Source organism: Streptomyces sp. NPDC005402 (assembly GCF_040606575.1).
Taxonomy (GTDB): Bacteria; Actinomycetota; Actinomycetes; order Streptomycetales; family Streptomycetaceae; genus Streptomyces.
The window spans coordinates 1-56,526 of the sequence record NZ_JBEXFB010000002.1; the positions used below are offsets into that span (position 1 = coordinate 1).

The window sequence follows — 56,526 nt, forward strand, 5'->3', positions numbered from 1 at the left end:
GCGCACGCCATACACCCCCCCCCCCCGGGCCGAAGCAGGCCGCCGCAGGCACCCCGGGGCGCGGGGAACTGCGCAACACGCCCGCCCCCACGCACCCCGCACCCCGCACCCCGCACCCCGCACCCACCCCACAACCGCCCCCCGCCCCACCGCAGGATCAGGCCCCGCCGGCGAAATGCCCGCCCACCAACCCCCGCACCACATCCAGGTCCCGTGCGATCAACGCGTCCAGCAACGCCGTGTGCTCCACCGCGTCCGCGATCAGGTCCGCCCGCCCCCGGGCAGCGGACCCGCCCACCAACGGCCACTGCGAGCGCCGGTGCAAGTCCTCCGAGATCTGCACCAGTTGCTCGTTCCCCGACAGCAACAGCACCGCGCGGTGAAACGTCCGATCGGCCTCCGCATAGGTCGCCGGGCACCCCGACGACGCGGCCCGCACAGTCGCCTCCGCCACCGGCCGCAACTCCGCCCACCGCTCCACCGGCACGCTCCGCGCGAGCCGCAACACCACCGGCACCTCGATCAGCGCCCGCACCTCGGCCAACTCCGCCAGCTCACGAGCCCCTCGTTCGACCACCCGGAACCCCCGGTTGGGAACGACCTCGACGGCCCCCTCCAGCGCGAGCTGCTGCATGGCCTCCCGCACGGGAGTCGCCGACACCCCGAACCGTTCCCCCAGTGCGGGCGCCGAGTACACCTCACCGGGCCGCAACTCCCCCGCGACGAGCGCCGTACGCAGAGCGTCGAGGATCTGCCCCCGCACCGAGGCCCGCTGCACGACGGGCCGGGGAATCGGCACCTCGCTGTGGGTGTGCTCGCCCCGGGCCCCGGAGGACGCCTCGACCGGGGAACGGGACGCACCGGACGCCCGCGTCTGCGGCGGCACCCGGGCCTCCGCCACGGCCTGGTCCACCTCCCGCGCCACACGTCCCGTCCCGGCGGAGCCCTGCGCACCCTGCTTCACGGGCCCCCTCCTCCGGACGTGTCAGTACTTCGGGCCATTAACGGCAGGTTGTTACTCACCCGTCAAGCACCTTAGGCGCAGAACGCTCCAGTTCAAATCCCGAACGGATTGGTAAGGTAAGGCTTACCTCCAGACGTCTGCGAATCGGTGGCCCCGCATGCACACACCGCCGCCCCTCCCCCGTTCGGCCCTCACGGCCGCTTATGCGCGCATGACGGAGGCCCTCCCGGTACTGACGGTCACGGAGCTGCCCGAGGACGTGCCCCTCCCGGCCACCGACGGCTGGGTCACCGCTGCGGCCCTCGCGGAGAACGCGGCCGCTCTGGACACCTTTCTCGCGTGGGACGACGAGCAGGTTTTCAGGGACAACGCCAGGAAGGGCCGCCCGGACGTGATCGCCGGCTTCGGTCTGCACCGCTACGCCTGGCCGGTCTGTCTCCTCTTCACCGCTCCGTGGTTCCTGCACCGCCGGGTCCCCCGCTACCCCGTCAGCCACGTCTCCTACGACCGCACCCGGGGCCCGATGGCACTCGCGGTCCACCGGGGCCCGTTCGCCTGCCTCCCGGACGACCCGGCGGCAGCGCTCCCCGGCGCCCGCACGGTCCCCGACGAGGAGTCCCTGCGCGCCGAGCTGCGGGACGCGATCGCCGAGCACATGGAGCCGCTGCTGACCGCCTTCGGCCCGCGCATGCGCCGCCGCGGCAGGGCCCTGTGGGGCATGGTGACCGACGAGATCGTCGAAGGGCTCTGGTACGTCGCCGAGCTCCTCGGCGAGCACGAGAAGCGCCGGGCCGAGCACGCCCTGGACCTCCTGCTGCCCGGGACGACGAAGCCGTACGCCGGCTCCCCGGCCTTCCGCGTGCTCGTCGGCCCGGACGGCAGGCCCCTGTCCACCCGGGACCGGGTGAGCTGCTGCATGTACTACACACTGGATCCGGACGACACCTGCGCGACCTGTCCGCGCACCTGCGACACGGACCGGATCGCCAAGCTCACGGCGGTCGCGGCGAGTTGAGGAACACTCAGGGGACCCCCCGCCACGGACGCCGTTCCCGCGTCCCGTAAGATCAACGCCGACTGGGACGCCCGTTCGGTTACAGGTAATTCACAACTTCCTCACTCGGCGCAGGAACTTTCCGAGGAACCACCCGTACGGGTACTCTTATTCGAACTCAACTCCCGCCCCTCACGCGGCAGTTCGAGCAGAAAGCCGCCCTGGGCAACCCCTTGCACTTCCTTGGCGGCCTCTTGCCCCGAAAACGCCTGAGGGCCGTTGGGATTGGGCCACTATGGCGGGCGTTACGCCCTATCCCAATGCAAGGGACCCCAGATGAGACTGACCGACATATCGCTGAACTGGTTGCTTCCGGGCGCCGTACTGCTCCTGGGCATGCTGGCGGCGGTGGCGGTGCTCGCGCGGAGCAAGCGGTCCGGCGGGGAGCACGCGAAAGACGACTCGTGGGAGCGCAGCGAGGAGCGCCGCAGGCGCAAGGAAGCCATATATGGCACCGCCTCCTATGTCCTTCTGTTCTGCTGTGCGGCGGTGGCAGCCGCCCTTTCCTTCCACGGTCTGGTGGGCTTCGGCCAGGAGAACCTCGGCCTCTCCAACGGCTGGGAGTACCTGGTTCCGTTCGGCCTGGACGGTGCGGCCATGTTCTGCTCCGTCCTCGCGGTCCGCGAGGCCAGCCACGGTGACGCGGCCCTCGGCTCCCGGATACTGGTGTGGACGTTCGCCGGCGCCGCGGCCTGGTTCAACTGGGTGCACGCGCCCAGGGGTTTCGGCCACGACGGCGCGCCCCAGTTCTTCTCCGGCATGTCCCTCTCGGCCGCCGTCCTCTTCGACCGCGCGCTGAAGCAGACCCGCCGGGCCGCGCTGCGCGAGCAGGGTCTGGTACCGCGTCCGCTGCCGCAGATCCGTATCGTCCGCTGGCTGAGGGCGCCGCGTGAGACGTACAGGGCCTGGTCGCTGATGCTGCTGGAGAACGTGCGCAGCCTTGACGAGGCGGTCGACGAGGTCCGCGAGGACAAGCGTCAGAAGGAGGCGGCCCGCCTCAGGCGCCGCGACAAGGAGCGCGTGGAGCGGGCGCAGCTCAAGGCGATCAGCCGGGGTCACCGCGGCTTCGTCGGCCGGGGCGGCGGGCGCCAGTTGGAGCAGCCGCAGGCCGCCGCCGCCCTTGAGCGAGCCTCCGCGGAGCCTGCGATATCCAGCCCGGAGCCGCTGCCCGTACGCCAGCGTCCCTCTCTCCAGCCCGTCCGCGGCGGCTCTGAGTCGCACTCGGTCGATCTCACCGCGGAGGACGACACAATGGCCCTGCCGCGTCTCGACTCGCTGGAGCGCAAACTCAAGGATCTTGAGCAGCAGTTCGGCTGAGGCCAAAGCCGAAGCCTGAAGGGCGCGGCCGAAAGGCCGAAGCACCATGGGAAGGGGGCGTGACCGACGCGGTCACGCCCCCTTCCCGTGGTTCACGCGGCTCCGGCGTCGAGTTCGAACCAGACGGCCTTGCCCACGCCGTGCGCCCGTACGCCCCAGGCGTCCGCGAGGGATTGCACCAGGGCCAGGCCCCTGCCGTGTGTCTGGTCGTCGGTGTCCGGTACACGCACCCGGGGTATGCGGGCGACGAAGTCCCGCACCTCCACCCTCAGGGCCCGCGGTCCGACCGTGGCCGTGACGACGGCGTCGCGGTCGGTGTGCACGAGTGCGTTGGTGACGAGTTCACTGGTGAGCAGTTCGGCTATCTCGGATCGTCCGGGCCTGCCCCAGTGCCGTAACAGCTCGCGCAGGGCCCTGCGTGTCTCCGGTACGGCTCCCAGGTCCGCCCGCTCCAGTCGGCGCCGGAGCTGAGGCGGCTGCGCCTGCTCCCGGGCGCTGTCGGCCTTCCCCTCCACGGTGTGTGCCGAGAAGGCCCCGACTGCCGTGGGACCGCCTCCTCGTGCCTGCCTCTTCATGACCCCCGCCTGCGTGCCGATGTCGGTTTCCCTCCTGCTCGAACACGTTCACGGGGATCCATGCCCCCGTAGTTCGCGCGGCAGTCATGTCGAATCGTCAACGACCAGGTGTTCGGCCACGTTTGCGGTGGCGACCACGGTCACGCCGACCCGGCGGATCAATCCCGGACCGCGCACCGCGGACAACCGCGCGCTCCGGCGCAGTTCCGATGGGACGGCACCTCGCGCCGGTCCGCACGGGCCGCACGCCACGCGCCGCCTGTGCCGCTGGTCCCCTCCGACCGGCATGTGCCCTGCGACCCGGTGTCCTCCTGCCGGAGGTCACGGGCGGCGCGCGAGCCCTTCACGAACGGGAAGGGGCAGAAAAGTACCTGGTAGGCGGGTGGTTCCGAGAGACGAAAGCAGTGGGCGGACCGGGACTGCCAGGCGAGGGCCGCCCCCGCACGCACACCTGCCCGGCCCGGCCGCCAGGCGCAGAGCCTGCCGTACGACGGCTCACGCGCCCCTGGAACGGCGTGCGCCCCCGCCGCCGGCACCCGAGGATCGGGGCCGGCGAGCGGGGGTGAGCCGGTGTGTCTGTTCCCTCGGCGGCCTTCGAGCCCGCGATGCCGTAGGCCTCCTGGCCCACCTGGCGCCGGGACACCGTGACCGGCCGGCATGCGCCGATCTGCCGACTCCGCGCTGCCGACCTCGCCGTACCCGGTGAAGAGCCGGGGCAGCCGGGAAACTGGCCGGAATCCGCCGCTACTTGGCCCCGGGGCCCTTGGTGCCGATGTGGAGGATCTTGTGGCTGCCGCGGGTCATGTCGACGACGAGGGTGCTGGTCTGGCCGGCGCTCCAGGTGAGGGTGACCACGGCCTCGGTGCGGGCGGCGGTGGTGCCGTTGTCGGTGACCTTCCAGGCGAGGGGCACGTTCTGGGCGCGCAGGACGCCGTCGGCGTGCTCCTTCTCCTCCCAGGCGTTCAGTTCCTTCTGGAAGGCGGGCGTGAGGTAGTGGGCACGGAGGGCGTCCCGGAGTTCGCCGCTGCCCTCGTCGGTCACCGCGTCGATGTAGGCGCCGTAGAAGTCGGCGATGCGGGTGATGTTGTCGGAGGGCTTGCCGCTGACGCTGCGCGGCGCTCCGGCGGAGGCCTGGGCGGTGACGCCGAGGCCGAGGGCCAGGGCGAGGCCGAGGGCCAGGGTGGTGCGGCGGGTCGCCTTGGTCGTGTTCATCTGTGTTCCCCGTTTTCCTTCTGGTTCCTGCTGCTGGTGATCGTGCGTCGGTTTGTGCGGGGCCGCCCGCCCGACCCCCGTGCGAGAGGGCGGCCCCGCCGCTCAGTGGAGCTTGTTCACCGCGGTGGCGGTCGTCTTCTTGAAGGCCTTCACCGGGGCGTCGGAGAAGTCGCCCATCTGGGACCACTCCACGACGGTGACGGTCCGGTCGTCCCGGCCGACGGACAGCAGGCGGATGTCGGTGGCACCGTACGAGTACTCCGTGTGCAGGCCGTGCACCCGGGCGCCCTCCTCGACCGCGACCTTGCCGTAGTCCTTGTACGTCGCCTCGAGTTCCGGGTCGCCCTGTTCGAGGCGGCCCGCGCAGGTGCGGATCTCCTTGTTCATGTCGGCGGCGAGGGCCGCGGCCTTGGCCTTGGTGCCGACCTCGATCGTCAGCTGGCGGGCGCTGGTGTCCAGGTCGGTGCGGAAGTCGCGGTACCGGGAGTCGTAGCCCGGCAGCGCGTCCTTCAGACAGAGCAGCAGTTCGTCCGGTACGCCGTCGGTCACCTTGCCCGCCGTCCAGGCGGACGAGGGGTGCGGCGGAAGGTCGCCGGCCGAGAGGAACCTGGGCGCGGCCGGCGCGGCCCCGGCCTGCACGGCGAGTGTGACGCCGAGCGCGAGGCCGGTGAGAGAGAGTACGGTGAGCGCGCCTGCTCGACTGCGCTTGGGCATGAGAGTCCCCCGTGAGATACCTGCATGAGTGTGGGATGCCACCACGACGCCGGATGGTCGGTCCGGCCCGGTCGGTGCGACACCAAGAGCATCAGCGGTCCCACGGGGTGGATGCAACACGGGACACGGAATCCGTCGGCATGGAACCATCCCAGGCCGTCTGACGTGCAGGTATACGGAGTGCCTGGGATGCGGGATCAAGGGGGAAATCGTTGTCGGCACCGGAACCACAGGACGATGTCCAGGAGTTCGCGGCCCTGCTGCGGCGGCTGAAGGAGCGCACGGACCGCAGCTACGGCTCGCTGGCCCGGCGGCTGAACATGAACACCTCGACCCTGCACCGGTACTGCGCGGGTGACGCCGTACCGGTCGACTTCGCACCGGTGGAGCGGTTCGCCGCGCTGTGCGGGGCATCGGCCGAGGAGCGGATGGAGCTGCACCGGCTGTGGCTCACGGCGGTGGCGGCGAGACAGCGACCGCGGACTGTGGAGTCGTCGGAGCCCGCGGAGTCCTCGGAGCCGGCGGAGTCGTCGCAGGCAACGGAGTCGTCAGCAGCTTTCCTCGTGCCGGCCGAGGCAGGGGGAGATCCGCGCGCGGAGGCAGCCGGTGGGCCGGGCTCGGAGAGCGAGGACGAGGGACCGGGCGACGGTGAGAGTGCGGGTGAGCCGGACACCGTGCACGTGACGGCGTCCGCTCCCCCGTCCCGCCCCTGGTACCGCCGCCGGCGTTTCCTCGTCGCCGCGGCCACCGTCGTGGTCGCTCTCGCCACCCTGGGCAGTCTTTCGGCGCTGCCGTCCGGCCGTTCCGCCTCGGACAACGTGGCCCAGGCTCCTGACCCGTCGTCCCGGACGACCGCCTCGGGCCTGCCCGGCCGTTCCGGATCGCCGTCACCGAGTCCCTCCGCCACGTCCGCCTCCCCCTCCACCGAGGCCACCGGAACGCGGCCCTCGGCTTCGGCGTCCCACGGCCGCGGCTCCTCGAAGGAGAGCGCAGGGGGGAGCGGGAGTGCCGGGCAGCAGGGGACCTCCGTCGGCACTCCCCTGACCTGGACCGCCAACTCCCAGATCTGGGAGGGGAGCTGCGGTCACGACTACGTCATCGACAAGCCGCCCTCCCAGGTTCCCCCGCCCCCGCTCGTGCAGGACGCCGGGATCTGGGCGGCGACGCAGGGCGCGATCCACGGGCGGGAGACGAAGGTGCAGATCTCCGTGCAGGGACGGTCGTCCACGGCCGTCGTCCTGGAGGCGCTCCGTGTCCGGATCACCGGCCGCGGCTCCCCGGCAGCCGGTACCGCGTACGCCATGGACCAGGGCTGCGGCGGCGGGATCACCCCGCGCGGCTTCGACGTGAACCTGGACATCGACCGCCCCGTCGCCCATGCGGTCGCCGGCAACGACACCGGACAGACCGTCCCCGCGGTGCAGTTCCCCTACCGGGTCTCCGCCACGGACCCGGAGGTGCTGCTGGTCTCCGCGACGACGCAGACGTACGACTGCAACTGGTACCTCGAACTCGACTGGTCCTCGCAGGGCCGCACCGGCACGGTCCGCATCGACGACCACGGCCGCCCGTTCCGCACGACCAGCATCAAGAGCCTGACGCGTCTCTGGTACGGCACGAACAGTGCCGGTGAGCGGGCGTGGGTGCCGTCCGGCACCTAGGCCTTCTGCCCGACCCGGGCGAGCGGGCCCGGGTGGACGACGACAGCTAGGAGCCGATCGGGGATCCCACGCGGTGGGCCGTGCCGTCGGGGTCCACGTAGGTGAACTCCCGTAGCCGGTAAGGCGTGTCGGCCGGCTCGACGAAGCGGCCCTCGACGCCGGACGCCGCCCACTCGGCGTGGACGGCGTCGGCGTCACTCACGTAGAGGTAGACGACGGCTCCGGTGCGCAGCGGGTCGTGCTCGGACCACTCGCTGAGGTGGATCGAGACCGACCCCCGCTCGACGAAGCCGTACCGCTGCGGACCGTCGTAGGCACGCGCGGCGAAGCCCAGCCGGCGGTATCGCTCCAGGGCCGCGGCGAGGTTCCGGACGGGGACGACGGGCGCGACTTCGGTGAAGGCGATGTCTGGCATGTGGCCAGTCTCGCAGCCACGGGGGTCCTCAGGGCCGGGGCACGTTGCGGAGGTTGGAGCGGGCCATCTGGAGCATGCGGCCGACTCCGCCGTCGAGGACGATCTTCGAGGCGGACAGGGCGAAGCCGGTGACCATCTCGGCGCTGATCTTCGGCGGGATGGAGAGGGCGTTGGGGTCGGTGACGATGTCGACGAGGGCGGGGCCCTTGTGCTTGAACGCCGACTTCAGGGCGCCGGGGAGGTCCTTGGGGTTCTCGACACGGACCCCGTGGGCACCGCAGGCCCGGGCCACGGCCGCGAAGTCGGGGTTCTTGTTGGTGGTGCCGTAGGAGGGGAGCCCGGCGACCAGCATCTCCAACTCGACCATGCCGAGCGAGGAGTTGTTGAAGAGGACGACCTTCACGGGCAGGTCGTACTGCACGAGCGTCAGGAAGTCGCCCATCAGCATGGAGAATCCGCCGTCCCCGGACATCGACACGACCTGTCGCTTCCGGTCGGTGAACTGCGCCCCGATCGCCATGGGCAACGCGTTCGCCATGGACCCGTGCGAGAACGAACCGATCACGCGGCGACGGCCGTTGGGCGTGATGTAGCGGGCGGCCCAGACATTGCACATGCCGGTGTCGACGGTGAACACCGCGTCGTCGTCGGCGAGTTCGTCCAGTACGGAGGCCACGTACTCGGGGTGGATCGGGACGTGCTTCTCGACCTTGCGGGTGTACGCCTTGACGACCCCTTCGAGCGCGTCGGCGTGCTTCTTGAGCATCTTGTCGAGGAAGCGCCGGTTCTTCTTCTCCTTGACCCGGGGTGTCAGACACCGCAGGGTCTCCTTCACATCGCCCCAGACGGCGAGGTCGAGCTTGGAGCGGCGGCCCAGGTGCTCGGGGCGCACGTCGACCTGGGCGATCTGGACGTCGTCGGGGAGGAAGGCGTTGTACGGGAAGTCGGTGCCGAGCAGGATCAGCAGGTCGCACTCGTGGGTCGCCTCGTAGGCGGCGCCGTAGCCGAGCAGGCCGCTCATGCCGACGTCGAAGGGGTTGTCGTACTGGATCCACTCCTTGCCCCTGAGGGCGTGCCCCACAGGGGACTTGACCTTCTCCGCGAACTCCATGACCTCGGCGTGCGCACCCGCCGTGCCGCTGCCGCAGAACAGGGTGATCTTGTCCGCCTTGTCGATCATCTCGACGAGCCTGTCGATCTCGGCGTCGCCGGGGCGGACGCTGGGCCGGGAGGTGACGAGGGCGGTCTCGGCGGCCTTCTCGGGGGCGGGCTCGTCGGCGATGTCGCCGGGGAGGGAGACGACGCTGACGCCGGAGCGGCCTACGGCGTTCTGGATGGCGGTCTGCAGCAGCCTCGGCATCTGCTTCGGGCTGGAGATCAGCTCGCTGTAGTGGCTGCACTCCTGGAAGAGGCGGTCGGGGTGGGTCTCCTGGAAGAAGCCGAGGCCGATCTCGCTGGAGGGGATGTGCGAGGCGAGGGCGAGGACCGGCGCCATGGAGCGGTGGGCGTCGTAGAGGCCGTTGATGAGGTGCAGGTTGCCCGGCCCGCAGGAGCCGGCACACGCGGCCAGCTTCCCGGTGATCTGTGCCTCGGCGCTCGCGGCGAAGGCGGCGGTCTCCTCGTGCCGTACGTGCACCCAGTCGATCGCGGCGTTGCGGCGGACCGCGTCCACGACCGGGTTGAGGCTGTCGCCGACGACGCCGTAGAGGCGTTTCACCCCGGCCTTGACGAGGATGTCCACGAACTGTTCGGCGACGTTCTGTTTGGCCATGGATCCATGCACCCCTTCGGTCTCCTTGGGTCCATCAATCCACAATGGCCGCGATCACGCCTCCCAAACAGCGGCGGCTGTACGGTCGTCGGCATATCCCTTGACCCGGACTTGGGAGTCGGCGAGGAACGCGGCGAGACCGGGCGGCGGTCCTGACCACCTTCCCGTGAGGTATTCGCACAGGTCGGGCTCGCCGCGCAGGGGGTCGGCGAGGCCACCGGTGCACATCAGGAGGGCGTCACCCGGGCGGGCGACGGAGGCGCGGAAACGGAAGGCTTCGCGGGGCGGCTCGGGGGCGGGTTCGTAGGGGCTGGGGGGTGTGGGGATGCCGAGGTCCATGGTGAGGCGGTCGCCGTCGGGGGTCTCGGGGGGCAGCGAGCCGAAGCCGACGACCGGTTCGCCGGTGACATCGGTGATGCGGGGTTCGATGTCGTGCCACTCGCCGTCGCGGAGGCGGAAGAGACCGCCCGCGCCGACACCGAAGAACACGCGGACACGGCAGTCCGGGTCGGCGGGCAGGAGCAGACAGCGCAGGGTGGCGGCGTACTCCTCCGGGTCGATGCCCTGTTCCACGGCGCTGGCGCGCAGCTTGCCCAGACTGCGGTCGGTGAGCCGGTGCAGCCCGGACTTGAGGTCGCCTCGGCGGGCGGCGCCGATGTCCTGCGCGAGCCGGGCGTGACTGCGCCCCACGGCCCGCCCGATCCAGTGACATGCCTCGGCGGCGGCGCGGTGGGCACCGGGGGTGGCGCGGGCGCCGGTGGCCATGGCGACGAGGATCAGCGCCTGGTCGCCGGTGCCGAACCGGGCGGTGAGCAGGGAGTCCCGCCGGGGCTCGCCCCGGAACCGGGCCGAGTCCCCGCGCACGGACACGGCCCGCAGCGTGCAGGCTCCGTACCTGGCCCCGTCCAGCACGGTGTCCGCCACCAGGTCGTCGAGTTCGTCGGGGTCGGCGGGTGGGAGGGCGGTGGGTTCGGCGTCGTAGGTGGGCGGGCCGGAGCCGACGAATCCGACGGGGGCGGGAGGGAGGGTGGGGAGGTCGACGCGGGTGGCGGTACGGGGTGCCTGCGGGACGGGAGCAGGTCCGTCCTGGCCGTGTCCGGAGGGCTCGGGTGTGGGGTTGGGCCGGGTGGAGCCGGGGCCGGTACGGGGTGGTGGTGCGACCGCAGGGGGCTCCTCGGCAGAGCCGGCGTCGGGACCGGGGTCGGGGTCGCGTCGACCAGCCCACCAGTCACTTCCGCCGCGCCGCGTACCGGCTCCACCTGGCTCCCAGGGCCCTGGAGGACTCTCGGCACGGCCAGGAGTAGGCACGTCCTCGGCGCGGCCGGCGAAGGCTGTGGTGGCGGAGACGGGGCCTTCCCCAGGGCCTCCCTCACCGGAGCCGGCACCGTCCGAGCCACGCTCGGCAGGGCCGCGCTCATCCGGGCCGCCTCCGCGGAAACCGGGCCCGCGGGCGTCGGCGCGGTCGGGTGAGACGGGCCGGTCGCCGCGCGCCCGACCCGGGTCGGCACCATCCCGTGACACCGGCCCTACCGGGTCACCGGCGCCGGGCGGGACGGCCCGTTCGGCATCCGGCGGTGGCAGCGGTGGAGCCGCGGGGCGAGGTGGGGCGGAGGGCGGCGGGGGTGCCGCCGTCGGGGGGCTCGGGGGCTCGGTCGGCATGCGTGAGGCCGGGAGGGTCGTGGCCGGAGGCGTCTCCGTGGACGCGGGCCCACCGGGTGACGAGGGTGGCCGGTCCTCGGGGGCGCGCTCGACGAAGCCCGGTGGCTTGGGGCCGGGTGGGAAGGCTGCGGGTGCGTCAGGGGGCGGTTCCCACGAAGCTCGGCTCTGGCCTGTTGCGGAAGCCGTCGCGTCGGAGACGCCCGTACGCTGCGCGGGGACTCCGGTAGCGGACCGAGGACTCCGCTCCTCGTCCACAGCACCCGCCCCGGGCTCGGCGCCCCCACCGGCGGGCTCCGCCCAGGCCCCGGCGACGCCACCGTCGGCCGCGCTCATCTCGCCCGTGGACCCGTCCCGCACCGCCCCCGCCGCCGAGGCGAAGCGGTCGTCCAGGGTGTCCGGGGCCCGGGTGGGGCCCGTGTCGTCGGCGGAGTCGTACAGCTGCCCCCACCAGTCGTCCTCGTGACCGGTGGGCCTTCCCCCCTGCTGGCTCATGCCCCCGATTGTCCACCGTGCGGGCCGTATGAAAACGGGGCATCCCGAAAATCAGGTGCCGCCACGCGCGTCGAAAGGCGTGTCGAGCGAACTGTCGAACTCGTGTCGCCAAAGAGTTCGCCGGACGGTTCAACCCCTGACGGGAGAGCCGTGCCGCCGGAGTGACGACCTGGCTGACCTGCGCCTCCGGCCGCCCGGGGGCACCCTGGACGCATGGGAGTGTGGGACCTCCTGCTGGTGGGCCTGGTCATGCTGTTCGGCCTGGTCGGGGTTCTGGTGCCCGGCGTGCCGGGGTCGTGGCTGGTGTGGGCCGCGGTCCTGTGGTGGGCGCTGAAGGATCCGCAGCCGGTCGCGTGGGGCGTGCTGGTGGGGGCCACGGTCGCCCTGTTCCTCTCCCAGGTGGTGCGCTGGTCGCTGCCGCCGCGCCGGCTGCGGGCGAGCGGGGCCACCCCGCGCATGGGGGTGTACGCCGGGGTGGGCGCGTTCCTCGGGTTCTTCCTGATCCCCGTGCTCGGCGCGATCCCCGGGTTCATGGGCGGCATCTACGTCTCGGAACGCCTCCGCCTCGGCCGTCACGGGGAGGCGAGGGCCGCCCTGCGCACGGCGATGCGCTCGGGCGGCTCCAGCGTGCTGGCGGAACTGTTCACCTGTCTGCTGATCATGGGCGCGTGGCTGGGGACGGTGCTGTGGGGATGACGTAGGACCACAGTCCTGGTCAGTCCTGGACCGGCCTAGGGCGAGATTCCGATGTGCGGGCCGGGCGCGCGTGTTTGGGTGGCTACCATGACCGAATTCAGCGAGGCCGAGCGCGCGTACCTGAAGTCCCAGCGGCTGGGGCGACTCGCCACCGTCGATCCGCAAGGACAGCCGCAGGCGAACCCGGTCGGCTTCTTCCCGCAGGACGACGGCACCATCCTGATCGGCGGCTCTGCGATGGGCCGCACCAAGAAGTGGCGCAACCTCCGGAAGAACCCGAAGGTCGCGCTGGTCGTCGACGACATCGTCAGCCTGAAGCCGTGGACGGTGCGCGGCATCGACATCCGCGGGGAGGCGGAACTCCTCACCGGACCGCACGAGTTGGGCCCGCACTTCAGCGAGGAGCTGATCCGCATCCATCCGCGCCGGATCCACAGCTGGGGACTGGAGCAGTCCTAGAGGGCTCCTTCGAGGGTGAGCAGGGCCGTCTTGCGCTCCAGGCCGCCCGCGTACCCGGTGAGCAGGCCGTTCGCGCCGATCACCCGGTGGCACGGGCGGACGATCAGCAGGGGGTTCGCGCCGATCGCACCGCCCACGGCCCGGACCGCGACACGGGAGGCCCCGACGCGGGCGGCGATCTCGCCGTACGTCACGGTCGCGCCGTACGGCACATCGTCGAGGGCGTCCCAGACGCGGGTCCGGAACTCGGTGCCGTCGGGGCGCAACTCCAGCTGGAACTCCTTGAGTTCACCGGCGAAGTAAGCGGCGAGCTGCTCCTCGGCGCCCCGGAAGAGGGCGGGGTCGTGGACCCAACCCTCCTGGACGGTACGGCCGTTCTTCTGGCCCGGGACGGACAGCGAGGTCAGCGCGCCGGTGTCGTCGGCGGTGAGGAGCAGGGTGCCGACGGGGCTGTCGAGGTGGGTCCAGTGGATGGCCATGATTACTCCAACTCTCCTGCAGCGCGCAGGTGTTGCCAGGCGTATGAGCGCCAGGGGCGCCAGGTGTCGGGAATGTCGGGGGTGTCGAGACCCGGTGGGGCGACGTCGGGGTCGCCGAGGGCGCGGGTGCGGATGGCGGCGACGGTACGGGCGTCCAGGCCGGGCAGGGCGAGGAGCGCGTGCTCTGCCTCGTCGCGGTCGGCGCCCGGATCGAGCCGTACGGCGCCGTCCGCGAGGGCGGTGGCGAGCGTGCCCAGAGAACCGGCCGCCTCGGAGAGGGACGCGGGCTCGGGGAAGAGATGGGTGAGGCTGCCGCAGGGCGCGTCCAGGGTCTTGCCGTACCGCTGGACGAGCCGTTCGGCTTCCGCACGGCCCACCAGTGCCCGTACGGCGAACTCCTCCGCGTCGGTGGCGCCGGGCGAACGCAGTCCGGGACGGGCGGCGACCAGAGGAGCGAGCCGGGTGTCCTCGCCGAGCCGCTCGTCGACGGCGTAGGGATCGGCGTCGAGGTCGAGGAGCCTGCGCAGCCGTCCGACGGCGGTGGTCAGGTCGCGGGGGTCGGTGAGGTGCAGCTGGGCGTCGAGCCAGCCGCCGGGGTGTGCGCCGGAAGGGGTCCTGGCCGTGCCGGTGCGTTCGTGGACGGCGACGATGCCGGTGCCGTGCGGGAGGCGCAGGGTACGGCGGTAGGTGCGGCGCCCGGGTGCGCCGCTCACCTCCTCGACGCCGGGCACGGCCTCGCTCTCCAGCAGGTCGAAGACGGCGCCGGACAGGTAGGGGCCGCGGTGGGCCAGTCGTAGCGGGATGCCCGCGGTGGGGGTGGCGGCGCGGCGGGTGGTCCGGGCGGCGGCCCGCAGGGCGCTCGGGGTGGCGGCGTAGATCTCGCGGACCGTGTCGTTGAACTGCCGCACGCTGGCGAAGCCCGACGCGAACGCGATCTCCGTGACCGGCAGGCCGGTGGTCTGGAGCAGGACGCGCGCGGTGTGGGCGCGCTGGGCGCGGGCCAGCGCGACGGGCCCTGCGCCGAGCTCGGCGGTGAGCTGGCGCTGCACCTGGCGGGCGCTGTAGCCGAGGCGGCCGGCGAGCCCGGCGACGCCTTCCCGGTCGACGACACCGTCGCCGATCAGGCGCATCGCCCGGCCCACCACGTCGGCCCGGACGTTCCAGTCCGCGGAGCCGGGCACCGCGTCCGGGCGGCACCGCCGGCAGGCCCGGAACCCGGAGCCCTGCGCGGCGGCGGCCGTCGCGTAGAAGCGGACATTGTGGCGCTTCGGGGTCACCGCGGGACAGCTGGGCCGACAGTAGATCCCGGTCGTCTCGACGGCGAAGAAGAACTCCCCGTCGAACCGGGCGTCCCGGCTGCGAACGGCTTCGTACCTGGTGTCTTCGTCCATCACGACATCCAGTCTCCGCTGTGCACGGGGGTGCCGCTGGCGGAAATCGGACATGACGGTACGTGGGACGGAGCGACAGGTCCGTGGGCCGGTGCGGGTCCGTCGTGGCCGGTCGCGCGGTTCCCCGCGCCCCTGAGTGGGTGCAGTCCAGCCACGCCCGGCTGCAACCCCGCCAGGGCGCGGGGAACCGCGCGACCGGCCCCCACAGGCCGCCGGACGACTACGCCCAGCGCCCCCTCTTCGCCTCCATCGCTGCCTTGCCCTGCGCCCCCCGCTTCTTCCACTCGTTCCGAATCTCCGAACGGAGCCTCGCATCTGTCTTCGCCACGATCCGCTGGTTCTCCCGGATCAGCTTCCGGTAGCTCTCCAGCCGCCGTTCGGGCAGCTCACCGGAGTCGATCGCGGCCAGCACCGCGCACCCCGGCTCGCTCTCGTGCGCGCAGTCGTGGAAGCGGCACCGCCGGGCCAGCTCCTCGATCTCGGAGAAGACCTGTCCGACACCGGTCTCGGCGTCCCACAGGCCGACTCCCCTGAGGCCGGGCGTGTCGATCAGCACACCCCCGCCGGGCAGGGCGAGAAGGTTGCGGGTCGTGGTCGTGTGGCGTCCCTTCCCGTCCGCGTCCCGCGCGGCCTGCACGGTCATGACGTCCTCGCCGACGAGCACGTTCGCCAGCGTCGACTTGCCCGCACCGGACTGCCCGAGCAGCACGGTCGTACCGCCGGAGACGACCGCGACGAGCACGTCGAGCCCCTCCCCGTCCAGCGCGCTGACGGTCAGTACCGGGACCCCCGGCGCCGCCGTCTCCACGTCCCGCACGAGATGCGAGAGCGTCACCTCGTCCGGTACGAGGTCGGCCTTGGTGAGCACGACGACCGGTTGGGCGCCGGACTCCCAGGCCAGGGCCAGGAACCGTTCGATGCGGCCGAGGTCGAGTTCGACGGCCAGCGACACGGCGACGATCGCGTGGTCGACGTTGGCCGCGAGGATCTGCCCCTCGGACCGTTTGGAGGAGGTGGAGCGCACGAAGGCGGTACGGCGCGGCAGATACGTCCGTACGTAACGCGGGTTGCCCGCGGGTTCGACGACGGCCCAGTCGCCGGTGCACAGGACCCGCATGGGGTCGTGCGGGGTGACGAAGGCGGTGTCGGCCCGCAGGATGCCGTCGGCGGTGACGATGTCGCACTGCCCGCGGTCGACCCGGACCACTCGTCCGGGCAGGAGCCCCTCGGGCTCGTAGGGGGCGAACGCGTCCGCCCATGCCTCGTCCCAGCCGTAGGGAGCGAGAGCGGAGAAAACTGAGGTGGAAGTCAAGGGAGACCCTTCACAGGGTGGCCCCGGCGCAAGGTGTCGGTGTCAGCCGGGGGCCACGGAGGTGGACTTGATGATCTGGTTGCGAGCAGCGCTCATCGCAAAGACAGCCATCGGTCGACACCTCCCTCGTTCCCTCGCTCGTGGGGCACGGCAGCCGTGAGCGGCCGTGCGAAGCGCTCTCACCTTAGAGGCGTCGGCGTCGGGGGCGCCACCGGTTTTCAGACCCGGGGCGAGCGCCTCCTCACTCGAACAGCCCGGTGCGCTGGTCGTACGGGTGGAGGGGTTGTGGCATGGAGAACGACCCCCACCTCCAGGAGACCTCGTGATGACCCACCGTCCGCCCCGCCCCTTCCGCGTGCTCGCCCCGGCCCTGGCCGCCGGGGTCCTGGAGACGACCGCCGCATGCTCGGCCGGTGACGACAGCGGGTCGGACCGCGCGGACACCGCGGAGATCTCCTCCTCGCCCCTCGCGCAGGAGTCCCCGGCCGCGCTCACGGCGGCCGGGGCGCGGGCCGCGCTGGTGACCGAGGCGGATCTGGAGGGCGACTGGAACCAGGTCAAGAACGCGGCCACCTGGCGCGACAGCCTCCTGATCGGCACGGTGGACGTCGCCGACTTCCTCACCGCCAAGACGAACGCCGCCGACTGCCAGAAACTCCTCGACCGGCTCTACGACGACGATCTCCTGGGCAAGCCGTCCGGGGCGTCCGCGCTCACCGGCTTCGAGGAGGGCGACTCCCGGCTGCTGTACCAGGTGGCCGCCTATGACAAGGCGGCGCTGGACACGTCCTTCGCCTGGCTGAAGAGCCTGCCGGTCAAGTGCGACCAGTTCACGGCGACGGACGGCTCCGGCGCCCGGCGCACGGTCCAGGTGACCGAGAGCTCCCTACCCAAGGTGGGCGACGCCCGTCAGGGGCTGAGGGTCACGGTGCAGGGCAGCTCGGGCGGCTCGCCCGCCACCCTCACCCTGGACGTCGCGGCTCTGCGGGTCGGCACGGACGCGATCACCCTCACTAACGGCGGCCTCGACGGAGCCGACGGTGACACCACCGAGCAGGCGGCGAAGCTGGGCACGGCACGTCTGAAGGAGGTCCACGCGGGTCGGACCCCGACCGCCGATCCGAACGAGGTCGGCTGACGGTCGTCGGGGCGTTCTGGGGATGAGAGCGGCGGGTTTCGACGCCTCCCACCTCACGTTGACCCGCTCCTTCCGCTTCGGCCCGCTCCTCGCCGAACAGGCCAACCGGCGGCTCGCACTGGCCGATGCGCCGATCCAGCTGACCGGTACCGATACCGTCCCAACGAAGGTCGGCTTGGTCTCGTGTCCTGACGCGGTGCTATGCCGCTCCAACATCGGCGCCATGACCGAAGTCATGGGACAGCTGGAAACCGGCCGCCGGGGCCCGAAGCCATCATGGCCGCCGTCGATGCGCTGACCGACGAAGAAAACGCCTAGGTCACGGTCTCCACCGCTCACAGGGCGAAAGGCCGGGAGTGGTTCGAGGTCAGAATCGCCGACGACTTTCCCCCGCCGCCGGACAGCGACCAACTGGATGACAGCGGCCGCCCGATCCCAGAACCCGTGAGCGAAACGGACGCCCGTCTCGCCTACGTCGCCGTCACCCGCGCCCGGCACCAACTGGACCTTGGAGGGCTCACATGGATAGCCCTCGACCGGCTCGGTCATCTGGCGAACCAAGACTCGAACGCGAAGGGTGAGAATCAGCCGGTACGCGGTGTACGGGTCGCATTCTTGCGCGCTCGGTACAAAGACGCTGCAACGGACGCAGTCCCGCGGCTCGGCCGCCGTTCACCGCTCGAGCACGACAGAGAGGCCCTGGCCAACGCCGATGCAGATGGCCACGACTGCGATGCCACCACCCCGGCGGGCGAGTTCGTGGGCCGCGCGGCCGATGATGCGTCCCCCGGATGCTCCGAGGGGGTGGCCCATCGCGATTGCACCTCCGTGCGCGTTCACCTTCTGCGGGTCGAGATCTGTCCACAGCCGCAGACAGGCGAGCGACTGTGCCGCGAAGGCTTCGTTCAGCTCGACCAGGTCGACGTCGGCCCAGGCACGTCCGGCGCGGGCGAGTGCACGGTTGGCCGCCTCGACAGGAGTGATTCCGAAGACGTCGGGGTCGTTGCCGAAGGCCGCGCGGCCGGCGATGCGGGCGAGGGGTTCGCGGTCTAGTACGCCCTCGCGTGCGACGAGCACGGCGGAGGCACCGTCATTGATGGGGGAAGAATTCCCGGCGGTCACCGTGCCGTTGGCCGCGAATGCCGGGCGCAAGCCGGCCAGCACCTCGACGGTGGACTCGTCGCGGATGCTTTCGTCGCGGACGAGGTGGTGGCCGTCGACCTGGACGATCTCGCGGTCGAAGACGCCGTCCGCCCATGCCCGGGCAGCCAGGCGATGACTGCGCGCCGCGAACGCGTCCTGCTCCTCACGGGAGATCCGGTGGATCCCGGCGAGCTTCTCGGCACTCTCGCCGTTGGAGATCGTCCATTCCTCCGGCAGGCGGGGGTTGACCATGCGCCATCCGATCGACGTGTTCCACATCGTCTGGTTGCCCGCGGGGAAAGGCCTGGTGCTCTTCTCGACGACGTACGGTGCGCGGCTCATCGACTCCACGCCGCCCGCGAGCACGATGTCGGCGTCTCCTGCCTCTACGGCTCGTGACGCCTGGATGACGGCCTCGACCGAGGACCCGCACAGGCGGTTGACCGTGACTCCCGTGACCGAGGTGGGGAATCCGGCCAGCAGCGCGCCGAAGCGTGCGACGTCGCGGTTGTCCTCGCCCGCCTGGTTCGCGTCGCCGAAGATCACGTCGTCGATGCGCGCGGGATCCAGGCCGGTGCGCTCAACGGTCGCTCGCATGACGATCGCGGCGAGGTCGTCGGGGCGCACGTCGGCGAGGGCCTTGCCGTACCGTCCGAAGGGGGTGCGGACGGCGTCGTAGACGAAGCTCGCGGGCATGTCAGTTACCTTCCAGGGGTGCCGCAGCGTCGGTGACGTGGGCGAGGTCGAGGCCGGTCAGGGCGGCCAGGGAGGCCACCGTGTTGTCGCCGAACGTCTCGCGCACGCGCAGTCCGTCGGGCGTGACCTCGAACACCGCGTGATCGGTGTAGACGCGGGTCACGCAGCGCACGCCGGTCAGCGGGTAGGTGCAGGCGGCGACGAGTTTCGGCGTGCCCCGCTTGGTGAGCAGGTCGGTCATCACGTAGACCGACGTGGCGCCGATCGCGAGATCCATCGCTCCGCCGACGGCGGGGATCGCGCCGGGCTCGCCGGTGGACCAGTTCGCGAGATCGCCGGTTTCCGATACCTGGAACGCGCCGAGCACACACACGTCCAGGTGGCCGCCGCGCATCATGGCGAAGGAGTCGGCGTGGTGGAAGTACGCCGAGCCCGGCAGTGCGGTGACGGGCTGCTTGCCGGCGTTGATCAGGTCTGGGTCGACCGTGCCGGGCTCGGGCGCGGGGCCCATGCCGAGCATTCCGTTCTCGGTGTGCAGAACGACCTCCGTGTCGTGGGGTAGGTAGTTGGCCACGAGGGTGGGGGCTCCGATGCCGAGGTTCACGACCGACCCCTCGGGGATGTCGGCCGCGATGCGACGAGCGAGGTCGGTGCGGCTGATGCGGGTGCTCATCGGCTCTCCTCCTGTGCCAGCGGGTTCCCCTCGACGTCGACTCCGCCGATGAACGCGCCTTCGTCGAGCCAGTGGCGTTCTCCCACCGCGACGACGTGGTCGATGAAGATGCCGGGGGTCACGACGGTCTCGGGGTCGATGTCCCCGAGCGGCACGATCCGGTCGACCTGCGCGATGGTGGTGGCCGCAGCGGCCGCCATGATCGGGCCGAAGTTGCGGGCGGTCTCGCGGTAGACGAGGTTGCCCCAGCGGTCGGCCCGCAGGGCGCTGATCAAGGCGACGTCGGCTCGGATCGGGTGTTCGAGCACATAGTCGCGGCCGTCGATCGTGCGCACCTCCTTGCCCTCCGCGAGCTGGGTGCCGACGCCCGTGGGCGAGAAGAACGCGCCGATACCCGCGCCCGCGGCGCGGATGCGTTCGGCGAGATTCCCCTGGGGCACGAGTTCCAGCTCGATCTCTCCCGCGCGGTAGAGACCGTCGAACACCCACGAGTCGCTCTGTCTCGGGAACGAGCAGATGATCTTCCGCACTCTTCGGGCCGCAAGGAGCGCGGCAAGTCCCGTGTCGCCGTTGCCTGCGTTGTTGTTGACGACGGTCAGGTCGCGCGCTCCGTGGGCGATGAGCGCGTCGATCAGCTCCACCGGCTGGCCCGCGCGGCCGAATCCACCGATCATCACGGTGGCGCCGTCGCGGATTCCTGAGACGGCGACTTCGGTGTCCTCGACGGTCTTGTCGATCATTGTTCCTCCACGTGTTCGGGCATCGCGCGACCTCTCAAGCGATTGCGAATGGCCGGCCCGCGTGGTGACAGTGCACAACGATCGACACCATCTGACGTAGGCATAGCCTCTATGCTTATGTCATACCACGACGTCAGCGTCTCGGGCAGGGTCGATGAGCGTGAGGTGCGGCGCCCCCGCCCTACGGTCACCGCGCTCTGCCCCACAGCCCCAGAAGCGCCGAATGCACAGCATCGCCGTTAGGGTCTTCTCGGCGGCGATCCCGCTCTCCTCGCCAATGAAGACTGGAGCTAATAAGCTATGCCTATGTCTGAACTCGCGAGCGAACGCTACACCGACCGCATCGCCACCGGACCGCTCATCCTCGTCCAGGAGGTCTTGAACACCCGCCCTGCCGGCAAGCCCGCGCTCGAGGACCTGCTCTCGACGCCGGAATCCGCCACGTCGTGGCTCTCCGGCGCGCTGGCCGAGTGGAGTCGGCATACCGGAACGGAGGCGCCGGCCATCGAGGTCGACGAACCGGGGATGGCGCGGCTTCAGCAGCTACGCGCGTCGCTGCAGATGACGGTGTCGGGTGCGGTGCGCGACGCTCCGGCCCGATCCGCGCCGAAGGGGGTGGGCGGCGCGCTCGAGGTGCGGATCGACGCCGATGGCGTCTTCTCGGTGGCGCCGCGCGGCAAGGACGCCGAGTGGGTCGTCGCGGCCGTGCTCAACGAGATCACGAACGCCCAACTGACGGGTACGTGGCGTCGTTTGAAGATGTGCCGCAACCGGGTTTGCTCGGTCGCGTTCTATGACGGCACGAACCCAAACAACGGCGTCTGGCACGACGTGCGCATCTGCGGTAACGCCGTGAACCTTCGGGCCTCGCGGCAGCGCCGGGCGGCCGCGCGCGCGTAGCGCAGCACGGGCCGCCCGATTGACGCGCCCCCCTGCTCAGCCCTTCGCTGCCCGGCAGGAGCCCCACAGCGCACCGGGATTGATGCGCGACGGGTGACGCTCCAGCATGTACTCGTAGAGCTCGAGGGTGCTGCCGGTGCGACGCACCCCGGCGTTGAAATCGAGGATGTAGCGGCGGGTCTCCTCGATGTGACGGGGATCGTCGTCGGCGGCCGGATCCTTGTGCCCCGCGACGATCGCGGTCGGCGCCAGCGCCTCGACCGTGTCGAGAGCCCTCAGCCACTCGTCCCGCCCGTCAGCGTCCGAAGCCGCGAGCATGAGGTGCACGTTGTTGTAGATCACGTCGCCCGCGACGACCAGCCCCAGGTCGGGAACGTGCAGGCAGGTGGTGTTGTCGCTGTCGGTGTGCCCCAGACGGACCGGGCGGACCTCCGTCCCGCCCACCGTCAGGACGTCACCCTCCAGCGGTTCGGCGAGCACCAGTCGCTCGGGGATCTGCTCGGGGAACCATGCGCGCCAGACCGCCTTGAGGACCTCAGGCGAGGACTGGTAAGCCATGTCCTCGACGACCTCGGGCAGCGCAAAGGCGCGCGCTGCGGGGTACTGCTCCAGAACGGCTCCGAGACCGAACCAGTGGTCCCCGTGGCCGTGCGTGACGTACACACTCGTCACCGGAGCACCGCGCTCGCCGAGCCACCGCAGCAGGCCCTCCGACTGCGCGATCGTGAACAGCGGATCCACCAGCAGCGCCTCTCCCTCGTTCGAGATGAGGATGCTCGACGTCGGCGACCAGGAGCGCTCGCTCTGATCGGGCGGCACGTCCGCGTTGGTGGTCGGCATGCCGTCCGCGATGTGAACGGCGTAGGTCAAGGCGTTCGACGTCATTGGTGGACTCCTCGGATTCTCTGATGGTCGCTCCCACTCCGGCCGGAACGCGGAGGGCGCCGACGGGGGCCGGACCTCGTTCCGTCGATCACAGAGCGATGACGTTGACGCAAGCATAGACGCTATGCTTACGTCATAGGGCTCGCGTCGACCGAGAAATCCCGAGGGCCACTGGCTCCGATTCGTCGCCGCAACAGAGCGATCGTCAAAGGAGACACGAGATGAACAGCCCAGCGACGCAGACGCCGACCGCGGTGCTCGTCCACGGATACCTGGACGACGGCGCCATCTGGAACAGCATCCGAGCCGTCCTCGACGAGCGGTCGATCCCCTCGATCGCGTTCGAGCTCGCCGGCATGGGTGCGCGCGCCTCGGATCAAGGGCCGTTCACGCTCGCCCGCTGGGCCGACGACCTCGAGACCGTCGTGCGCGCGACGGAGGGCCCCGTCGTGCTCGTCGGCCACAGCATGGGAAGCCAGATTGCCGAGCTCGTCGCCGCCCGCCTGAACGATCAGGTGCGTTCGCTCGTCCTGGTCAACCCGATTCCGCTTGCGGGCACCCACCTGCCTCCGAAGCAGCTCGCTCCCTTCCAGACACCGGATCTCGGACTCGACGCGCAGCGCGCCTTCCGCGGCGCGCTCGCCACCGCGTTCCCGGCCGAGGAGAACGACCGGCTCGCCCAAGTGGCCCTGCACGTCGACCCGTCGACCATCTCCGACACGGCGACGGCATGGAACAACGGCCACCCGGACGGACAGCGGCCCAGCAAGTTCCCCGGGAGCGTCACCGTCCTGCGCGGCGAGAACGACCCCTTCGTCACAGAAGAGATCGTCTCCGCGTACGTCGCGCCCCGCTTCCCCGGCGCCGCCACGCAGACGATCGCTGGGGCAGGCCACTGGGCGCACGCCGAGAACCCGGCGGCGGTCGCCGCCGTCATCACGGCGGCCGTCGAGGAGACCGTGTCGAACCCCGACGACGACCGCCCGGCCAAGGCCTGGACGAGTGCGTTCGAGCAGCGCACCCAGGAGTCCTTCGCGGCGGCGCTCTCGCCGAACGTGCGGATGGAGGCGAGCGCGCTCGCCAAGCCGGTCGAGCGCAAGGAGCACGTCGAGGCCCTCATGACCGCGGTGAGCTCCGTGTACGAACGGCTCGAGTTCGTCCGGACGGCGCAGGACGGCCCGCGGACGTATCTGGAGTGGGAGGCCGCCGCGTTCGGGGGCTTCCAGATGAAGGGGATCACGATCCTCACGCGTGATGACGAGGGGCTCATCACGGAGATCGCCATTCACCACCGGCCCATCGGCGCCGTGGTGCAGATCAACGCGAAGGTCGGGGGCCCCCTCGTCGAGGCCGGCCTCGTCCCCGCCGAGTACTTCGACTTCACGGAAGGCAAGTGACCATGACAGAACGCATCGACGTGGAGTTCACGGCGGACGGGGGCGTGACCCTGCGCGGCTGGCTCTACCTGCCGGACACCGAGGGCCCGCGCCCCGCGATCACGATGGCGCACGGATTCGGCGCCAACCGCGAGATGGGCCTCGACCCGTACGCGCGCAAGTTCGCCGACGCCGGCTTCGTGGTGCTCGTCCACGATCACCGCACGTTCGGCGCCAGCGACGGCGAGCCCCGCAACGACGTCGACCCGTGGCGTCAGATCGCGGACTGGCGCCGCGCGATCAGCTTCCTGGAGGCCCGGCCAGAGGTCGACGCGGACCGCATCGGGGTATGGGGCACAAGCTTCGCGGGCGGTCACGCGATCGTGCTCGGGGCGACCGACGTACGGATCAAGACCGTGGTGTCGCAGGTGCCTACCATCAGCGGATTCGAGCAGTGGCAGCGCAAGGTCCCCCCGGAGCGCATCGCCGCCTTCGAGCTCGCCCAGGCCGACGCCGAACGCGCCCTGGCCGCCGGCGGTGAACTGCCGTACCAGACCTCCATCGGCGACGATCCGGCCGACCCGGCCCTGTACAACAGCCCTGACGCAGTGCGCTTCTACCACGACCTGGTTCCGCCGGGCCGAGAGAACAACACGGTGACACTGCGCTCCAGCCGGGCCGCGCGGCTGTACGAGCCGGGCAACTGGATTGCCCGGATCTCACCCAAGCCGCTCATGATGATCGTCGAGACCAGCGAGACGGTGATCCCGACCGACATCCAACTGGCCGCCTTCGAGCGGGCGTTGGCCCCGAAGGAGCTGGTCCTGGTGCCCGGCGGGCACTTCGACGCCTACAAGGTCCACTTCGAGGAAACCAGCGGCGCCGCGCTGTCGTGGTTCCGCACCCACCTCGACCCGGACGCGGCCTCGATCGGCTCGTGAAATGGAGGCGGTTCCGGCTGCTGCTGGCACCGCCTCCCCAGGCAGGTGACCGCGTCCTGTCACAGTCGGTTACACCACCGAGTGCCGGTGCCCGCCGTCGACCGGGTCGTCGGAGAGCACGTGGCCGTCGTACAGGGGAACCGGTTTCCGGTCGAGGCGATCTCCCACCGCGTAGGGCGTACCACCGCATCCCGCTCGGCCTCCGCCAGGTCGAGGGCTCATGCTCGAGCGCATGTGGACGAGGACGTCATCTAGACGAACGGCGAACACTGGTACCGGTGTTGCGGGCCTTGCAAATGGCCGCGCACGCTTACCGAGCCAGGAGGACCGTCCGCATCGCTGTCCCGGAGCAGATCACCGGTGTCTCCGGTGGCCACGCCTGAGCGCAGGCCTGGAGCCGGGCTTCACCGCGTTCGCACGCACGCCCCCCCCCCACGTCCACCCTCGTGTCGGCGAGCACGACGCGACAGCCTGGCTCCCCGGCTCTCAGTTGACATGACTATTCGTGACACGCGGAGAGCGTCGGCAGGATCACGAGGGACACCGAGCCGGCGTCGTGGTGGATGGTGTGCGTGCACGGCCGCAACTCGCTTCCGGTGCCGGGCAGTTCACCGGCGCCCTCGTTGCGTGCGTACCGCGGGTGGGAGCCACCGGCTATCAGCAGACGGACCCGGTGGCCGGCCTTGACCTGGTGCGCGCACGAGTCCAGCCGCACCCGCACGGTCTGCACCTGGTCGAGGGGCAAGGTGGGGTCCAGCCGGAGGAATCCTTCGGTGAAGTTGCGGGACACGCCCCTGGAGTCGACGTCGCAGAGTCGTACGAAGACGTCGGCATGCGGGTTGCTCCTGGTGTGCGCCAGCTCGACGATCGGTGTTCCCATGATCTCGAGCGGCGCGGTCAGCGGGTCGGTGGTGAAGGTGAGTACATCGGAGCGGCTCTCCAGTTTCGCGTTGTCCTTGCTGCCGCCGTCGAGGGTGAGCAGCGGGCCGCCGAGGGTCGGGGTGGGGTTCGCCGGGTCGTAGACGTACGTGGACAGCGCACCGCCGCCGCTCGGTTCGTCGGCCAGGAGCTTGCCGTCCGGTTGCAGGTAACGCACGGTTTGACCGCCCGCCGGTGGCCATTCGGCCAGGTGTCTCCAGGCGTCCTGCCCGGTGACGTACACCTCGACGGCAGGTTCGGCGGGAGCTTCGTCGGCAAGGCGTGTCTCCAGCCATTCCAGATTGCCGCGGAGCAGGTGCCCCATGCCCTTCAGGGCCAGTTCGTTGTGGGTCCAGGGGCCGACGGTGAGCGAGACATCGACTCCGCGGGTACGCAGCGACTGGTACTGGTGCAAGGTCTGGTTGAGGAAGAGGTCCTGCCAGCCTGCGGTGAGCCGCACCGGAACGTTCGCCCGCTGAAGAGCGTCATCGAGCCTGAGCTGATCCCATACCGGGTCGTTGGAGTCGGGGGTCGTCAGCCATTCCGTAAGCCACGGCGCGCGGTGCTCGGTCGCCGTGTCGGCCGCGTCGGCCAACGGGAGGGCGTTGAAGACCGGGGCCAGCCGTCGTTTCATCGTCAGCGCCCGGGCCAAAGCCCGCAGTCCGGTGAATCGCTCCTGGTTGATCAACATCGCGGCCCAGTGCAGGAAGTCGCCCACGTGGAACGCTCCGCCTCCGTGGACCGCCTCGTACATGTTGTGCGGGGCGACGGCGATCATGCATGTGCGCAGTTCAGGGGGCGGATCCATCAGCAGCGCCCACTGGGTCCAGCCCACGTAGGAGCCCCCGGAGGTCGCGAGCCGCCCGTCGAACCAGGGCTGGGTCCGCAGCCAGGCAATGGCGTCCTGGGCGTCGTCGGCCTCGTTCGCCATCGGGTAGAAGTCTCCTGTGGAGCCGAACGTGCCACGGCAGCTCTGGACCACGACGTGATACCCGCGGCCCGCGTAGACCCTCGCCTCAATGTCGCCGGGAAAGCCGCGCTCGTATGGAGTGCGCACGAGGACCGTGCCCTTCGGCCGGTCGGTGACGGGGGCGTAGTGGTCCGTCACCAGAATGGCGCTGTCGCGCATGGGCGTCGGAAGGTTCCGCTCGACCCGGTAGTCGTATTGCGCGCCCGGCAACGCCAGTAGGCGAGCCATGACCCGGTCGGTCACGCGAGCGGCCAGGCTCGGCGGTGCTGAAGCGGTTTGAGGCGGAAGCGCGGTGGTCATTGCCTGATTTCCGGTTCTTTCGGGGGACGGGTGGGTGACGTGACTCGTCGGCACGATAGGCACGGGTGATTCACGGGCGGCCCGCAGCGTGCCGAGAACCCGTCGGCGCGCCGTGCTCGACGATCGCCGGCGCCGTGAGGGCGTCCGCTTCGAATCGGCTGCGCGTTGGCCGTCGGCAGCGGATCCCGGCTTTCCGGTCGCTGCCCTCAGGCCATCGATCCTCACCGTGGCGAAGCCGGCTCAGAGGGCATCGCGGAGCGCGTCGAGGATGTCCAGGGTGCGGGTTTCCGCTGCCCCCTGCACGTCGTTGGTGACGAAGCCGAAACCGACTCCATGGGTCGGGTCGGCGAAGGCGAGTTGGCCGCCGGTGCCATCGTGGCCGAAGGACGACGAGGTCAGGAACGGGCGGTCGGGGCTGTGGACCATGAAGCCCGTTCCCCAGCTGGGCTGGGGGATGCCCTGGAGGCCCAGGATCTGTGGTCCGGAGGACTGGACGCGCACCATGTCGGTCAGCACGCCCTCGGGGAGAGGCTGGGTCGCGCTCGTGGGCAGGATCGCCGAGGACCAGATCTCGGCGAGTGCCCGTGCGGTCGCGACTGCCCCGCCGCCGGGGACTTCGGCGGCCTGGATGGCCGGATCGCTCAGGCCAGTGCCGTTCCCGGCGACAGTGCTGGGGAAAGCATCGCCGAGCGTGAAGGCCCTTCTCACGGGGTCGAACTCCGGTGTGAACGGCAACAAGTCGAGGTTGATCTCGGGGGCCATCGCGAGAACCGCCACCGACGCAAGCTCCTCCTGCGGCACGCCGAACCACGCACGGGCGCCGAGCGGCCCGGTGACCAGTTCTGTGCACGCCTCCCCCACGCTCTGTCCGGTGACGCGGCGGACCACCTCGCCGACCAGCCAGCCGTAGGTGAGGGCGTGGTAGCCGTGACCGGTGCCGGGCTCCCACAGCGGCGCCTGGGCGGCGAGCTTGTCCACGACGGGATGCCAGGCGAGGACGTCGTCCCTCGTGATGTCCTCGGTCGGGTAGGACAGGCCGGCCTGGTGCGAGAGCAGCCACCGTACGGGGATGGTCTCCTTGCCGGCCTGACCGAACTCGGGCCAGTAGGTGCTGGTCGGCAGGTCGAGGTCGATCTTTCCTGCTGCCACGAGCCGGGCGACGAGGAGGGCGAGGAGCCCTTTGCTGCAGGAGAACGTCACGGTGGGGGTGTCCGGGCCCCAGGCGCGGCCGTTGTCGGCGTCAGCCGCTCCGCCCCACAGATCGACCACCTTCTCACCGTCGACCATGACCGTCAGCGCCGCGCCGCCGCGTGAGCTGCGGGTCAGCTCCGCGGTGAAGGCGTCGGCGACCTTGCCGTAACCCGGGGCGACGAGACCGTCGTGATCAGCGTGCATGTTGTCCCTCTCAGGGGTTCTCGGTCAGCACCCCGCAGGCAGGATGCACAGTGGTGAATGGATTTAGCAAGAGCTCAGGATTCGGAACTCACCACTCGTCCGACGACGCCGAGGCCTCCCTCGGGTGTGTAGCGAACAGGGATCGGGTCGGACAGCTCACCCGCGAACAGCCCGTCGCGCTCTTCGACGAAGCCCATGAGGTTCCAGCCCCCGGTCGCGTCCTGCACCAGGCGTGGTGCGTAGAGGTTGTCCACCAGAACGGGCCGCGCCTGTGCCATGTCCCATGGGCCGGTGAGGGACGGGCCGGGCACCACCCAGATCTGATGGGTCAGGGGGCGTTCGGCGTAGTTACTGCAGAACAGCAGGAGTGGCTGGCCGTCGACGACGGCCACCTGCGGGACCTCCAGGTGGCCGAAGCCGGCCGGTCTCGTCAGCGGCGGCCGTACCTGCCAGGTGAGCAGGTCCGGCGACCAGGCATGTCCGATCACTCCACCGCCGTGGGCGGGGCGCTGCTTGGCGTAGGCGGTGATGAGCATGTGCCAGCCGTCGCCGGACGGGTCGGCGAAAACGAAGGGGTCGCGCCACGCCTCACCCGGCCACGCGGAGGGGTCGCACTCCTCGTACCAGGTCGGGTCGGGCTCCACCAGGGCCTTGTCGCCGTGGCGCTGCCAGACGTTCAGGTCGTCCGACACGGCCAGGCCTATGCGCTGCACGTGGCGGTCGGCTGCCTGGGTGAGGCCGGTGTAGAAGAGGTACCACCGCCGGTCCGGGCCGCGGACCACGCTGCCGGTCCAGGTGGCGAGGTCGTCCCAGGCCGGCGCGTCGGCGGGCACGAGGGCATCGGTGCCGAGTTCCCAGCTGTGCAGGTCGGTGGAGACGGCGTGCCCGATCGACGCCCTTCGGTGACGGCGTTCGGGATCGTGCAGGGCGCGGGAGGCGCGGAGGAAGAAGGCGTGGTGCCGGCCTTCGTCGTCCCGCGCGTACCAGCTGTCCCAGACCCAGTGGTCGGTAAGACGCAGCATGCTTCGGACTCCTATGCTCAATCGATTTAGCATCATGGGCTGCTGTACGGCTCCCGCGCAAGGGTCAGTTCGTCGCGCTGTTTCGGACCGGTGATGTTGGTCAGCGCGAGGGGGCGCCGATGGAACCGCGCTCCTGCAGGGGCATCGGCACCCACCGCACTCCCGGACCGGGATCCTCGTCGAGCAGCAGCTGGACGGCGAGCCGCCCCATGTCCTCGTGGGGCAGGGCGGCGGTGGTGAGCCCGGGGCGGAGCCAGGTGGCGATGGGGTCGTCGTCGAAGGAGACGACCGAGATGTCGTCCGGGATGCTCAACCCCACCTCGGCCACGGCCTGGTAGGCGCCGAGGGCCAGCCGGTCGTTCATGCAGATGACCCCCGAGGGCGGGTTGGCCCGCCCCAGCAGCACGGTCATGGCCTCATATCCGTCCGAGGGTTCCCACTCGGCGGTGGACTCGGCACCGACGAGCCGGAGACGGCGATCGGCGAGGGCCCGCCGTATGCCCCGCAGCCGTGGGCCGACGGCCAGGGACTTCCACGGGTCGCGCTCCTTCTCCTCCGTCCGCCCGATCACGGCGATCCGTCGGTGCCCGTGGTCGAGGAGTGCGGTGGCCACGGCGTGTCCCGCCTGCTCGTCGGCCGGCAGTACGGAGGGCACCGGGTCGTCCGAGGTGGCGTTGAGCAGGACCGTGGGCCGGCCCAAAATCTCCTGCGGAACGACGAGCCTACGACTGTACATGGCGGCGTAGACGATGCCGTCGACCTGGCGGTCCAGCATCGCCTCGATCGCCTCCCGCTCGAGATCGGCGTTGCCCTGGGTCTCGGCGATGAGCAGCACATGGCCCTGTTCCCGTGCCGCGTCGAGAGCGCCCCGGATCATGTCACCGGCGAAACGTGTGGTGGCGACCGTGTCCGACACGAAGGCGATCGTGGCGCTCTTGCGGGTACGGAGACTGCGGGCCGCGGCGTTGGGGCGGTAGCCCAGTTCCTCGGCGGCTGCGAGGACGCGTTGCTGCGCGTCCTCGGACAGCCGGGTCCCCGGCCGTTTGTTCAACACCAGCGAGGCCGCGGTCGTGGACAGTCCCGCACGCCGGGCCACGTCGGCCAGTGTCACCCGCCGCTGGGGCATGGGCTCCTCCATCTGTGGCTCGCGCCGTCCGGTGCCTGGGCTCGGGAAGCATAGAACGGGGTCTTGACGAGGGGCCCGGTCGGGCGCATCCTGCTAAAACCTTTGAGCAAGGTACACCGAGATCTCGCCACCGCGGGATACCCGAAGTTCGTGGAGCCGCGAACGGGCCTACTGCACCATCAGGCGGCCTTGCCCCGATCACCTTGACGCCACTCACACGCACCCCGCACACCGCGTTGCCGATTTCGTGCTTGCTAAATCGATAAACTCCCTCAGAGCCGCCGGAGATGAACGTGTCCATTCGCCTGTCCCACCGCAGATTCCAGGCCCCCCGACCGCGCAGCAGCGCGGCGGTCGCCCTGGTCGCCGCCACCGCCCTCGCCCTCACCGCCTGCTCGGGGACCGCGTCCTCGAAGGGCGCTGCCGGGAGCGTGGGAGACGACCTCACCTTCGGTGCTCCGCTGTCGCCGCCGAGCCTGAACCCGGCGGTCGGTGACCCCGCCTACGGCTCCTTCTACCAGTGGGCGTACGACCCGCTGATGGTCATGCGGCCCGACGGCACGTTCGGACCCGGCCTCGCGGTCAAGTGGGGCTACGTCGGGAAGGGCAACCGCGCCTACGAGCTGACCCTGCGCAAGGGCGTCAAGTTCAGCGACGGCACGGCGCTCGACGCCCAGGCGGTGAAGACGTACCTGGACTACGAGAGGGCCCAGAAGACCGGCAGTGTGCCCGGCATGCTGGGCAACGTGGCGTCCGTCAAGGCCACTGGCCCGCTGACCGTGCGGCTGACGCTGCGCGCGTCCGACCCCAACTTGACATTTGCGTTCGCCCAGGCGTTCGGCGTGGGGAACATCGCCAGCCCGAAGGCGGTGGCCAAGCCCGCGTCGCTGGACAACGGCACGGCCGGAGCAGGGCCGTACATGCTGGACGCGAGTCGGACGGTCGCCTCGGACCACTACACCTTCGTCCCCAATCCGAACTACTGGAACAAGGACCGGCAGCACTTCAAGCAGGTGACGATCCGCGTCATCCCCAACTCGTCGTCGATGATCCAGGCGATGCGGGCAGGTCAGGTCCAGGCGGCGATGGGCGACGCCACCACGCTCCAGGCGGCTGCGGGCGCCGGACTCACCGTACTGGCCCCGCCGCAGGCGATGACGGGCCTCAACCTCGCGGACCGGCAGGGCAAGCTGAGCAAGCCGCTGAGTGACGTACGGGTGCGGCAGGCACTGAACTACGCGGTCGACCGCAAGGCCATCGCCAAGGCGCTGTACGGCGACGAGAAGCTGGCACTCAGCCAGTACGCCCTCCCAGGACAGGCCGGGTACGAAGCCTCTCTCGACGCCACCTATCCCTACGACCCGGCGCGGGCCAAGAGCCTCCTCGCCGCGGCCGGATACCCGGACGGGTTCACGCTCTCCGTGCTCGACACCACTCTCGTCGGGCTCGACAAGATGACGCAGGCGGTCGCCGGTCAGCTCTCGAAGGTCGGCGTCAAGCTCCAGATCACCACGAAGCCGAGCGTGAGCGACTACTTCGTCGCGATGACCTCCGGGAAGTATCCGGCCCCCGTCATCGGGTACGGCCTGGCCAACATGGCCACGCTGCACGTCGGCTTCGTCAATCCGAAGGGGCCGTTCAACCCGTTCCACGTGTCCGACCCGCACCTCGACGCGCTGTACAAGCAGTACTTCGCGGCGGACGAGAAGGACAGTGCCGCGCTGCAGAAGCAGATCAACGCCTACCTCACGAGGCAGGCGTGGGCCCTTCCCGTCGTCGGCTCACCGCTGAGCTACTACCTCGCCAAGGGGCTCACCGGTCTGGAGGCCACGACGGCCAACGCCGGGGTTCCCACGTTCGCCGATCTGCGCCCGGAGAACTGATGGGCACGCCCGTGAGCAGAGGTGACCAATGCTGAGGCTCGTCCTGCGCCGACTGGCCTGGGCCGTCCCGCTCGCGCTCGTGGCCTCTGCGGTCTCCTTCGTCCTCGTGGCGCTCCTGCCGGGCGATGCCGCCCGCTCCCTGCTGGGGCAGAACGCCACCGAGGCCCAACTGGACACCGCACGCCACGAACTCGGCCTGGACCAACCCCTGTGGGTCCAGTACTGGCGGTGGCTGTCCAAGGCGCTGCACGGTGACTTCGGCACCTCGCTGATCAACCGGCAGCCGGTGACCGCCCAACTCGACGACCGGCTCTGGCCGTCGCTGTCGCTGATCATCGGCGCCACCCTCCTCGCCGCCGTCGTCGGAATCCTGCTCGGAGTCCGCGGCGCGCAGCGAGGCGTACTGGGCCAGGCGGTCAAGTCGGGATCCGTCATCGGCCTCGCCATACCCGACTTCTGGCTGGGGCTCGTCCTCGTCGTCCTCTTCGCCGTGCAGCTGCCCCTCTTCCCGCCCACGGGCTACGTACCACTGCCCGAGGACCCGGCCGCCTGGTTCGACTCCCTGGTCCTGCCCGTCGTCACCCTGGCGGTGCCGGCCACCGCCGTGATCGCCAAGCAGAGCCGCGACGCCGTGGCGACCGCGCTCGACCAGCCCTTCGTCCGCACCCTGCGGGCGGCCGGGGTGCCGGAACGGTCCGTGGTCTACCGGCACGCCCTGAAGAACGCTGCGGTCCCGGTCCTCACCGTGATCGGCACGGTGTTCGTCGGCGCCCTCGGCGGGGCCGTGGCCGTGGAGTTCATCTTCGCCATCCCCGGGCTGGGAAGCACCGCCGTCCAGGCAACCGCCTCCCACGACCTGCCACTGATCGAAGGAGTCGTCGTGTACTTCACGATGATCGTCATCGCGGTGAACCTCCTCGTCGATGTGGCATACCACGTCGTCAACCCGAGGGTGCGCACGGCATGACGACGACGAAGTCCATGAACAGAGAGGTCTCGCAGGCCTCCTCGCAGCCGGCGAAGCCGTCCCCGGGACCGCATCGGCTGCGCCGCCTCCTCGGTCGGCACCCGCTGGGCGCTGTGGCCACGGCCTACCTGGCTCTGCTGGTACTGGCCGGCCTGTTCGCCCCCGCCATCGCCCCCTACTCACCCAATGAGCAGGACCTGAGCACCGTGCTCAGCGGCCCATCGGGCGCGCACTGGCTGGGCGCCGACACGGTCGGTCGCGACGTACTCAGCCGCCTGCTGTACGGAATCAACCCGGCGCTCGTGAACACGTTGACCGCGCTGGCGGTGTTCCTCCTGCTGGGTGTGCCGCTCGGCATCCTCGCCGGCTACCGGGGTGGCTGGCTCGACACCGCGATCAGCCGGACGGCCGAACTGGTTCTCGGCGTCCCCGCGATCATCATCGTCCTGGTGGTGCTCGGTGTCTTCTCCTCCAGCTCCACCGCGGCCATGATCACCCTGGGCCTGCTCGGCGCACCGGGACTCGTCCGGCTGGTGCGGGGCGCCACGCTCGTGGTCCGCGAGGAACTGTTCGTCACCGCCGCCCGGGTCTCCGGTGTAAGCCCTTGGCGGATCATGAGCGGCCATGTGCTGCGCCGGGTACTCGGCCCGATCCTGGCCCAGGCGTCGGTGTTCGCGGGCATCGGCCTCGGCTTCCAGGCCGCGCTCGCCTTCCTCGGCGTCATGTCCGCGGGCGACCGGCCGAGCTGGGGCGAGATGATCAGCCAGGCCTCCACCGTCGTCACCTCGGACGGGTGGCTGCTCGTTCCCCCCGGTGTGACGATCGCCCTCACCGTGCTGGCGTTCGGTGTGCTCGGCGATGCCATCGGCGAGCAGACGGCGTTCGATCGCAGGACAGCCGCACCGCGCGGGCGGCGTTCGTCCCGCGGCCGCGGGACGAACGCGGCACAGCGGCCGATGGTGGTGACACCGTCGGCCGATCCGGAGGACGGCCTGCTCCGCGTGCGGGGCCTCACCGTGACGGCGAGCACCTCCGGCGAGAACACCACCCTGGTCAGCGACGTGACGTTCAGCATCGGCGCCGGAGAGACCGTCGCCGTCGTCGGAGAATCCGGCTGCGGCAAGAGCATGACCGCCCTCGCGCTGCTGGGGCTGCTGCCGGACGGTGTCGACGTCACCGGCGGCGGGGTCTTCTACCGCGGTACGGACCTCGTGGCCGGCGGCCCCAGGGCCTACCGTGCCGTCCGCGGTTCCGGCATCGCGTACGTCGCCCAGGACGCACTCGGCAGCCTCGACCCCACGCACACGGTCGGCAGCCACCTCAAGGAGGTCGTCCGCCGTCACGAACGGCTCTCCGGACCCGCGACGCGCGCACGAGCCGCCGAACTGCTCCACCAGGTCAAGCTGCACAACGTCGACCGGGTGCTCGCCTCGTACCCGCACGAGATCTCCGGCGGCATGGCCCAGCGCGTCAACATCGCCCTCGCGCTCGCCGGCCGGCCCAAACTCGTGATCGCCGACGAACCCACGACCGCGCTGGACGTCACCGTGCAGGCGGAGATCCTCGCTCTGCTGCGCGAGCTGCAGCAGAGCACCGGAATGGCGATCCTGCTGATCACCCATGACTGGGGCGTCGTCGCGGACGTCGCCGACCGGGCCGTCGTCATGTACGCCGGGGAAGTGGTCGAACAGGCCCCCGCCCAGCGTCTGTTCCACGCGCCCCGCTTCCCCTACACCGCGGCGCTGCTGGCCGCCGATCCGAGCACCGCGCAGGAGGGGGCACGTCTGCCCACGCTGCCCGGCCGGGTGCCGCCCCCCGGGGACTGGCCCACCGGATGCCGCTTCGCCGGCCGGTGCGTCCACGCGCGCGAGGACTGCACCAGTGGGCCTATCCCCCTACTGCCGATCGGCCAGGACGCGGCCGCGCGCTGCATCCGCAGCGAGGATCTCGTCCGCGAAGGAGTACTACCGCTATGACCGAGGAGCAGTCTCCCGCCCTGGACGTCCGCAACGTCAGCGTGGGATTCAGACGCCGACGCCGAGAACCCCTGTTCCAGGCACTCGACGACGTCAGCCTGACGATCCCGCGCGGTACGACCATGGGGCTCGTCGGAGAGTCCGGATCGGGCAAGTCCACGCTCGCCAAAGCGGTGCTGGGCCTCGCGCCCACCCAGTCCGGCAGCGTGCGTCTGCTCGGCCAGGACACGACCCACCTGAAGCCCGCGGAAAGAAGGAAGCTCGGCAGCTCCCTGCAAGCCGTCTTCCAGGACCCGAACAGCTCCCTCAACCCCTCCTGCACCGTGGGCCGCAGCCTGGCGGAGCCCATGCTGGCCCAGGGCATCCGGTCCCGGGAGACCATCGCGCGCCGCACGGCGAAAATGCTCGAGGACGTGGGACTGGACCCGGCCGCCGCCGCGAAGTACCCGCGCGACTTCTCGGGAGGACAACGCCAGCGCATCTCCATCGCCCGTGCCCTGATGACCGAGCCCCAACTGGTGATCTGCGACGAGTCGGTCAGCGCGCTGGACCTCTCGGTCAAGGCCCAGATCCTCAATCTCCTGGCGGACCTCCAGGACGAGCACGGGGTCGGCTACCTGTTCATCTCGCACGACATGTCCGTCGTACGGCACATCTGCCACGACGTCACCGTCCTGTACCGAGGGCAGGTGATGGAGGCCGGACCGACCCGGCTGGTCACGCAGGACCCCGCACACCCGTACACCCGCGCACTCCTGCTGGCCGCCCCGGTCGCCGACCCCGCCGTCCAACGCAAGCGCCGCGCGATCGCCGCGGCCGGTGAACTCGCGAACGGCGACCCGCAGCCGGGGAGCGGATGTCCCTTCGCCGCCCGATGCCCAGTCGCTCAGGAACGCTGCCGACAGACCCGACCGGAGGCCCGGACGATGGCCGACGGCCGGACGGTCGCCTGCCATCGCTACCCCGAGTGGCAGAGCGAGATCACCACCGACATCGCACGATGACCCCCCGCCGGGCGCAAGACACTTCACCTTTCCGCCCGCACCAGTGGAAGGAGGTCTTCGTGTCTGCGCTGATCACTCAATGGAGAGTCGAGGATGACGAGAACCTTTTTGAGCGCACCATCCATCAGTCGCGGTGTAGCCGCCCTGGCTGCGGTCACCGGCCTCATCGCGGTCGCCGGTGTCGCCGTTCCAGCCAGTGCGGACACTGCTCCGCTGGAGTACGTCGCGATGGGTGATTCGTACAGTGCCGGAGCAGGAGATCTGCCGCTGGACCTGACCGCACCGCCGACGTGCGTCCGCTCCACCGCGAACTACGCCAACGACATCACGCGCGCGACCGGCGCCAGCCTGACCGATGTCACCTGCAGTGGTGCGACCACCGCGAACTTCACGACGTCGCAAGGAATCGGGATCGCGCCCCAGCTCGACGCCGCGACCTCGGCAGCACAGCTGGTGACGATGACGATCGGCGGCAATGACAGCAACGTCTTCGCGAACGTGATGGACGGTTGCGCCGCCGCTTCAGCCACCACCCTCGGACAAGGCAACCCCTGCGAGCAGCAGTACGGTTCCAGCTTCGCCGACACGATCAACAGCACCACCTATCCGGCGATCGTCCAGGCGCTCAAGGCCGTGAAGGCCAAAGCACCGCACGCCCGCGTCGCCATCCTCGGCTACCCCTGGATCGCCCCTGCGGTCGGCGGTTGCTACCCCACGCTTCCGATCGCGGTCGGCGACATCCCCTACGTCCACGGGATCCAGGCCACCCTGAACGACGCCGTCCGTCGGGCGGCTGGTGCCGCAGGAGCCATCTACGTGGACATGAGCGACCCGTCCAACGGACACGACGCCTGCGAAGCACCCGGCGTCCGCTGGGTCGAACCGGTCGTGACGACCAACTCCCTCTCCGTCGGACACCCGAACGCACTCGGCGAATCCGAGATGGCCGCCCAGGTCCGCAGCGTCCTGCACCTGCCGTAAGCCGGTGGTGCGGGCGAGCTGCCAAGGGCGTTCGCCTGCACTGCCTTCCAACCGCCCAAGCCGGCGACGACGACACGCGCGGAGATCCTCTCGGCTGCACTGCTTTCCTGCCCGTGACCTTCCTCGCGCACCCCGAACAGGAGTCTCCATGCCCATCGATCCCGCACTCGTGTCGTTCCTGCCCTTCCCCTCGTTGCCCGAGGACATCGACTTCCCCGCCTGGCGCGCCCAAGAAGAAGCGAATGGAGAAGCGCTCGTCAGCCAGATCGCCGAGCCCGGTCCCGACGTCGCTGAACACCGCGTCGAGACCATCCCCGTCGAAGACGGCACCATCGAACTGGCGATCTTCCGCCCCGCCTCGGACGGAGTACTCCCGCTGCACATGTACGTGCACGGCGGCGGATGGGTCGCCGGATCGGGCCTCAGCCTCAGTACCGCGATCATCGGGCGCGAACGCGCCGTGGGCGCGCGGTGCGTCGTGATCACCGTGAACTACCGCAAGGCACCCGAGCATCAGTTCCCCGTCCCGCTCCAGGACTGCCAGGCAGCGTTGGAATGGGCGGTCCAGCATGCCGAGCAACTCGGTATCGACAGGAACACGATCACCCTCGGCGGAGGATCCGCCGGCGCCAACCTCGCCGCCGCTCTCACTCTGAAGCTGCGCGACGAACACGGTCCCGCCATCGCACTGCAACTCCTCGAAGTGCCCGCACTCGACCTCACCGGCAGCCTCCCCTCGCACTCCGACCCGGAGCTAGGCACGAAGTACGCACTGCACCGACAGGACGTGGACCGCCTCATCCCCCTCTACCTCGGCGAAGACGGCGACCCCACGCACCCCTACGCGTCGCCCCTGCTCGCCGACAGCCTCGCCGGCCTGCCACCGGCGTACATCATGTCCGCGGAGTTCGACCTGCTCCGCGACGACGGCCAGGCGTACGCCGACAAGCTCAACGAAGCAGGAGTGCCCGCCCAGTTCTCCCTCCAGCACGGTCACATCCACCCCTCGCCCGCGTTCACGAAGGTCTTGCCCGCCGCACGAGCGTGGCGCGAGGAGGCACTCGAGGTCCTCCGTGCGGCGCACGCCGGCACCCTCCGCCTTCCGCTGCACTCCGAAGCCGCTGGCGAAACCCGCTGACAGCTCACGGTGTACGACCGGGCAGCGGGGGCGATCGGCCTGCAAGTCACCCCCCGCTGCCCAGTCGTGGAGCCCGGGTCGGGCTCGTGGCCATCCCTGCGCGTATGACTCGTTGCCCCTGCCCCCTTGATGATCCGGGGGCGCTGTCACCGGTCCTGGCGGGAGCGGAGGCGAGGAGATCACGTCTCCCGCATTCGTTGTGCGCGAAGGAACGGAGGCGGCGGCCACTGCGGGATACCGGCACTGGTGGACCGGCTCGCCTTCGGCGCCAACAGCGACTGCGCATACCTGCGCTGACCGCTCGGCAGTGGCGAGGCCGTCAGTCGGCCCGCCAGACTGCTTCAGCAACAGTGGCGCACAGCGCTCACTGCAGGTCCTGCCCGGCTGGCAATGCGGGAAGTCACGATGTTCCCTCCCTGTGACTTGGGCGCTTTGCTGGAAGGTCGGAACAGACTTCAGTTCTTGGGGCCGAACATGTAGGCGTTGGCGACGTCGATGAGGGCTGCGCCCTGGTAGGTGGGGTAGCGCTCGGTGATGGCCTTCTTGTAGGCGTCGCCGTCGTCGCCCAGCAGTTCCCGGCCGGCGTTGACGTAGTCGGTGAGTTCGGCCCAGACGGCGGGGGTGGTCGGCTCGCCGTGGCCGGGCAGGATGGTGTCGTACTCGGTCTCGGCCGCGAAGCGGTCGATATTGGCCTGCCAGCCGTCGAAGTCCTTGTCCAGGAACCAGAGGTGGGTGTGGTTGTAGACGACGTCCTGAGCAACCAGGACACCCTGCTCGGGCAGCTTGATCACGAGGGTGGTGTGGATCTCGCCGCCGGTGACCTTCTCGAACACGAACGGGATGCCGTCGATGACCTCGGTGCCCGGGGTGATCTCCACGGTCGGAGTCATGTCGGCGAGCGGGATCTCGGCGCTGGTGGGCAGGTCCGTCTTGGCACCCATGGCGACGATCTCCGCAGTGGTCTCGGGCAGCGCGTGCACGGGGACGCCGAAGCGGGCCGCGCCCTGGTAGTGGTCCGGATGCGCGTGGCTGATGACGAGGCGGTCGAGCGGCTTGCCCAGGCTCTTGGCGTAGGCGACGACCTCGTCGGCGTAGGCCAGGACGAACTGCGCGTCGACGGCGATGATCCGCGACGGCGTCTCGATCAGCTGGGTGGTGACGCCCAGGCCGTCCTCGGGCGAGACGTAGCTGTGGATGCGGACCTGGCCCTTGTCGATGACCGTGAGGGTGCCGTGCATGACTGTGCTCCTGTCGGAATGCGGATGAGCGGTGATGAGGGGACGCGGGGAGGGGCGGATCGCTGATGGCCAGCTAACGACCCACCATCGGCCGCAACGGACACGGCCGGCTTTCCGTCCTCATGGGCCCGCACCCCTGGAACAACTCCATACTGGGACGGAACCGGAGGTCCCGCGAGGTACGCTGCGGTCTCGTGATGGTCCACAGGCGACAAGCGCGGCAGAAGCCCGGTCGGCGGGAGACGGGCCTGCCGAAGGTGGCTTTCCAGCCTCCGGCCGGTAGCCCGGCGGGCATGGAGGTCATGACCCTGGCCGACTTCCGCGACCGCACCCGTGACTGGCCCTGGCACATCGCCACCCCGCACCGGCAGGACTTCCACGCCCTGATGCTGGTCACCGCCGGTACCCTGCGCCACCGCGTCGACTTCACCGGGTACGTAGTGGCACCCGGTTCCTGGCTGTGGATCAGGCCGGGCCAGGTGCACCAGTGGCAGAACCCTGACCAGGCCGAGGCCATCCTGATCTTCTTCCAGGAGGACTTCGTCGCGCCCGAGACCGCGGAACTGGCCGGACTGGGCACCGGCACTGCCCCGATGCCCTTGTACAGCCCCGATACTTCGGAGCCCCCCGTGCTGGCAGCCGCGGCCGAGCAACTGGCCGCCGAGTTCTCCCAGGCGGACCGCCATCCGCTGCCCGTGCACACCGCCCTGCTGCACCGCCTGCTCGACGTCGTACTCCTGCGTCTGCCCCACCTGCGGCAGCACGGCCAGACCGCGGAACCCGCCCCCGAGCCCTTCCTGCGCTTCCGCGACGCTGTCGAACGAGGCTTCTCCCGCACCCACCGCATCGACGACTACGCCCGCGAACTCGGCTACTCCACCCGGACCCTCACCCGCGCCACCCAGACCGCGGCGGGCCTCAGCGCCAAGGACTACCTCGACCAGCGCCTCGTCCTGGAGGCCAAGCGACTCCTTGCCCACGGCACCGAACCCGCCTCCACCATCGCAGCCCACCTCGGTTTCACCAGCGCCACCCACTTCGGCAAGTTCTTCCAACGCCACACCGGCCAGACCCCCCTGGCCTTCCGCGCCTCCCAACGTGCGTCGCTGCCTGCGTAGCCGCCCATGCCGCCTGACTTCGTGAACGAGTTCGGCGAGGGCTGCTTCGGGCGCCGGCCCGTTGGAGTCCCGATCAACGGATTCCATCCCTTGGGCCCAAAGCCTGAGTGGGCCGATCGCGCCGGCTCGAAAGGGGGCATCGAACCCGGTCGCAGCAGTTCGACCTTCCAAGGCGGGCACTTCCGGCTCAGCCTCCGAACACCTCCGGCGGCACTCCGAGCTCCTTGGGTCCGACGAGCCCGAACGAAGGGCCTCGGGTGAGCCAGAGCAGCATGGGCAGGGCACGGTCGGGGTGTCGGCGGCTCATTTCGCGGGCGATGTCGGCGACGGGTACCCGTGGCTTGCCCACCTCCTGGTAGTCCTCCAGCCAGGCACGGGTGTCGTCGAACACCTCTTGTCCGCCCACCGGGCCATGGCCCGGGACCACGATCCGGTGTTCTCCCAGCGCCTGGACCTGATGCAGGGCGGTGAGCCAGGACGCGGGGTTGTTGGTGTCCGCCATGTAGCAGTGCGAGTGGTGGTTGAGCAGGTCCCCGGCGATCACGGCTTGCGCGTCGGGCACGTGGAAGGCGGTCGCGTGGACCGTCTCGGCCACCGGGAGGTCCACGAAGACCACTGTGTGCCCCTCCAGGGAATAGCTGTCCCCGGTCAGTGGCTCGGGCACCGGCATCTCGTCCGGGATCTGGTCGCCGTAGGCTTCCTGCCAGTGCAGGCGCTTGGCCGGCCACTCCAGGATCCCGTCGATGACGCCCTGCCGGGCCAGGATCTGTGCGTCGGGGAAGGCGGAGGCGATCTCACCCATGCCGCCGTAGTGGTCCGGGTGCGCGTGCGTGATGAAGGCCGCCTTGAGCTTTTTACCGCTGTCACGGACTCGGTCGGCGAGTTCGCGCGCCTCGTCGATGACGAACTGCACGTCGATCAGGCTCGCGTCGTGCTCACCGCTGATGAGGACGCAGTTCGGCGACAGAGCCGCTTCGGAACCCGCGAACACATCGAAACGAAGCCCGTTCCGCTGCTCCGAGAAGATATTGGTGATCATGGGTCACTCCTCTCTGACCGACCCTTTTCGGGCCACTCGATGCGTGGCATCCTCTGAGCCGTGCGGTAACGCTAAGGAAACCTGGGAATCCATGACATGACTGGGAGCGCGCCGTTTCTGGCACCACAGCGCAGCCATGACGCCGAAAGGCGTTTCACCACGCTCGGCCTGGACCATGACCCGTGGGACTACTGGAGCGAGGTGACCCGTACGGCGTTCGTCGCCATGCGTGCGGCCGCTCTGCCCGACACGGTCCCCGTCCCAGGCAGGCACGGCTTCGCCGCGTCCGCTGTCGCGCAGGTGACGGGCGGGCTGCTGGTCAGCACCATGCGGGCGGATCCGCATGAGGCCGCCCGTACGCCTGACCTGGTCAGGAGGGCGGCAGGAGAGGACTTCTTCCTGACACTGCTCACCGAGGGATCGGCCAGGCTCCGGCAAGGCGACCACGCCGCCGAGATGGGTCCCGGCGACTTCGCTCTCGTCGACAGCGCCCACCCCTACGTGTTCCGCTTCGATCGCCCGTTCCGCTCGGTGGTCCTTCAGATACCCCGCGCGATGCTCACCTCCCGCTCCGCCGTCGCCGAGCACGTCACCGCCGTACCGTTCCGGGCCGCGCGTGGCACGGGCGCCTTCGTCAGTCCCGTCCTGCGGGCCCTGGCCGAACAAGGTCATGACCTTGGCGAGGCGACCGCCGCGTCCTTCATGAGGAACCTTCTCGATCTCCTGGCCACCGCGTGCGACGCTCTCGACTCGGACGCCTCCGGGAAAGCGAGTGCGGCAGTTCACCGACGTGATCTTCGCCGGGCCAAAGCCCACCTCGCCGACCGGCTCCACGACCCCGGCCTGACCCTGCTGGCCGCCAGCCACGACCTGGGCTTTTCACTGCGTTATCTGCATGAACTGTTCCGCGAGGCCGACACCACACCACGCGCATGGCTCTACGCCCTCAGGCTCGACCGCGCCCGCGCGATGCTGTCGGGTGCCGGATACGACGCTCAGAGCATCAGCGGCATCGCGCTGCGCGTCGGGTTCAAGGATGCTTCCCACTTCTCTCGGGCGTTCAAGTCCCGCTTCGGGACCAGCCCCGCCACCTACCGCAGGACGCATCACACGTCGAAGGGCAATCCCGTCCGCTGACACGCCTGGGAGCAGGCGCCCTCTCCATCTGGAGGTGGCGCTGTGACGTACGCCTCGCGATGGTGGCCGCAGAGCCGTCGTGGGAAGCCCTGGCTCCCAGGCGGACCGCGCCTACCATGCCGCTACGAGAAGGGCACCCCCTGAGCGGTTACAGCAAGCACGATGCGGTGCGTCAGGCGCGAGGACGTTCTGTCCGACTTGCTCGAGACCCCCAGCAGCGATCGCGGATCGAGGGACGGTGCGTCCGCTCGTCGCCTACTTCGCGTCCGGCGATGAGGAAGAGATGGCCGTGCGGGTCAGAAGTGGCCGGGCGGGGCCGGCTCAAATGTCTGTTCCGCCCAGATGGTCTTGCCCTGGGTGCTCTGGCGGGTGCCCCAGCGCTGGGTCAGCTGGGCGACGAGGAGCAGGCCGCGGCCGCCCTCGTCGTACGTGCGGGCGCGGCGGAGGTGGGGAGCGGTGTTACTGGCGTCGGAGACCTCGCAGATGAGGGTGTTGTCGTGGATCAGGCGGAGTTGGATCGGAGGTTCCGCATGCCGGATGGCATTGGTGACGAGTTCGCTGACGACCAGCTCGGTGACGAAGGCGGCGTCGTCCAGCCCCCAGGCCTCGACCTGTGCCACCGCGGCCTTGCGGACCCGGGCGACAACGGAAGGGTCGGCCGGGATCTCCCACGTGGCGACCTGGGAGGCGTCGAGTGCGTGGGAGCGGGCGAGGAGCAACGCGACGTCGTCGGCCGGGCGCTGGGGCAGGAGACCGGCGAGCACCGTGCCGCACAGGGCGTCCAGCGAGGGAGCCGGGCGGGCGAGCAGGTGGCAGAGCTGGTCGAGGCCGTCGTCGAAGTCGCGGTCCCGGGACTCGATCAGGCCGTCGGTGTAGAGGGCGAGCAGGCTGCCCTCCGGCAGCTCGATCTCGGCCGCCTCGAAGGGCAGGCCGCCCAGCCCCAACAGGGGGCCGGCCGGAAGGTCGACGAGTTCGGCGGTGCCTTCGAGGCTCACCACGACCGGCCGCGGATGTCCGGCCCCAGGCGAGTGAGCAGCGCCGGGAGATCGGGTCGTAGACGGCGTACAGGCAGGTCGCACCGACCTCGCCGCCCGGCTCCGGGTACCCGTCGGCGGGCTGGGCGCTCTCCTGCTCGGTGGACAGGCGAGCGACCAGGTCGTCGAGGTGGGTGAGCAGTTCGTCGGGGGGCAGGTCGATGTCGGCGAGGGTGCGGACGGCCGTACGCAGACGGCCCATGGTCGCGGAGGCGTGGATGCCGTGGCCGACGACGTCGCCGACGACCAGGGCCACCCGCGCCCCGGACAGCGGGATCACGTCGAACCAGTCGCCCCCCACACCGGCGTGCCCGCCGGCCGGGATGTAGCGGGAGGCGACCTCCACCGCCGCCTGCTCGGGCAGCCGCTGCGGCAACAGGCTGCGCTGCAGGGTCACGGCCGTACTGCGTTCTCGGGTGTAGCGGAGGGCGTTGTCGATGCAGATGGCGGCTCTGGCCACCAGCTCCTCGGCCAGCACCAGGTCGTCCTGCTGGAAGGTCTCGGGGTGCTGGTAGCGGATGAAGACGGCGACGCCCAGAGTGGTACCGCGTGCCGTCAGGGGCACGGTCATCACCGAGTGGACGCCGAGTCCGTAGACGCGGGACATGCGGGCAGGGGCACGGGCGATCCACTCAGCGATCGCGGCATCGGTCATCTCGTGCCGCGAGGCCCGTCCGGACCGGAGGCTCTCGACCGGTGCGGAGCCATCCGGATACCCGTCCACATCACCCGGGTCGACGACCGCCTCCGGGATGCCCGGAGTCACGGACTGGTGGGCGACGCGCCGCAGCACAAGATGGCCGGTCGCCAACACGCCTGCCGGGGGCGGCTCGTGCAGGCCGTCCAGGGAGGTCAGCAGGTCGACGCTGACGAAGTCGGCGAGTTCCGGGACCACGACGTCCGCCAGCTCCTGCGCCGTCCGCATCACATCGAGGGTGGTGCCGATGCGCCGGCCCGCCTCGGCGATCAGCTGGAGCCGCTTGCGTGCCCAGTACTGCTCCGTGATGTCGCGCGCGGTGTGGCAGACGCCGCGCAGTTCGCCCGCCCGGTCCCGCAGCGGCGACAGAACGGTCGACCAGGCGTGCTCGCGCCTCTCACCGGGGGCGCGCAGAAAGTGCTCCCGGTACTGCGGCTCGCCGGTCTCCAGCACACGAACCAGGCCCTGTGCCAGCTGATCAGCGTCCGGGCTGTCCCATATCTCGTCGAGGTGCAGTCCGCGCACGTCGTCCTCGGTGAGGCCCATGATCTGTTCCGTGCCCTCGTTGACCCGCCGCACCAGGAGACTGGTGTCGTACAGCGCCAACGCACAGGACGGGGCCTGGGCGAAGCTCCAGCTCACGAGGGCGTCGTCGGAAGGATGGGGCTGCTGCGCGGCCAGGGCGGACACCAGGAACCACTCGCTGGCACCGGTCTCCTGTGTCCTGTGGTGCGCGAGGACCTTGATCTCCAGCCGCCGGCCGTCACGGTGCCGGACGGAGAGCTTCCCGTGCCATCTCGGCAGCTCCGCGAGGGATCGCAGGTCCTGCGCGGGGATCGGCTCAGCCAGCTGATCGGCCGCTGATCGCCCCACGGTCTGAGCAGCCGAGTACCCCAGCAACTGCTCGGCCCCCGCGTTCCACCCGGTCACAGTGGCGTGCTCATCGACGGTGACGCACGCCGTGAGCGCCTCGCGATCCGCCCCTGCGAGCGGCCGCATCGACGGGTCAGCGGCGATGCGCTCGTCCATGATCGCTCATCTCGCTCTCACGGAGATCCACTGTCTGCGATCCGCGGTCCGCGCATACCGCGGGCAGCGGATCGTTGAACGTAAGCCATTATCCTCCTGTCCTGCGGCTCGATCCAAGAGTGCCCCAGCGGGACAACAGATGGCCGCTGGGAAGCGGCCTACGACGGCGCGAAGGCCGCCACGTTGCCGGACGGCCTCACGACGGCCCTGACCGCCGACCCGGCCGCGGCGGAGTGCTTCGAGACACTGGACCGGCGGAACCGCTAGGCGATCCTGCACCGGATCCAGGACTCCACGAAGGCCGAGACCCGGGCACGCCGGATCGAAAAGTACGTAGGGATGCTGGCGAAGGGCGAGAAGCTGCACCCACTCCCAGCGCGGCTGCGGCCCCGGCAGCAGTCACCACCACTGCCCGGGACGGCGCCCCGGTACTCGTCGCACCGGGGTCACCGTTGCACGCGGTCAAACGCGGCCACTTACAGGTAGTACCAGGTCACGTTCACGTCCTGACCACCGAGGCCGTACGACTCGATGGCCACTGTCATGACCGGGTTGCCCTTGGTCTTGCCGCCGACGTAGAAGCACTTGACGTACTGGAAGCCGTCCTTGGGCGGGCAGGACTGGTCCGAGCGGTAAGCGACCTTCTTGCCTTCGATCGTGTGTACCGAGGCGGCCGCGAGATGAAAGCCGTCCCAGTACGAGTCGGAACCCGCGGCGTTGCAGTCGGTGATGGCGCTGGCCACCCTGCTGTTGTTGTACCAGGCGGTCGCGGCGCAGTTGTGATGCCGAGGAGATCGCTGGACGACAACGGGCCGTCAGCTTCCAGGGGGCGCAAGAAGGCGCCAGGCCACAGGCCTGGCGCCTTGTGCAGGACGTAGGTCGACGCTCGCGCGCCAAGCGACCGATTCCTGCGGGAGAAATTGGGATTACAGGTAGTACCAGTCCACTGCCACGTCCTCGCCGCCGTATCCGGAATCGATGATGGACACGGTGATGACCGGGTTGCCCTTGGTCTTGCCGCCGACGTACCAGCACTTGATGTACTGGGAGCCGCGCTGCTTCGGGCAACTCTGGTTCGAGCGGTAGCCGACCTTTTTGCCGTTGATGTTCTGGGTGTCGGCGCCCAGGAGATGCGAGCCGTCCCAATAGGAGTCGGATCCGGCGCCGTCGCAGGCGGTGAGCTTGGACCCCGTCGAGTCGTCGCCCGTCGAACCCGCAGCAGGCTGAGTGCCGTTGTAGTAATGGGTGGAGGCGCAGTTCGCCAACCGCTTCACCTGCGTCGCACGCCAGCTGAAGTCGCCGCTCCACTTCACCTGCGGGTCCGCCAGGGCCGTTCCGGCGGTGATGCCGAGCACGAGCGTCACGCCGGTCACCACCGTGCCGATGCGGGCCGCGAGCTGAGTTGCGGGTGAGCGCCCCGAAGTCGCTGTTGCCATAGTCCTGCTCTTTCCTGCGGGGGAACCGATAGCTGAGAGAGAGGGTGTCTGGCCTGGTGAGCGCCCGCATGACGTGATGGTGATTCACCCATTACGAGTTGATCTTTTTCCGGCCGGCCCAGGCGTGAGGCCCCGTTGCCCAGACCTTTAACCTCGCTCCCTCAGCGGGCGTGAGCGCATGTGTCGGCGAGCGCCGGTCGCCGACCTTGGGCGGGCGGTTACTCCGTCAGCGCGCCCACGGCCCGGTCGAGCAGGGCAGCGAGGGAATGGGGCCGCCGTGCGGTGGCCAAACTGCTTGATCAGGAGTCGTGCGCCACGGCGGCGGTCGGGCAGTGTGTCACCGACATCGATGAGGCGCGGTCCCTGGGCACGGATCTGTACCACGCGCATGATCTCGATGTCCTCGGCGACCGGACCCGCTTCGCTCTGCGACTCGCGGCGGTCCGTGTCGGGGCGCTCTCGGGGGGTGGCTGTCGTACGACACCGAGGTCCGGGTCGAGGCGGCCGCGCCGGAGTCCGCCTACCAGGTCAACGTGGCCTGCACCGGCAGCGTGCTGACCTGGTCGGGCGAGGACCGGGTGGTCTGGCTGCGGTAGTCGATCTTGTTCATGGCAGTCGGGGACACGGCGCCCTCGCGGGCTCATCGCTGATCCGGCTCACGTGAGGCGTCGCAGGATGCGGTCCTTGCCGCGGGTGTAGGGCGGGGTGGCCACGCCCAGCGTGTCCGGCTTGAGCGGCTTGTCGAGGACAGACTTGATGTGACTGAAGGTGTCCAGGGAGTACGAGCCGTGGTAGCGGCCCATGCCGCTCTCACCGACGCCGCCGAAGGGCAGGTCGAGCACGCTGAGCTGGAGGAGCGAGAGGCCGAAGACCAGGCCGCCGGAGGACGTCTCCGCGGTCAGGCGCCGCTTGGAGCGCTTGGACGCGGTGAAGGCGTACAGGGCCAGCGGCTTGTCCCGACCGGTGATGAAAGCGATCGCGGCGTCCAGGTCCGGGACCTGGACGATGGGCAGGATGGGGCCGAAGATCTCGTCGCGCATCACCGCGGAGTCGGGGTCGACGTCGGCCAGCACGGTCGGGGCGATGTAGCGGTCGTCGCGGTCGTGGTCGCCGCCCACGACGGTCCGGCCGTCCTCCAGCAGGCCGGCCAGCCGGTCGAAGTGGCGCTCGTTGACGATGCGGCCGTAGTCGTTGCTGCGAGCCGGATCGGTGCCGTACATCTCGCGGATCGCCTGCGTCAGGTGGGCCTCTATCTCGGCTCCCGCCTCACCTATCGCCAGCACGTAGTCGGGTGCGACGCAGGTCTGGCCCGCGTTCATGAACTTGCCCAGGGCGATGCGGCGGGCGGCCGTCGCGAGGTCGGTGCCGGGTTCGACGACGGCGGGGCTCTTGCCGCCCAGCTCCAGGGTGACCGGGGTGAGATGGCGGGCCGCGGCGGTCATGACGATGCGCCCCACCGCGCCGTTGCCGGTGTAGAAGATGTGGTCGAAGCGCTGCTCAAGCAGGGCGGTCGTCTCCGGCACGCCTCCCTCGACGACGGCCACGGCCTGCGGGTCCAGGACCCGGGGCAGCCAGTGGGCGAGCACGGCCGAGGTCGCGGGGGCGACCTCGCTGGGCTTGAGGACGACGGCGTTGCCTGCGGCCAGGGCACCGATGACCGGCGCGAGCGCCAGATTGACCGGGTAGTTCCAGGGGGCGATGACCAGCACGACACCCAGCGGCTCACGCACGGTCCAGGCCCGGGACGGCATCAGCGACAGGGGCACGGAGACCCTCTTCGGACGCAGCCACCGGTCGAGATGACTCAGGGTGTGGTCGATCTCCCTGACCAGGAAGCCGATCTCCGCCATGTGGGACTCGGTCGCGCTCTTGCCGAGGTCGGTCTGCAGTGCCTGCGCGAATACCTCCTCGTGCTCCGTCAGCAGACGCCTCAACGCCTGCAGCTGCTGCTTGCGCCAGGCGACGGGCTTGGTGCGGCCGGTGTTGAACGTGGCCCGCAGTCGCGCGACGGTCTCCGCGGCAGGGGCCGCCGTAACGGTGATGTCCGGCTGACCGCCGGTGGGTGCGTTGGTCGTCATGCCCAGGAGCATATACGAAACGAAAGCCTTTCGTTTCGTTTGCTTGTATCATTGGTCGTGTGACCTACCCCACCGTTACTGAACGTTCCGTGCGGCAGCCCGACCAGACAGTCCGCTCGGCCGTCCATGCATCCCGCCGGATCTCTTCGGGAGCAGCCCGATGACCGGTACGCAGGCACGTCGGGGGCGTCCCCGCGATGCCTCTCGCGACCGCGCGCTGCTGGACGCGACTCTCGCCGTTCTCACCGAGAGTGGTTACGGCGGGCTCACCACCGCCGCCGTCGCGACCCGCGCCGGAGTGTCCACCGCCACCCTCTACCGGCGCTGGCCGTCCAAAGAGGTCATGGTCGTCGACGCCGCCGCCGCGTACGCCAAGGAACTGACGTCGCAGCCGGACACCGGCACACTCGAAGGTGACCTGGGTGCCCTGCTCCGGGACAAGGCGGCCTCCCTGACCGGCAACGAGGGAGGGGTACTGCGCACTCTGATCGGCGAGGCCGCGTACAGCCCCTCCCTGGCCGAGGCCCTCACCAACGCCTTCATGCTGCCCGTGCGCCAACGCATGGAGGAGATAACGCAACGTGCCGTGGACCGGGGCGAGATCCCGCCGGTGGAGCACGCCGACCTGCTCGGCGACCTGGTGATCGGTCCCATGATGAGCAGGTTCTTCCTCACTCCCCTGCCGCCGAACCAGGTCGACCCCGCCATCGCCGCGGAGACCGCCGACTCCATGGTGTTCTTTCTTTTGCGCGCCTTCGGACACCAGAGGCAAGGCACGGTGGCGAGCGATAAGTAGCTGACCGGCTGGCAGCTCTTCGAGGAGGACCACGAGCGGGCCGACAGGAAGACGCATGGGACGGGTGACGCGCACGGCTCGCCGGGTCAGCGGCCTCGAAGGCGGCTGGAGCCGGCGGGCGCGGTCCGTCAGCCGGGCGTGCTCGTCGGTCAGTTCCTGGGCGGCGTAGGCGGTGCTCGCCTAGACCCCGTGGCGGCGCGTGTCGACTGGGCGCGGACGTCCGTGAGGCAGCGGCCTTCATCACCCACGGGAAGCGTTCCAGCCCGTCGTCTACGACGCCGTAACGTCCGTCGGCGACCATCCGCGTCAGAGTCTTCAGGTGCGCTGCCGCATGCGGATTCCCGGCCAGGTCCGTGCCCTTCGGGTTGTGCGGCGCCGGTCCACCAGGAACTTCACGCACACCTCCGCCGCACACCTCCGCCACGTCGCGGCCGACTGCGGTCACCTTCTCGAAGATCATGTACGTCTGCTCGTACGCGGAGAGGCTGACGAAGACCTCCAGACCGCCCTGGACCCGCCGCCGCGGCCATCCGGCTGACGGCGGCTTCGGGGGCAGGGTGATGAGTCAGTTGTCCAGGAAGCTCAGAATGTGATCAGCGACCTGCTTGGGCTGTTCGAGGTGCAGGAAGTGTCCGGCACGGGGTACGACGACGCGTTCAAGGCCGTTCTTGAACACGGCGTCCATGCCGTCGCTCACCTCCACGGAAAAGCAGTTGTCGTCGGCCCCGTGGAGGTACAGCGACGGGACGGTGATGGCACCGCTCGCCCGGACCTCCAGCGCTCGCGCCGCCTCGTCGAGGGGAGGTGAGAACAACTGACGGTAGTAGCCCAGGATCTCGGTCAGGACTCCTGGCGCACGGAGGGTTTCCTTGAGCGCGGCACGTTCCGCATCCGCCAGCTCGTAGCCGGGCGACCACTCCCGCCAGAGCCGGTCGATGAAGGCGAAGTCGTCGAATTCGACGGCCGACTCCGCAAGGGCCGTCTGGAAGAAGAACATGTACCAGCTGCGTCGCTGCTGGTCACCGTCCGTGAGCCAGGCGGTTCGCAGTTGCGGCCCGTACGGAACCGCCATGCCGACAAGCTTGCGGACGCGTGTCGCGTCCAGGCTCGCCGCCGCGTACGCCGCCCGGGCGCCGAGATCGTGACCGATGAGATCCGCCCGATCACGCCCGAGCGCTTCGATCAGGTCCAGGACATCCTGCCCGGTCGCTGACGCGCGATAGGAGCCGTCGGGCGCCGCGCCATCCGGCCAGTATCCGCGCTGTGCGGGAGCGACCGCCCAGTAGCCGCCCTGGGCGAGGCGGTCGAGCATCCCTGCCCAGGAGTCTGCATGGTCGGGAAAACCGTGGAGGCACAGGACGAGCGGGCCGCTGCCGGCCTCCAGGATCGGAACCTCCAGACCGCCTGCCTGAATCGTCCGGCGACGGATACCGTCACCGGCGGAGAACCCACCTGTCGTCGGGTCCTCGCCGGACGAATGCGTCGGCGGTCGCTGTGTCTCGGATGCCATGCGTTCAACCTCTCCAGGCCGCTGTCGCGGCGTCACGGGCCGCCAGGCCCGGACCGAGTGATGGGTCCTGACGTCATCGAGCGGGGTCACGACGACGTCATGCGGGTCAGGCTTTCGCCGGAGCCGTCCCGGGAGGCAACAACCGTATGACGTTCGCTTATTTCAGCACAAGCGAAAGCCGTGCCCGCCATCGCAAGGAGCAGACCCACCGCGCCGAGTTCCGCTGGAGAACCCCACCGGGCGACCGACTTGGGCGACTTTTACAACCCGCTGGTACGGACACGCTGACGCGCCCGGTGGGCACGCAGGTTCTCAGGGTTGCCGCAGGTCTTGGTGGAGTGCCATACACCGCTGTTATTGCGGGAGCGGTCGAAGAACGCCGTCGTGCAGCGCGTATTACGGCAGATCTTGAGTCGGCGCCAGGTGTCCGCCTGCTGAGCCTGGAACACCTCGAGGAGCACCAGGGCGGCCACATACCGCCAGCCCTGACCGCGAGGCTCCAGGACGGCCCGGCCGGTGCGGTCCACCCGCACCGCCGCGGCCGCGACATGAACGGCCGGCGCTACGGTCTGGTCGTCGGTGTCCATGCCGTCTTCGTCTCGTGAGGCGAGAAGCCGCCGCAACTCTGCACGCAGGCCGCGCAACTCCTCGAGATCACTCTCGGCGAGAGATACCTGTGCGGCGACCTGCCCCCTCTCGCGCGCCCAGCATTCCAGCGCCTGATCGACCCACGCCTGCGCGTCGGAGAGGCCGTCCAGGAGATCCGCCGCACGGGGTCGGCCGGCGGAAATGGTGTTGAGCAGGTCGTGCACGAGCGCCAGCCCGACCGGCGCCGGCTCGACCTCGTACCGCGTGGACGCGGACCACACCATGACCACGCCTCCCTCTCGCTGACCGTCCGGCTCTACCGACATGACCGTGACCGTTTGGCCACTGGCTCAGGGTACGACATCTCGTCCCCTTGAAGTGAAAGGAGCTAAAGGCGTAAGGTTCTTTCATCTTGATTGGTGACGCAGCCACAGGAAGGGTGTCGCTCATGAGCTCGTCCGACCCCCGGAGCGCCCAGGAGGCTCCCCTGCCACCGCGGGACCGGGCGGCAGGACAGGCCGAGGTCTGCCCCTGCGGGGTCTGCCGTACATCCCGCAGGCCGCCGCACCGCACCCGGCCATCACCACGACCCGCGGCTACGGCGGAGTGGTCCGCGGAGCCCGCGTTCTGCTGTTCGCCGACCTCTTCGCCGAGTCGGCTACGCCGATCGCCGCAACGTGCCGCGTGCCAGGCACCCACCCCGCACGCAGGCCGCGGTCGACTGCTGCCCTCATGATCGTCGGCCACGGCGATCACCTCATCGCCACCGACCTCGCGCTGACGGCCCACGAACGAGCCCTGGAACCCGAGCGGCTGACGTTCATCGGCGGTGGCCACTTCGCCCCGTGCAGCACGCAGTCCCCCATAGCCGCGCAGTCCGCCTCGGACTGGTCCGGCAAGCACCTCACCTGACCGACGGCGACCCCGTCCGCACTGTCCCGAGCCAAGGAAGTCCCATGTCCGTTCTCACCCACTCCCTCGACGGCGACGTCGCCACGATCGTCCTCGACAACCCCCCGCAGAACCGCTTGGCACCCGAGTTCACCCAGGAACTCAGCGAAGCCGTCGACGCCATCACCCGCAGCCCGGCCCGCGCCGTCCTACTGCGGGCCGAGGGACCCGACTTCAGCTACGGCGGCGACTTCCGGCCCTGGCTCGACGCCGACCGCACCAGCCTTCGAGCCGACTTCGACCAGATCATGAGCGTGATCAACCGGTTCGAACAGCTCCGGCTCCCGGTCGTGGCCGCGGTCCAGGGGCTGTGCTTCGGCGGCGGCTTCGAACTCGCCCTGCGCGCCGACATCATCCTCGCCGGCGAGAGCGCCCGCTTCGGCCATCCCGAGCAGTCGCTCGGCATCGTCACCCTCCTCGGCGGAATCCATCGTGTGGCCGAACGGGCCGGCCGGGCCCGCGCCTACGAATGGGCACTGACCTCCGAGCAGGTACCCGCCACGGTCATGGCCGAGGCCGGCGTCATCAACCGCGTCGTCCCCGACGCCGAACTGCGCTCCGAAGCCGAGGCCTTCACCCGGAAGATCGCCCAGGGCCCCACTCGGGCCCACGTCGTGCACAAGGCGTTGCTGCGCGCCTGGGCCACCGGCGGCATCCCGTCCGCCGACCAGCAGCTGTTCGACCTCGCCGTCCCCCTCTACGAGACCGAGGACGTCAAGGACGGCCTGGCCTCCGCCGCCAAGGCCCTCAAGGAGGGCCTCCCCCGCCCCGTACTGCCCTTCAAGGGCCGCTGACCCCCAGCTCTCCCCCCACACTCACCACCAAGGGACACCACATGATCATCGACTCGGCCGATCTGGACGCGAAGTCCGCCTACAAGCTGCTCATCGGCAGTGTCATTCCTCGCCCCATCGCCTGGGTGAGCACCCTGTCCACCGAAGGCGTGGGCAACCTGGCCCCCATCTCCTTCTTCACGGTCGTCGGGCGCAAGCCGCCCCGGATCTCGCTGTCGATCCAGCCGCGCTCGGACGGCGTCACGCTCAAGGACAGCTTCGTCAACATCCGGGACACCGGCGAGTTCGTCACCAACATGGCCACCCTGCCGCAGATCAACGGGCTCAACCGCAGCGCCTTCGAGTTCGAGCCCGATGTCGACGAGTTCGATGCGGTCGGGCTGGAGAAGGTGCCGTCCGAAGCCGTTCGTCCGCCGCGTATCAAGGGCGCGCCCGTCGCGTTCGAGTGCACCGTCGAGCACATCTTCTCGTCGCCCGACGGGCTCAACAACGTCGTCTGGGGCAACGTGGTGCGCTTCTACGTCCGTGATGACCTCTATGTGGGCGGCCGGATCGACTTCGGTGCCATCGCTCCGGTGGGACGACTCGCCGCCGAATACACCGTCGTGGACAACGCGTTCGAGACGCCGCTCGACGCGGAAGTGGTCCAGGAGCGCGCCAGTCGCCGAATGCTGCGTCTGGACCGCAAGGACGCGCACTACTCACCGATCGACACGCCCGCCTGGTCGCCGTCCGGCTCCACCACGACACTCGACTAGACCGCCAGGACGTGACGAGGTGACACCCCTCAGGGGTCCGGCAGCCCGCCTGTCCAGCACCCCGCGTCCGGTGCGGACCGCGCCGACCCGCCGGTGTGTCACCTCGCCCCCGTCCGCTCAATTGCTTCTGACGTCATAAGCGGCTGGTTCAGCAAGCCCGTCACTGCCTGCTTCACCCGCCCGACCGCGCAGCCGCCCACCAGAACGGCTCCGAGTCACCCGTTCTCGGCGAGGAGAGCACGTGTCACGGAAGAACTCTTCCACGAAGCCAGACGAACCCAGAGACGACTCCGCGTACGACTACGACGTAATCGTCGTCGGCTCCGGCTTCGGCGGATCCGTAACCGCCCTCCGGCTCACCGAAAAGGGCTATCGCGTAGGCGTGTTGGAAGCGGGCCGCAGGTTCACCGCTGACTCACTGCCCAAGAACTCCTGGGACGTCAGGAACTACCTCTGGGCACCCAGGCTCGGCCTGTACGGCATCCAGCGCATCCACCCGCTGGGCAACGTGGTGGTGCTGGCCGGGGCCGGGGTCGGGGGCGGTTCCCTCAACTACGCCAACACCTTGTACGAACCGCCGAAGCAGTTCTTCGACGACCCGCAGTGGAAGGACATCACCGACTGGGAAGGAGAGTTGAAGCCGTACTACGACCAGGCCCGGCGCATGCTCGGGGTGCGGCTCAACCCGACGACGACCTCGGCCGACGTTCACCTGCACGCGGTCGCCGAACGGATGGGCGTGGGCGACACCTTCCACATGGCCCCCGTGGGGGTCTTCTTCGGCGACGGCCAGGACGCCGACGGGACGGCGAAGGCCAAACCGGGCGAGGAGGTGGCCGACCCGTACTTCGGTGGCGTCGGCCCGGCCCGCAAGGCCTGTGTCGAGTGCGGTGAGTGCATGACGGGCTGCCGCCGCGGCGGGAAGAACAGCCTCAACGAGAACTACCTCTATCTCGCCGAGCAGGCGGGCGCCGTCGTCCACCCCATGACGACCGTCGTCTCGATCACGGACGATTCGCCGGACGGGTACACGGTCAGGACCCGGCCGACGGACCGGAAACGCAAAAGCGCCGGCCGTACTTTCCGGGCGCGGAACGTCGTCATCGCGGCCGGCACGTACGGTACGCAGACGTTGCTGCACCGGATGAGGACGGGCGGCCAACTTCCGCACATATCCGAGCGACTGGGTGATCTGACCCGCACCAACTCGGAAGCCCTGGTGAGCGCGCACGCAGACGTCCGGCGCCACCACAAGGTCGGCGGAGGGCAGAGCGCCGACTTCACGCGCGGTGTGGCGATCACGTCTTCGATCCACCCCGACGAGAACACCCACATCGAGCCCGTCCGCTATGGCAAGGGATCGAACGCGATGGGTGCCGGGTTCGTCCTGCAAGTCCCGTACGCCGAGGGCTCGTCGAGGTTCCTGGGCTGGCTGGTCAACGTGGCGAAGCACCCGGTGCTCATGGCCCGCTCGCTCTCCAACCGCCGTTGGTCCGAGCGGACGATCATCGGTCTGGTCATGCAGTCGCTGGACAACTCGCTCACGACCCATCTGAAGCCGAAGGGCGTGGGGAAAGGACTGCTGCTGGCTTGTCAGGGTCATGGGGCGCCCAACCCCAAACAGATCAAGGCGGCTTCGGAAGCCGCCTCGGTCATCGCCGCCGAGGTCGACGGCTTCGCGGGCAGTAACGTGGGCGAGCTGATGGGCATGCCGGTCACCGCGCACTTCCTGGGCGGCTGCCCCATCGGGGACAGTCCTGAGACCGGCGTGATCGACCCGTACCACCGGCTCTACGGACACCCTGGCATCTCGATCGTCGATGGAGCGGCCATCTCCGCCAACCTCGGAGTCAACCCGTCCCTCACGATCACGGCCCAGGCCGAGCGCGCGATGTCGGCCTGGCCCAACAAGGGCGAGGAGGACCCGCGCCCAGCGCAGGGAGAGGCCTACAACCGCCTGACTCCTGTGCCGCCCCAAAG

General features: G+C 69.9%; 48 protein-coding genes and 3 pseudogenes (1 of these 51 only partly in view). 24 read left to right on the forward strand and 27 right to left on the reverse strand.

Going from position 1 to position 56,526, the window contains the following annotated elements; translation table 11 throughout:
* Positions 1–157: 157 nt before the first annotated feature.
* Complete coding sequence (locus tag ABZT02_RS03235) at positions 158–964, reverse strand: GntR family transcriptional regulator (RefSeq protein WP_356013709.1); 807 nt, start codon at positions 962–964, stop codon at positions 158–160.
* Between the two features lie 157 nt (positions 965–1,121).
* On the opposite strand from ABZT02_RS03235, the gene ABZT02_RS03240 reads away from it, so the two are divergent.
* Together ABZT02_RS03240 and ABZT02_RS03245 are read left to right on the forward strand one after the other, a co-directional pair.
* A complete protein-coding gene (locus ABZT02_RS03240) occupies positions 1,122–1,979 on the forward strand; it encodes a (2Fe-2S)-binding protein (protein WP_356013710.1) in 858 nt (285 codons plus the stop codon).
* Between the two features lie 315 nt (positions 1,980–2,294).
* Positions 2,295–3,335, forward strand: a complete 1,041-nt coding sequence (locus ABZT02_RS03245) for a DUF2637 domain-containing protein (protein WP_356013712.1) — start codon at positions 2,295–2,297, stop codon at positions 3,333–3,335.
* A 92-nt stretch (positions 3,336–3,427) separates the two neighbouring features.
* On the opposite strand, the gene ABZT02_RS03250 is transcribed toward ABZT02_RS03245, so the two are convergent.
* The 3 genes from ABZT02_RS03250 to ABZT02_RS03260 all read right to left on the reverse strand — a co-directional run bounded on the left by ABZT02_RS03250 (position 3,428) and on the right by ABZT02_RS03260 (position 5,836).
* Positions 3,428–3,910, reverse strand: a complete 483-nt coding sequence (locus tag ABZT02_RS03250) for an ATP-binding protein (RefSeq protein ID WP_356013714.1) — start codon at positions 3,908–3,910, stop codon at positions 3,428–3,430.
* Positions 3,911–4,654: 744 nt separating this feature from the next.
* Positions 4,655–5,122 (reverse strand): hypothetical protein, encoded by a 468-nt coding sequence (locus ABZT02_RS03255; RefSeq protein WP_356013716.1) that lies wholly within the window; start codon positions 5,120–5,122, stop codon positions 4,655–4,657.
* Between the two features lie 102 nt (positions 5,123–5,224).
* A complete protein-coding gene (locus ABZT02_RS03260) occupies positions 5,225–5,836 on the reverse strand; it encodes a hypothetical protein (RefSeq protein WP_356013718.1) in 612 nt (203 codons plus the stop codon).
* Between the two features lie 212 nt (positions 5,837–6,048).
* Between ABZT02_RS03260 and ABZT02_RS03265 the strand changes: the two genes are divergently transcribed.
* On the forward strand, positions 6,049–7,497 hold the full coding sequence (locus tag ABZT02_RS03265) for a helix-turn-helix transcriptional regulator (RefSeq protein ID WP_356013719.1): 1,449 nt from the start codon (positions 6,049–6,051) through the stop codon (positions 7,495–7,497).
* Between the two features lie 46 nt (positions 7,498–7,543).
* On the opposite strand, the gene ABZT02_RS03270 is transcribed toward ABZT02_RS03265, so the two are convergent.
* Genes ABZT02_RS03270 through ABZT02_RS03280 form a run of 3 tightly spaced genes read right to left on the reverse strand, consistent with a single transcriptional unit; the run spans position 7,544 to position 11,834 of the window.
* The gene (locus ABZT02_RS03270) at positions 7,544–7,912 is read right to left on the reverse strand and encodes a VOC family protein (RefSeq protein ID WP_356013721.1); all 369 of its coding nucleotides are present in this window, start codon (positions 7,910–7,912) and stop codon (positions 7,544–7,546) included.
* A gap of 28 nt (positions 7,913–7,940) precedes the next feature.
* The gene (locus ABZT02_RS03275; RefSeq protein ID WP_356013723.1) at positions 7,941–9,683 is read right to left on the reverse strand and encodes a pyruvate dehydrogenase; all 1,743 of its coding nucleotides are present in this window, start codon (positions 9,681–9,683) and stop codon (positions 7,941–7,943) included.
* Between the two features lie 54 nt (positions 9,684–9,737).
* Positions 9,738–11,834, reverse strand: coding sequence for a protein phosphatase 2C domain-containing protein (locus ABZT02_RS03280; RefSeq protein ID WP_356013726.1), 2,097 nt, complete (start codon positions 11,832–11,834; stop codon positions 9,738–9,740).
* A 213-nt stretch (positions 11,835–12,047) separates the two neighbouring features.
* Here ABZT02_RS03280 and ABZT02_RS03285 point away from each other — a divergent pair, with 213 nt between their 5' ends.
* Entirely contained in the window at positions 12,048–12,530 is a 483-nt protein-coding gene (locus tag ABZT02_RS03285; RefSeq protein WP_356013728.1) for a DUF456 domain-containing protein, read from the forward strand.
* A gap of 87 nt (positions 12,531–12,617) precedes the next feature.
* A complete protein-coding gene (locus ABZT02_RS03290) occupies positions 12,618–12,989 on the forward strand; it encodes a PPOX class F420-dependent oxidoreductase (RefSeq protein ID WP_356013730.1) in 372 nt (123 codons plus the stop codon).
* Here the strand turns inward: ABZT02_RS03290 and ABZT02_RS03295 are convergent.
* From ABZT02_RS03295 to rsgA, 3 genes are all read right to left on the reverse strand, one after another.
* Entirely contained in the window at positions 12,986–13,468 is a 483-nt protein-coding gene (locus ABZT02_RS03295) for a methylated-DNA--[protein]-cysteine S-methyltransferase (RefSeq protein WP_356013732.1), read from the reverse strand. The two genes, ABZT02_RS03290 and ABZT02_RS03295, sit on opposite strands and share 4 nt — an antisense overlap.
* Before the next feature lie 2 nt (positions 13,469–13,470).
* Positions 13,471–14,859: an AlkA N-terminal domain-containing protein gene (locus ABZT02_RS03300; RefSeq protein ID WP_356014572.1), complete on the reverse strand. Its 1,389-nt coding sequence runs from the start codon at positions 14,857–14,859 to the stop codon at positions 13,471–13,473.
* 220 nt (positions 14,860–15,079) lie between these two features.
* On the reverse strand, positions 15,080–16,171 hold the full coding sequence (gene rsgA / locus ABZT02_RS03305; protein ID WP_356013735.1) for a ribosome small subunit-dependent GTPase A: 1,092 nt from the start codon (positions 16,169–16,171) through the stop codon (positions 15,080–15,082).
* Between the two features lie 325 nt (positions 16,172–16,496).
* Here rsgA and ABZT02_RS03310 point away from each other — a divergent pair, with 325 nt between their 5' ends.
* Positions 16,497–17,309, forward strand: a complete 813-nt coding sequence (locus ABZT02_RS03310) for a hypothetical protein (RefSeq protein ID WP_356013737.1) — start codon at positions 16,497–16,499, stop codon at positions 17,307–17,309.
* Between the two features lie 34 nt (positions 17,310–17,343).
* Positions 17,344–17,837 (forward strand): annotated as a pseudogene (locus tag ABZT02_RS03315) (3'-5' exonuclease); the annotation flags it as partial.
* A gap of 144 nt (positions 17,838–17,981) precedes the next feature.
* Here the strand turns inward: ABZT02_RS03315 and ABZT02_RS03320 are convergent.
* From ABZT02_RS03320 to ABZT02_RS03330, 3 genes are read right to left on the reverse strand one after another with little or no spacing between them, the layout of a single operon-like run.
* Complete coding sequence (locus tag ABZT02_RS03320; protein WP_356013740.1) at positions 17,982–19,148, reverse strand: thiolase family protein; 1,167 nt, start codon at positions 19,146–19,148, stop codon at positions 17,982–17,984.
* Between the two features lies 1 nt (position 19,149).
* Complete coding sequence (locus ABZT02_RS03325; RefSeq protein ID WP_356013742.1) at positions 19,150–19,821, reverse strand: 3-oxoacid CoA-transferase subunit B; 672 nt, start codon at positions 19,819–19,821, stop codon at positions 19,150–19,152.
* Complete coding sequence (locus tag ABZT02_RS03330) at positions 19,818–20,561, reverse strand: 3-oxoacid CoA-transferase subunit A (RefSeq protein ID WP_356013745.1); 744 nt, start codon at positions 20,559–20,561, stop codon at positions 19,818–19,820. Before ABZT02_RS03330 ends, ABZT02_RS03325 begins: the two co-directional genes overlap by 4 nt.
* A 306-nt stretch (positions 20,562–20,867) precedes the next feature.
* On the opposite strand from ABZT02_RS03330, the gene ABZT02_RS03335 reads away from it, so the two are divergent.
* The gene (locus tag ABZT02_RS03335) at positions 20,868–21,461 is read left to right on the forward strand and encodes a CGNR zinc finger domain-containing protein (protein ID WP_356013747.1); all 594 of its coding nucleotides are present in this window, start codon (positions 20,868–20,870) and stop codon (positions 21,459–21,461) included.
* Positions 21,462–21,497: 36 nt separating this feature from the next.
* On the opposite strand, the gene ABZT02_RS03340 is transcribed toward ABZT02_RS03335, so the two are convergent.
* Positions 21,498–22,346, reverse strand: coding sequence for an MBL fold metallo-hydrolase (locus tag ABZT02_RS03340; RefSeq protein WP_356013748.1), 849 nt, complete (start codon positions 22,344–22,346; stop codon positions 21,498–21,500).
* Positions 22,347–22,567: 221 nt separating this feature from the next.
* Here ABZT02_RS03340 and ABZT02_RS03345 point away from each other — a divergent pair, with 221 nt between their 5' ends.
* Both ABZT02_RS03345 and ABZT02_RS03350 read left to right on the forward strand, forming a co-directional pair.
* The gene (locus ABZT02_RS03345) at positions 22,568–23,743 is read left to right on the forward strand and encodes an alpha/beta hydrolase (protein ID WP_356013750.1); all 1,176 of its coding nucleotides are present in this window, start codon (positions 22,568–22,570) and stop codon (positions 23,741–23,743) included.
* A gap of 2 nt (positions 23,744–23,745) precedes the next feature.
* Entirely contained in the window at positions 23,746–24,663 is a 918-nt protein-coding gene (locus tag ABZT02_RS03350; RefSeq protein ID WP_356013752.1) for an alpha/beta fold hydrolase, read from the forward strand.
* A 499-nt stretch (positions 24,664–25,162) separates the two neighbouring features.
* On the opposite strand, the gene ABZT02_RS03355 is transcribed toward ABZT02_RS03350, so the two are convergent.
* The 4 genes from ABZT02_RS03355 to ABZT02_RS03370 all read right to left on the reverse strand — a co-directional run bounded on the left by ABZT02_RS03355 (position 25,163) and on the right by ABZT02_RS03370 (position 30,394).
* Positions 25,163–26,779 carry a CocE/NonD family hydrolase gene (locus ABZT02_RS03355; RefSeq protein ID WP_356013754.1) on the reverse strand — a complete coding sequence of 539 codons (1,617 nt, stop codon included), beginning with the start codon at positions 26,777–26,779 and terminating at the stop codon, positions 25,163–25,165.
* A 312-nt stretch (positions 26,780–27,091) separates the two neighbouring features.
* On the reverse strand, positions 27,092–28,246 hold the full coding sequence (locus tag ABZT02_RS03360) for a serine hydrolase domain-containing protein (protein WP_356013756.1): 1,155 nt from the start codon (positions 28,244–28,246) through the stop codon (positions 27,092–27,094).
* Positions 28,247–28,320: 74 nt separating this feature from the next.
* Entirely contained in the window at positions 28,321–29,268 is a 948-nt protein-coding gene (locus ABZT02_RS03365) for a family 43 glycosylhydrolase (RefSeq protein WP_356013758.1), read from the reverse strand.
* A 100-nt stretch (positions 29,269–29,368) separates the two neighbouring features.
* Positions 29,369–30,394 carry a LacI family DNA-binding transcriptional regulator gene (locus ABZT02_RS03370; RefSeq protein ID WP_356013761.1) on the reverse strand — a complete coding sequence of 342 codons (1,026 nt, stop codon included), beginning with the start codon at positions 30,392–30,394 and terminating at the stop codon, positions 29,369–29,371.
* Positions 30,395–30,687: 293 nt separating this feature from the next.
* On the opposite strand from ABZT02_RS03370, the gene ABZT02_RS03375 reads away from it, so the two are divergent.
* The 6 genes from ABZT02_RS03375 to ABZT02_RS03400 all read left to right on the forward strand — a co-directional run bounded on the left by ABZT02_RS03375 (position 30,688) and on the right by ABZT02_RS03400 (position 38,343).
* Entirely contained in the window at positions 30,688–32,277 is a 1,590-nt protein-coding gene (locus tag ABZT02_RS03375) for an ABC transporter substrate-binding protein (RefSeq protein WP_356013763.1), read from the forward strand.
* A 28-nt stretch (positions 32,278–32,305) separates the two neighbouring features.
* On the forward strand, positions 32,306–33,244 hold the full coding sequence (locus tag ABZT02_RS03380) for an ABC transporter permease (protein ID WP_356013765.1): 939 nt from the start codon (positions 32,306–32,308) through the stop codon (positions 33,242–33,244).
* Positions 33,241–35,220 (forward strand): dipeptide/oligopeptide/nickel ABC transporter permease/ATP-binding protein, encoded by a 1,980-nt coding sequence (locus ABZT02_RS03385; RefSeq protein WP_356013767.1) that lies wholly within the window; start codon positions 33,241–33,243, stop codon positions 35,218–35,220. The genes ABZT02_RS03380 and ABZT02_RS03385 overlap by 4 nt, the downstream gene beginning before the upstream one ends.
* Positions 35,217–36,224, forward strand: coding sequence for an oligopeptide/dipeptide ABC transporter ATP-binding protein (locus ABZT02_RS03390; protein WP_356013768.1), 1,008 nt, complete (start codon positions 35,217–35,219; stop codon positions 36,222–36,224). Before ABZT02_RS03385 ends, ABZT02_RS03390 begins: the two co-directional genes overlap by 4 nt.
* A gap of 228 nt (positions 36,225–36,452) precedes the next feature.
* Positions 36,453–37,205: an SGNH/GDSL hydrolase family protein gene (locus ABZT02_RS03395; protein WP_356013770.1), complete on the forward strand. Its 753-nt coding sequence runs from the start codon at positions 36,453–36,455 to the stop codon at positions 37,203–37,205.
* Between the two features lie 148 nt (positions 37,206–37,353).
* Positions 37,354–38,343, forward strand: a complete 990-nt coding sequence (locus tag ABZT02_RS03400) for an alpha/beta hydrolase (RefSeq protein WP_356013771.1) — start codon at positions 37,354–37,356, stop codon at positions 38,341–38,343.
* A gap of 455 nt (positions 38,344–38,798) precedes the next feature.
* Here the strand turns inward: ABZT02_RS03400 and ABZT02_RS03405 are convergent, their stop codons facing one another.
* Positions 38,799–39,581, reverse strand: coding sequence for an MBL fold metallo-hydrolase (locus tag ABZT02_RS03405; RefSeq protein WP_356013773.1), 783 nt, complete (start codon positions 39,579–39,581; stop codon positions 38,799–38,801).
* Positions 39,582–39,874: 293 nt separating this feature from the next.
* Between ABZT02_RS03405 and ABZT02_RS03410 the strand changes: the two genes are divergently transcribed.
* On the forward strand, positions 39,875–40,699 hold the full coding sequence (locus ABZT02_RS03410) for an AraC family transcriptional regulator (protein ID WP_356013775.1): 825 nt from the start codon (positions 39,875–39,877) through the stop codon (positions 40,697–40,699).
* Between the two features lie 187 nt (positions 40,700–40,886).
* Here ABZT02_RS03410 and ABZT02_RS03415 read toward each other — a convergent pair whose 3' ends face one another.
* Positions 40,887–41,738, reverse strand: a complete 852-nt coding sequence (locus ABZT02_RS03415) for an MBL fold metallo-hydrolase (protein WP_356013777.1) — start codon at positions 41,736–41,738, stop codon at positions 40,887–40,889.
* 96 nt (positions 41,739–41,834) lie between these two features.
* Here ABZT02_RS03415 and ABZT02_RS03420 point away from each other — a divergent pair, with 96 nt between their 5' ends.
* The gene (locus ABZT02_RS03420) at positions 41,835–42,875 is read left to right on the forward strand and encodes a helix-turn-helix domain-containing protein (RefSeq protein WP_356013779.1); all 1,041 of its coding nucleotides are present in this window, start codon (positions 41,835–41,837) and stop codon (positions 42,873–42,875) included.
* A gap of 296 nt (positions 42,876–43,171) precedes the next feature.
* On the opposite strand, the gene ABZT02_RS03425 is transcribed toward ABZT02_RS03420, so the two are convergent.
* Positions 43,172–43,873 (reverse strand): SpoIIE family protein phosphatase, encoded by a 702-nt coding sequence (locus tag ABZT02_RS03425; RefSeq protein WP_356013781.1) that lies wholly within the window; start codon positions 43,871–43,873, stop codon positions 43,172–43,174.
* Position 43,874: 1 nt separating this feature from the next.
* Positions 43,875–45,635, reverse strand: a pseudogene (locus ABZT02_RS03430) (PAS domain-containing protein); the annotation flags it as partial.
* Between the two features lie 138 nt (positions 45,636–45,773).
* On the opposite strand from ABZT02_RS03430, the pseudogene ABZT02_RS03435 reads away from it, so the two are divergent.
* A pseudogene (locus ABZT02_RS03435) lies at positions 45,774–46,004 on the forward strand (YdeI/OmpD-associated family protein); the annotation flags it as partial.
* A 107-nt stretch (positions 46,005–46,111) separates the two neighbouring features.
* Here ABZT02_RS03435 and ABZT02_RS03440 read toward each other — a convergent pair.
* The 3 genes from ABZT02_RS03440 to ABZT02_RS03450 form a co-directional block, all read right to left on the reverse strand.
* Positions 46,112–46,378, reverse strand: coding sequence for a hypothetical protein (locus ABZT02_RS03440; protein ID WP_356013783.1), 267 nt, complete (start codon positions 46,376–46,378; stop codon positions 46,112–46,114).
* Between the two features lie 183 nt (positions 46,379–46,561).
* Positions 46,562–47,071: a hypothetical protein gene (locus tag ABZT02_RS03445; protein ID WP_356013785.1), complete on the reverse strand. Its 510-nt coding sequence runs from the start codon at positions 47,069–47,071 to the stop codon at positions 46,562–46,564.
* Positions 47,072–47,727: 656 nt separating this feature from the next.
* Positions 47,728–49,149 carry an aldehyde dehydrogenase family protein gene (locus tag ABZT02_RS03450; RefSeq protein ID WP_356013786.1) on the reverse strand — a complete coding sequence of 474 codons (1,422 nt, stop codon included), beginning with the start codon at positions 49,147–49,149 and terminating at the stop codon, positions 47,728–47,730.
* 160 nt (positions 49,150–49,309) lie between these two features.
* Between ABZT02_RS03450 and ABZT02_RS03455 the strand changes: the two genes are divergently transcribed.
* Positions 49,310–49,945 carry a TetR/AcrR family transcriptional regulator gene (locus tag ABZT02_RS03455; RefSeq protein WP_356013788.1) on the forward strand — a complete coding sequence of 212 codons (636 nt, stop codon included), beginning with the start codon at positions 49,310–49,312 and terminating at the stop codon, positions 49,943–49,945.
* Between the two features lie 565 nt (positions 49,946–50,510).
* Here the strand turns inward: ABZT02_RS03455 and ABZT02_RS03460 are convergent.
* A complete protein-coding gene (locus ABZT02_RS03460; protein WP_356013790.1) occupies positions 50,511–51,455 on the reverse strand; it encodes an alpha/beta hydrolase in 945 nt (314 codons plus the stop codon).
* 260 nt (positions 51,456–51,715) lie between these two features.
* Entirely contained in the window at positions 51,716–52,369 is a 654-nt protein-coding gene (locus ABZT02_RS03465; protein ID WP_356013792.1) for a CGNR zinc finger domain-containing protein, read from the reverse strand.
* 406 nt (positions 52,370–52,775) lie between these two features.
* Here ABZT02_RS03465 and ABZT02_RS03470 point away from each other — a divergent pair, with 406 nt between their 5' ends.
* The 4 genes from ABZT02_RS03470 to ABZT02_RS03485 form a co-directional block, all read left to right on the forward strand.
* Positions 52,776–52,955, forward strand: a complete 180-nt coding sequence (locus ABZT02_RS03470) for a hypothetical protein (RefSeq protein ID WP_356013794.1) — start codon at positions 52,776–52,778, stop codon at positions 52,953–52,955.
* Between the two features lie 44 nt (positions 52,956–52,999).
* Positions 53,000–53,788: an enoyl-CoA hydratase/isomerase family protein gene (locus ABZT02_RS03475; RefSeq protein ID WP_356013796.1), complete on the forward strand. Its 789-nt coding sequence runs from the start codon at positions 53,000–53,002 to the stop codon at positions 53,786–53,788.
* A gap of 41 nt (positions 53,789–53,829) precedes the next feature.
* Positions 53,830–54,546: a flavin reductase family protein gene (locus ABZT02_RS03480; RefSeq protein ID WP_356013798.1), complete on the forward strand. Its 717-nt coding sequence runs from the start codon at positions 53,830–53,832 to the stop codon at positions 54,544–54,546.
* Positions 54,547–54,787: 241 nt separating this feature from the next.
* Positions 54,788–56,526, forward strand: partial view of a GMC family oxidoreductase gene (locus ABZT02_RS03485; protein WP_356013800.1) — the 5' portion only. 79 nt of this gene lie beyond the right edge of the window; 1,739 of the gene's 1,818 nt are visible here — the first part of the coding sequence; the start codon lies at positions 54,788–54,790; its stop codon lies beyond the right edge, outside the window.

Coding starts and splice junctions, on each gene's coding strand:
- ABZT02_RS03330 (WP_356013745.1), bottom strand. CDS start 20,561: ATGATCGACAAGACCGTCGAGGACACCGAAGTCGCCGTCTCAGGAATC.
- ABZT02_RS03415 (WP_356013777.1), bottom strand. CDS start 41,738: ATGATCACCAATATCTTCTCGGAGCAGCGGAACGGGCTTCGTTTCGAT.
- ABZT02_RS03340 (WP_356013748.1), bottom strand. CDS start 22,346: ATGACGTCGAACGCCTTGACCTACGCCGTTCACATCGCGGACGGCATG.
- ABZT02_RS03465 (WP_356013792.1), bottom strand. CDS start 52,369: ATGTCGGTAGAGCCGGACGGTCAGCGAGAGGGAGGCGTGGTCATGGTG.
- ABZT02_RS03450 (WP_356013786.1), bottom strand. CDS start 49,149: ATGACGACCAACGCACCCACCGGCGGTCAGCCGGACATCACCGTTACG.
- ABZT02_RS03475 (WP_356013796.1), top strand. CDS start 53,000: ATGTCCGTTCTCACCCACTCCCTCGACGGCGACGTCGCCACGATCGTC.
- ABZT02_RS03380 (WP_356013765.1), top strand. CDS start 32,306: ATGCTGAGGCTCGTCCTGCGCCGACTGGCCTGGGCCGTCCCGCTCGCG.
- ABZT02_RS03270 (WP_356013721.1), bottom strand. CDS start 7,912: ATGCCAGACATCGCCTTCACCGAAGTCGCGCCCGTCGTCCCCGTCCGG.
- ABZT02_RS03480 (WP_356013798.1), top strand. CDS start 53,830: ATGATCATCGACTCGGCCGATCTGGACGCGAAGTCCGCCTACAAGCTG.
- ABZT02_RS03285 (WP_356013728.1), top strand. CDS start 12,048: ATGGGAGTGTGGGACCTCCTGCTGGTGGGCCTGGTCATGCTGTTCGGC.
- ABZT02_RS03405 (WP_356013773.1), bottom strand. CDS start 39,581: ATGCACGGCACCCTCACGGTCATCGACAAGGGCCAGGTCCGCATCCAC.
- ABZT02_RS03395 (WP_356013770.1), top strand. CDS start 36,453: ATGGGTGATTCGTACAGTGCCGGAGCAGGAGATCTGCCGCTGGACCTG.
- ABZT02_RS03350 (WP_356013752.1), top strand. CDS start 23,746: ATGACAGAACGCATCGACGTGGAGTTCACGGCGGACGGGGGCGTGACC.
- ABZT02_RS03460 (WP_356013790.1), bottom strand. CDS start 51,455: ATGGCATCCGAGACACAGCGACCGCCGACGCATTCGTCCGGCGAGGAC.
- ABZT02_RS03355 (WP_356013754.1), bottom strand. CDS start 26,779: ATGGCTCGCCTACTGGCGTTGCCGGGCGCGCAATACGACTACCGGGTC.
- ABZT02_RS03455 (WP_356013788.1), top strand. CDS start 49,310: ATGACCGGTACGCAGGCACGTCGGGGGCGTCCCCGCGATGCCTCTCGC.
- ABZT02_RS03240 (WP_356013710.1), top strand. CDS start 1,122: ATGCACACACCGCCGCCCCTCCCCCGTTCGGCCCTCACGGCCGCTTAT.
- ABZT02_RS03275 (WP_356013723.1), bottom strand. CDS start 9,683: ATGGCCAAACAGAACGTCGCCGAACAGTTCGTGGACATCCTCGTCAAG.
- ABZT02_RS03365 (WP_356013758.1), bottom strand. CDS start 29,268: ATGCTGCGTCTTACCGACCACTGGGTCTGGGACAGCTGGTACGCGCGG.
- ABZT02_RS03385 (WP_356013767.1), top strand. CDS start 33,241: ATGACGACGACGAAGTCCATGAACAGAGAGGTCTCGCAGGCCTCCTCG.
- ABZT02_RS03255 (WP_356013716.1), bottom strand. CDS start 5,122: ATGAACACGACCAAGGCGACCCGCCGCACCACCCTGGCCCTCGGCCTC.
- ABZT02_RS03370 (WP_356013761.1), bottom strand. CDS start 30,394: ATGCCCCAGCGGCGGGTGACACTGGCCGACGTGGCCCGGCGTGCGGGA.
- ABZT02_RS03360 (WP_356013756.1), bottom strand. CDS start 28,246: ATGCACGCTGATCACGACGGTCTCGTCGCCCCGGGTTACGGCAAGGTC.
- ABZT02_RS03320 (WP_356013740.1), bottom strand. CDS start 19,148: ATGCCCGCGAGCTTCGTCTACGACGCCGTCCGCACCCCCTTCGGACGG.
- ABZT02_RS03260 (WP_356013718.1), bottom strand. CDS start 5,836: ATGCCCAAGCGCAGTCGAGCAGGCGCGCTCACCGTACTCTCTCTCACC.
- ABZT02_RS03250 (WP_356013714.1), bottom strand. CDS start 3,910: ATGAAGAGGCAGGCACGAGGAGGCGGTCCCACGGCAGTCGGGGCCTTC.
- ABZT02_RS03335 (WP_356013747.1), top strand. CDS start 20,868: ATGTCTGAACTCGCGAGCGAACGCTACACCGACCGCATCGCCACCGGA.
- ABZT02_RS03400 (WP_356013771.1), top strand. CDS start 37,354: ATGCCCATCGATCCCGCACTCGTGTCGTTCCTGCCCTTCCCCTCGTTG.
- ABZT02_RS03445 (WP_356013785.1), bottom strand. CDS start 47,071: ATGGCAACAGCGACTTCGGGGCGCTCACCCGCAACTCAGCTCGCGGCC.
- ABZT02_RS03470 (WP_356013794.1), top strand. CDS start 52,776: ATGATCGTCGGCCACGGCGATCACCTCATCGCCACCGACCTCGCGCTG.
- ABZT02_RS03325 (WP_356013742.1), bottom strand. CDS start 19,821: ATGAGCACCCGCATCAGCCGCACCGACCTCGCTCGTCGCATCGCGGCC.
- ABZT02_RS03280 (WP_356013726.1), bottom strand. CDS start 11,834: ATGAGCCAGCAGGGGGGAAGGCCCACCGGTCACGAGGACGACTGGTGG.
- ABZT02_RS03290 (WP_356013730.1), top strand. CDS start 12,618: ATGACCGAATTCAGCGAGGCCGAGCGCGCGTACCTGAAGTCCCAGCGG.
- ABZT02_RS03390 (WP_356013768.1), top strand. CDS start 35,217: ATGACCGAGGAGCAGTCTCCCGCCCTGGACGTCCGCAACGTCAGCGTG.
- ABZT02_RS03345 (WP_356013750.1), top strand. CDS start 22,568: ATGAACAGCCCAGCGACGCAGACGCCGACCGCGGTGCTCGTCCACGGA.
- ABZT02_RS03410 (WP_356013775.1), top strand. CDS start 39,875: ATGGAGGTCATGACCCTGGCCGACTTCCGCGACCGCACCCGTGACTGG.
- ABZT02_RS03245 (WP_356013712.1), top strand. CDS start 2,295: ATGAGACTGACCGACATATCGCTGAACTGGTTGCTTCCGGGCGCCGTA.
- ABZT02_RS03300 (WP_356014572.1), bottom strand. CDS start 14,859: ATGGACGAAGACACCAGGTACGAAGCCGTTCGCAGCCGGGACGCCCGG.
- ABZT02_RS03310 (WP_356013737.1), top strand. CDS start 16,497: ATGACCCACCGTCCGCCCCGCCCCTTCCGCGTGCTCGCCCCGGCCCTG.
- ABZT02_RS03420 (WP_356013779.1), top strand. CDS start 41,835: ATGACTGGGAGCGCGCCGTTTCTGGCACCACAGCGCAGCCATGACGCC.
- ABZT02_RS03295 (WP_356013732.1), bottom strand. CDS start 13,468: ATGGCCATCCACTGGACCCACCTCGACAGCCCCGTCGGCACCCTGCTC.